This is a genomic window from Deinococcus piscis (assembly GCF_014653275.1).
Lineage (GTDB): Bacteria > Deinococcota > Deinococci > Deinococcales > Deinococcaceae > Deinococcus > Deinococcus piscis.
Genome location: NZ_BNAL01000011.1, coordinates 1 through 54,147, shown reverse-complemented (window position 1 = coordinate 54,147; position 54,147 = coordinate 1). Strand labels below are relative to the sequence as shown.

Genomic DNA, 54,147 nt, shown 5'->3' with positions numbered 1-54,147 from the left:
TTCTGCGGCATAGCTTCATTTCTATCCAGGGGCAACAAGGCTTACCGGTAGAGGTGATCAGCGCTCACGTTGGGCACGCCCGAGCTTCCTTTACTCAGGATCACTACCGCAGTGTGTTTGCGCACGAGCGCAAAGGGCTCACTCTCGACTTCTCGGCCCAGCTGAACGCCACGGAAACGGACCCCTAAACTCCGGTTGGGCACGCGTTGGGCACAGAGGCCATTTTCAGAGATCGGAGCAAAATCGCGAAAATAAAAATTCCCGCGCTAGGCGGGATTTTTCGTGGCGCACCCTAAAGGACTCGAACCTTTGACCGACCGCTTAGAAGGCGGTTGCTCTATCCAACTGAGCTAAGGGTGCCTATACCTTGTTTGATCAGGCGGCGTCATCATAGCGCAGGAGGACAGAGTGCAGCAAAGACACAGGGCATAAAAAAGCCCCCCGTACAGGGGGGAGGATGGAGCGGGATCACGGACTCGAACCGAGGCCAGAAGCTTGGAAGGCTGCTGTGCTACCACTACACCAATCCCGCTTAAGTTGTGCAAGGGAGTTGTTGGTCGAGGCGACAGGATTCGAACCTGCGACCCCTTGGTCCCAAACCAAGTGCGCTACCGGCCTGCGCTACGCCTCGCCTTCCTTGCGCGCCCGGTACTATACCAGATTTCGCAGCTTTGTGAAGGGGGTCCCCCCGACACCGGGACCAGGGCTTATGCTGAGCAATAACGTGAGTTCGCCTGTTTCCCCCGCTGCCCCCACCAACACGCCCAAACAGTTTCTGGAACTGGTCAAGTTTGAGCACACCGTTTTCGCCCTGCCCTTTGCCTATGCGGGAATGCTGCTGGCCTCGTACTGGCAACATGGCACCGGCTGGCCTGGCTGGCACACCCTGATCTGGGTCACTGTGGCGATGGCCGCGGCCCGCACGGCGGCGATGGGGGCCAACCGGGTCATTGACCGCTTTATTGACGCCCGCAATCCCCGGACCCAGGGCCGCGAGATTCCTGCCGGCAAGATTTCACCTGCGGCGGCCTGGGCGCTTGTGGCTGTCAGCCTCGCGGTCCTTTTGTTTGCGGCTTGGCAGCTCAATCCACTGTGCCTTGCCCTGCTGCCACTGGCAGTGATCTTTCTGATCGGGTACTCCTACACCAAGCGCTTCACTTGGCTGTGTCACGTCTGGCTGGGAATCACCGACGGGGCAGCGGCGGCGGGTGGGTGGATCGCCGTCACAGGAGCCTTTGCCCTGCCCGCTTGGCTGCTGTGGGCCGTGGTCATCTTCTGGATGATCGGTCTGGACACCATCTACGCCACCATGGACTACGACTTTGACCGCCGCAGCGGTATCAGGAGTATTCCCGCACGCTTCGGGATTCCGCGTGCCTTACAGATAGCCAAATGGAGCCACGCGCTGACCTTCATGCTGCTGCTGGCCGTAGGCTGGTCAGTGGATGCCAGCTTCTGGTACTACCTGGCCGCGCTGATCATGGGCGGCATCCTGTTCTATGAGCACGCCATCGTGCGGCCAGACGATTTGACCCGCGCCAACATTGCTTTCTTCGACGCCAACATGTGGCTGGCCCTCACCATGCTCGCCGGTGTGGCCGCCGACGTGACCTGGCGAACGCTGGCTGGCTGAGGCGCAAGATGCTTGAAAGCTCCCCCACAGAATTTGCTGCCACTTATGCCCAGTACGCTGCGCACGGCCAACTGCTGCCCAGGCCTGAGGGCTCCTTCCTGCTGGAATTCGTCAGTGGAGACCTGGCGCTGTACCTGCTAGACCGCTGCGGCCCTTACCTCACCCCAGGGCCGGCGCGTGTCGTCATTCACGGCTTGGTCAGTCCTGAGGCAACGGGGCCTGCCGCTGCCCCATTAGCCCCTTGGGCTGAGGCTCTAGGCCGCTCAGGGGTGCAGGGTGTAGGCCGCGTCCTGGCCCAGACATCACGCGCCACTGTGGTAGATGCAGGCCTCCCCCTGGTACTGAGCCATCCGGCCCGCCCGCCGTACTCTGCAGGCTGCTGGACTTTGCCCGCTGAGCCTGGCGACTGGCTGCGCTTCAGCACGTCGGCCCCACTGCACGGCTATTTGATTGAGTAGCTCCGACACGCACTATCGGGATTCCCTAAGACACCTTTCCTGAGACACTTTTGTCAGAAGATGACAACTATTCTCTACCCGTACTGGAACTTTCCAAAACCCCTTTCCTAGACAGGCTCGCAAGAAACCAGAAAGCGAGCGCCAGGACAGGGGGTATTAAGCCGCTGAGCGTTCGCTCAAGGGTTCTTATCTCACAATTTATGAGAACACTTGGTTTATCATTTTATTCTAATCAACCGCAATATTTGGAACGGTTCCATCCCTCTCCCTCTCCCTTTTCGTGCTGATTCCTTGCTGAGGCGACTTCTTATGCACTCCTTCTCTGTTCCTCCCCCACCTTGCCCTGATGACCGGTTCTGTGTTCTGGTGCTTGATTTGGTCGGCAGCACAGCGCTGGCCCAGCAACTTCCCCTGCCGATTTGGGGTGAGCTGCTGGGCCAGTGGAGTCTGGACATCCTCCAACTGCTGCGCGGCTGGGGTGGATGGATTCTGCCGCTGCAAGGGGACGCTGCCCTGGCTTGCTGGCCGGCCTGGCAAGCTGAAGCAGCGGTTGGAGCTGCCCAGCAGGCTCACGGGATGACGGCGGGCCTGCCGCTGGCACAGACTCTGGGGCAGTCTCTGACCCTGCGCGCCGGATTGGCTGCTGGTGAACTGACCCTGCTTCCCTATCAGGAACCGCGACCCTGCGGCCTGCCACTTCATCTGGCTCACCGCCTGAGCAGCGTGGCAGACCCCGGCGAAACCTTACTCTGCGCCGAGGTGGCAAGAACCTTAGAAGCACAGCCAGGCAGTGGGCGGAGCATTTTGCAGCGGCGTACTGTGCCCCCGCTACAAGGGTTTGAGACGCTCCAGAGCAGCGGTGCAGCCTTTTACCGAGTGCTTTTACCGGCAGAGCAGTTGGCAGGCGCTGAGATGAAAGCAGGTTAAGTCCCGCTCTCTTATTCTCATGAGAATGCCACTAGACTGCCGCTATGGAACGTAAGCCCCTGGTCCTCGTCATTGAAGACGAGAAAGAAATCGCCCGCTTCATTGAACTGGAATTGGGGGCAGAAGGGTACACCACGGACGTGGCTTATGACGGCGTCACCGGCCTAAGCAAGTTCCGTGAAGTTGCGCCGGACTTGGTGGTGCTTGACCTGATGCTGCCTGTGCTGGACGGCCTGGAAGTGGCCCGCCGCATTCGCAAGACCAGCAATACGCCGATCATTATCCTGACGGCCAAAGACGGCATTCAGGACAAGGTTGAGGGCCTAGATTCGGGAGCCGATGACTACCTGATCAAACCCTTTTCTATTGAAGAGTTGCTTGCCCGCGTGCGTGCCCACCTGCGCCGGGTCAATCCGGCCGTCACCGGCGAAGTGCGGGTGGCCGATCTGGTCATGAACCTCGATGGCCGCGAGATTTTCCGGGGGGGCCGCCGCGTTGAGCTGTCTGCCAAGGAGTTTGAGCTGCTGGAGCTGCTGGCCCGCAATCCTGGCAAGGTCTTTTCGCGCTTTGAGATTGAAGAAAAGGTGTGGCCCGAATACACCGGCGGCAGCAACGTGGTGGATGTCTATATCGGCTACCTGCGCCGCAAGTTGGAAGAGGGAGGCGAGCGCCGCCTGATTCACACCGTCCGTGGTGTAGGCTACGTGCTGCGCGAAGAATAACTCCATGCTAGATGGCTTCCGTCAGCGGTGGCGCGGCGCAACCCTGCGCCACCGCCTGACCACTTTCTATACCACCCTGCTGGTGGTGCTGCTGCTGCTGACGGCCCTCACCGTACAGACCATGATGCGGCACGACCTGGAGCGGTCCCTAGAAAATGACCTGGCCGACACGCAGACCCAGTTCACCGAGCTGGTGCCCAGCTTGCAGCTGGCCTTAGGCCCCACCGACTCAGACGGATTGGCCGAAGCGCGGAGCAAGTTTCCTTCTTCCGTGATTCAGGTGGACCCACTGGTGGCCCGCTCACAGACGGGCGATCTGCAAAGCGAATGGTCCGCCGCCCAGGACGAACAGTCCCGCTTGGCCCTGCTGGACTTCCTGCACCGTCAGAGCGAGGCTTTCCGCCTGCGGCCAGTGGGCATTGACCCCGCTGCACCGCTGCAACTGAGTGACCACGAGCTCACGCAGCTGCTGGAATCACCTTCCGGCCAAATCCTGATCAACCGCTCAGTCAAACCGCAGTTCGCCGACCCGGAGCCTATGCGGATTCTGGTGTCCCTTACGCCGCTGAAGTTTCAGCAAGCAGACGGCAGCAGTGAGGAGATGCTGGCGGTGACCTTTATCGGACGCAGCCTCAGTTCGCTCAACCGCACGGTGACCCGTTTGCAGCTGATTATGGGCGGGTTGCTGCTGCTGGGCAGCTTTCTGGCAGCTATTGGGGCTTACGTGCTGGCAGGCTGGGCGCTGCGGCCACTCAACACGGTCCGCCACGCTGTCGAAGGCATTGATTCGCAGAACTTGCAGGCCCGCGTCCCTGTGCCCGACTCGGATGACGAAGTCGAGGCGCTGGCCGTAGCCTTCAACCGCATGCTTTCGCGCCTGGAAGACAGTTTTGAGACGCAGCGGCGCTTTTCGAGTGACGCCAGCCATGAGCTGCGCACCCCGGTTACGGCCATCGGCGGGCACGCCACCTATCTGCTGCGGCGTACGGAGCTCAATGCCCAACAGCGCGAAAGCATCCAGATTATTCAGCGCGAGTCGGCGCGCATGACCGACTTGATCGGCAGTCTGTTGCAGCTGGCCCGCTCGGACGGAGGCGTGTTGCAACTCAAATCACAGCTGCTGTTCTCACAGATGCTGCTTCAGGAGATTGCCCGTGAGCTGCGCCCGCTGGCCGAGAGTGAGGGAGCGGTGCTTGTCCCCGCCGGTCAGGACATTCCCTTTGAAGCGGACCCGGACCGGCTGCGGCAGGTGCTGAATAACCTGATTAGCAATGCTCTCAAGGCGGGGGCCACCCGCATAGAACTGGGCTCTACGCAGCCCAAACCTGGCCGCGTGCGCCTGAGTGTCTCGGACAACGGCCCCGGCATCGCCGCCGATCAGCTGGAAAAGCTGTTTGACCGCTTTTACCGCCTGGAGGACTCGCGCAGCCGTGATCGGGGCGGCGCTGGCCTGGGGCTCAGCATCGCCCGGACCATCGTGGACGCGCACGGGGGACATATCTGGCTGGAAAGTCAGCTGGGACAGGGCACCCAGGCGTACGTGGACTTGCCGGTAGGGAACCTGCCCGCGCTGGACGACGACGATATTCCGTAAGCGGCGCAGTTCGCTGGCAGACGCCCGCGCTCTTAACCCATCATCAGCTCGTGGAGTTCTTCAACCAGGGCTTCGGCGTCGGCAGTGGTGCGCGCGACCAGCAAGATGGTGTTCTCGCCCGCCAGCGTGCCCACAATGTCGTCACGGCGCAGGCGGTCCAGGATCAGGGCAACCCCACTGGCATGGCCCTCGGCAGTATTGAGCACGAGGATATTTTCACCGTGGTCAATGTCGTGGACAAAATTCTGGAACAGCCGGGCAATCTCGTCACTGAGGTCCAGCTCGCTCTGCACATGTGCAAGGGCGTAGCGGTGCCGCCCCTTGCCGACGGGGAGACGCACCAGCCGCAGCTCGTTGATGTCGCGGCTGACAGTGGCCTGGGTCACCGCAATTCCGTCGGCCCGCAGGCGCTCAACCAGCTCGGCCTGCGTCGAGATACTTTCGCGGGTGATGATGTCCTGAATCAGACGTTGGCGTTGTTCTTTGGAGAGCACGTCTGTTATTTTATGCAGTTTTTCTGAATAAATCTACAGGGACAACCCTCGGTATGCACACGAAGGCCAGTGCCCGGAAGCAACGCGCAGTCTAAGGCATCGCTCCTGGCCCTGTCCAGCGAGTCAGCGTAGCTCTGGGCGGGCCGCCAGCAAGGCCCTGGCACGGTCCAGCAAGCGCTCGGCCACTTCCCGCTTGCTCAGGCGCGGCCAGGCTTCATGGGTGCCGTCGGCCTGGACCAGCGTGACCTGATTGTCATCGCCGCCAAATGCTGTTCCCTCCTGGGTGGGGTAGTTCAGCAGAATAAAGTCGGCGTTTTTGCGCCGGGCTTTGTCAGCGGCCCGCTCCACACCCGCGTGGGTTTCCATCGCAAAGCCCACCAGCACCCGCCGGCCTTTGTCCGTGCCAAGTTCGGCCAGAATGTCGGGATTCTTGACCAGTTCAATGGTCTTGGTGTCGCCGCCTTTGGCTTCCTTTTCCGTCTTGACCTCGGCGGCTCGGTAGTCGGCCACTGCCGCTGTCATGACCACCAGGTCAGCGGCCTGCGCTGATTGCACCACGGCGTCCCGCAGCTCTAGCGCACTCTCGATATTTACACGCTGCACACCACGCGGCGTAGCAAGGTTCACCGGCCCGCTCACGAGTGTGACCTCCGCTCCACGCTCGGCAGCAGCCTGCGCCACCGCAAAGCCCATCTTGCCGCTGCTGGGATTGCTGACAAATCGCACCGGGTCCAGATACTCGCGGGTCGGCCCAGCCGAGACCACCACCTTGAGCCCTGTCAGGTCCTGCCGGGGCCTGAGCAGCTGCATCACCTGCGCGGCTATGTCTTCCGGCTCGGCCATGCGCCCCAGACCTTCGCCCTCGCCCGCCGTGCCGAACGCTCCAAAGACCGGTCCCAGAAAGTGATGCCCGAAGGAGCGCAGCCGCTCAGCATTGGCCTGCACAGCGGGGTGCTGCCACATGCGCTCGTTCATGGCCGGCACCCACAGCACCGGAGCGCGCACGCTGAGCAGCGTGGCACTGAGCAGGTCCCCGGCATGTCCCTGGGCGGCACGGGCCAGGGTATCAGCTGTGGCACCAATCACTACGGCGGCGTCACAGCGGGCCAGGGTCAGGTGCTGGGCCTGCGGCTGCGCGGCGAACCAGGTGTCGTCGGTGGCAACTTCGCAGGCTCCGGCAGTGCTCAGGCTCAGCGGGGTCACGAACTCTAGCGCGGCGCGGGTCGCGATCACCTGGGTCCGGGCCCCTTGTTCACGCAGGCGGCGCAGGGTGGAGGGCGCTTTGATGGCCGCCACGCTGCCGCCCACCAGCACCAGCACCTGCGGCGAGTCAGACGGGGAATCGGACAAAGGGACAGAGGCGCTCATGCCCTCTAGTGTAGGGGGACTGTGAGAAGAGGGCCGCTAGAGTGAACGCCATGTTGGGCCAACGCCGCCTCCCTCCCCAGGTTCTTTTTCTGCTCAGTCTGCTGCTGGGACTGCTGGCAGCGACAGCAGCTTACCGCTCTGCCAGCGCCGAGAACTGGCTCCCGGCAGCCCTGTGGGGCGGGCTGGCCGTATGGCTGGTCGTGGACGCTGTACGCGCCCTGGGCTGGATGAAGCATGGCCGTAACTTGCCCGCCCAGACCAGTGCCCAGCCACCTGCGCCCGCTCCTCAGCCCAGCACTCCGCCTGCGCTCAGCGTGGATCCGGCAGTGACGGGCGCGCAGACCAATCCTTTGCTGCGTGATCCGCAGGCGGGCCGCAGCGTCCAGTCCACCGACCAGCTGGACTGAGTGAGCCACTCAGGAACCCATCTTAAGAAAACCGACAGGCCCCCCAGCTTCCCTGGGGTGTCTTTTGCCCCTATTTCTTAACAGGGGGTTGGTAAACTGGCCAGACTGACCGGGCCATCTGCTCCTGCCCTCTGCCCTGTGTGCGTGTGGGCCAGCGATGCAGCACTGGCTTGGCCGTTTCTCTCCCCCTAGAGGTTCTTCTTGAAAAAGCTCAATCCCTGGTTGATTGTCCTGTTCGTGCTTGCGCTGATGCTGATGTACTCGCAGACCGCGAATGTGGGCCGCCCAACCGTCAACTATTCCGAATTCCAAGACCTGCTGCGCCAAGACCGTATTGAGCGGGTGGACATCGTGGGTTCGCGGGCCACTGCTACGCTGACCGAGCCGACCCAGGTAAATGTGGATACGCCCAGCGGCACCCAACAGCGCCAAGCCGAAGGCGTGACTGTGCAGCTGTCGCCTTCGTCCGCCGTGCGCGACGACGAGCTGATCCCTGCGCTGCGCGAGCAGGGCGTTACCGTGAACTTCCGCGAGCCCAGCCAGTGGTTCAGCATCCTGCTCAGCCTACTGCCCCTGCTGATGCTGGGCGCACTGTTCTACTTCTTCTTTGTGCGGGCGCAGAGCAGCCAGGGCGGCATGATGCAGTTCGGGCAAAGCAAGGCCAAGAAGTACGGCAAGGAGAACAAGGTCGACACCAAGTTCACCGACGTGGCTGGACACGAAGAAGCCAAAAAGGAACTGGTGGAGGTCGTGGACTTCCTGAAGAATCCCGGTAAGTACCACCAGATCGGCGCTGAGATTCCTAAAGGTGTGCTGCTGGTCGGCCCTCCCGGCACCGGTAAGACCCTTCTGGCCCGCGCCATCGCTGGCGAGGCCGACGTGCCCTTTTTCTCGGTTAGCGCTTCTGAGTTTATGGAAATGTTCGTGGGTGTGGGGGCCAGCCGCGTGCGGACCCTGTTTGAAGATGCCCGCAAGAACGCCCCGGCCATCATGTTTATTGACGAAATCGACTCGATTGGCCGCAAGCGTGGTGCAGGCATCGGCGGCGGGCACGACGAGCGCGAGCAGACCCTCAACCAAATCCTGTCCGAGATGGACGGCTTCGACAAGGCCAGCAACGTGATCGTGCTGGCGGCAACCAACCGCCCCGATGTGCTGGACCCGGCCCTGCTGCGTCCTGGCCGCTTTGACCGTCAGGTGACCATTGACCTGCCCAACATGAAAGAGCGCGTGGCCATCCTCAAGGTGCACCTGCGCAACAAGCCGCTGGGCGAAGGCGTGGATGTGGACGAGCTGGCCAAGTCCACCCCCTACTTCTCGGGCGCTGACCTCAAGAACCTCGCCAACGAAGCTGCGCTGGAAGCGGCCCGTATCGGCAAGACCCAGATTGAGATGAGCGACTTTTACCGGGCGCTGGACAAAATCACCCTGGGCCTGGAAAACGGCTCACTGACCATTTCCGACCAGGAAAAGCGCGCCATCGCCTACCACGAGGCTGGGCATGCTGTGACCGCCGCCGTGATTCCCGGCAGCGACAAGCTGCAAAAGGTGAGCATCATTCCGCGTGGCCGGGCACTGGGCGCCGCCTTCTACCTGCCCGAAGAAAACGTGCTGATGAGCAAGGAAAAGCTGGAAAACCAGCTGGTGGTGGCCCTGGGAGGCCGCGCCGCTGAAGAAGTCTTTATTGGCAGCGTGACTTCCGGCGCAGCGGACGATTTCCGCAAAGCCACCAACATGGCCCGCAAGATGGTGTTGGAATGGGGCATGGGCGATAACTTCGCCAACATGGCCCTGAATCCCGATAGCGGCGGCCCCGTGTTCTTGGGCGAGGATATGGCGAAGACCCGCAGCTACTCTGAGCACACCGCGCAGCTGGTGGACGAGGATGTCAAGCGGATTCTGTACCGCGCCTACGAGCGGGCCAAAGCGCTGGTCAGCGAGTACGGCCAGGCCATGCACGAGGTCAGCGACGCGCTGCTAACCCAGGAACTGATTACCGGCGACGTGGTCCGCAGCGCCGTAGCAAAAGTGAAAGGGGACATGCCGGGGCTGACGCCGGCCAACGGCACCCCGCCCCTGCCACCCGCACCTGCTGCGACTGACTGAACACTCTACGGCTCCCCGCTCCGTGCCCTTCCAGGTACGGAGCGTTTTTCTGGGTTTTTTTGAGTGGAGGACGCACAAATGGTCTACAGTGGGCCGATGGGGAACCACCACGAACAACCTACGCCTCCGGCATCCACAGTCACGGAGGCCGAATGGGACTACACCACCCGCGCCGTCCAGAGCGCCATTTCACGCGGCCTGGGCCAGAGTATCGGCCTGCCGGTGCATACAGCGGCAGCCTTTCAGTTTGGCAATCTGGAAGAAGCCCAGGCCGAGTTCGCTCAGGGGGGTGGCCTGAGCTACGCCCGGATGCAAAACCCTACCGTGCGGATGCTGGAAGAACGCCTCAGTAGCCTGGAAGGTGCGGCACATACCCTGGCGCTGGCCAGTGGGCAGGCCGCCACCTTCACGGCGCTGATGAGTGTTTGCCGCGCCGGGGACCACATCGTCTCGGCCTCGACGCTGTTTGGCGGCTCGGCGGGGCTGCTGCAAAACGTATTGCCGCTGATGAGCATCGAAACGACCTTTACAGACGGCAGCCCAGAGGCGATGAAGGCCGCGCTGCGCCCCAACACCCGCGTGCTGTGGGCAGAAATGATTTCTAATCCCAGCGGCGACGTGGCTGACGTGGCAGCGCTGGCAGAAGTGGCCCATGGCGCAGGCGCACTGCTGGCGATAGACAATACTGTGGGCGGCGCAGGCTACCTGGCACGGCCACTGGAACACGGAGCTGATATGAGCGTGCAGAGCCTGACCAAGTGGGCCGGAGGACACGGCAGCGCGATGGGCGGCAGCGTCAGCGTGGGCAGCAGCGACCTGAGCCGCAACCTCATTTTTACGGAGGGTGAGGAGCGCAGCCTGCTGAACCTGCACGGGGGCGCGGCCCTGGCCCAGCGGCAACGCTGGCTGGGCGCTTCACAGCTGGGCATGACCCTGGCTCCCCATTCGGCCTTTTTGCTGGGGCAGGGGCTAGAGACAGTGGGCGTGCGCCTGGACCGTGAGTGCGCCACAGCGCAGGCCCTGGCCGAGTGGCTGAGCCGTCATGAGCGGGTAAGTGCGGTGAGCTACTGCGGCCTGCCAGAGCATCCCAGCTATGAGCGGGCGCAGCGCTACTTGCCGCGTGGCAAAGGGGCCATCCTGACCTTTGACGTGCCGGACCCTTCGCGCTTCCTGAGTAGGCTGCAGCTGCTGCGGATTGCCCCCAACCTGGGCGACACCCGCACGCTGGTGGTGCATCCTTGGACCACCACGCATGGCCGGGTGCCCGAAGCCAGCCGCCGCGCCGCCGGAGTGGGGCCGCAGACCATCCGCATGACGGTGGGCCTGGAGGATCTGGCCGACCTGCAAGCCGATATTGAGCAGGCGCTCTGAAGGCCAGGCTCTACCAGGCTGCACCGCACAGAACTGCTCTAGACTGGGAGCCCCATTCAAGCCTATTTCCCCGGAGGAACCCCATGACTGGACCCCGCCCTACGACCCTGGAAGACGCCGCGACCCTTCCCGCGCCCACTGCCGACACGGTGCAGGGCCGCTACCTGACCGACGCCACTTCGCAGCCACGCAGCGCCGCTGACCGCGAACACATCATGCAGAACCTGCGTTTCGGAGCCGACTTCAGCGACCACATGGCCTCGGCCCGCTGGACCGCCGACACCGGCTGGAGTGACCTGCAGCTGCTGCCCTACGGCCCCATTCCGCTGGACCCCAGCGCCAATGTGCTGCACTACGCCCAGGAAGTGTTTGAGGGGCTCAAAGCGTACCGCCACGCGGACGGGAGCATCTGGCTGTTTCGGCCCATGTTCAATGCGGGGCGGCTGGCGGCGTCGTGCCGGCGTATGGCCCTGCCCGAGCTGCCCGCCGAGGACTTCCTCGCCAGCCTGGTGGACCTGATCCGCACCGACCACGAGTACGTGCCTCACATCGAAGGCGGCAGCCTCTACCTGCGGCCCTTCATCTTCGGAGATGGCGCGGGCCTGGGCGTCAAGCCCAGCACGTCGGCCCGCTACCTCTGCATTGCCAGCCCCAGCGGGCCGTACTTCAAGAACGGTTTTGCTCCGGTCAGCATCTGGGTGACGCAGCAGTACCACCGCGCCGGTCCCGGCGGCATCGGCGCAGCCAAGACTGGCGGCAACTACGCCGCCTCGCTGCTGCCCCAGCAGGAAGCTCAGGCCCAGGGCTACGAGCAGGTGTGTTACCTGGACAGCGTCCACGGCACCAACCTGGAAGAACTGGGCGGCATGAACGTGTTTGTGGTGCGCGCAGACGGCAAGGTGCAGACACCCCGGCTGACTGGCACCATCCTGGAAGGCGGCACCCGCTCCAGCATCATTCAGTTGCTGCGTGACGCTGGGCGGCAGGTTGAAGAAACGGCCATCAACTTCAGCGAGTTGGCCGAAGACATCCGCCGTGGAGCCGTCACCGAAATGTTCGCCTGCGGCACGGCGGCAGTCGTCACGCCCATCGGACGGCTGGGCTTTGAGGGCGGCGAGGTAGAGCTGAGCCAGGGCACCGTGACCCAGGAGGTGTACGGCACCCTGACCGGCATTCAATATGGCCGCGTGGAAGACCGCCACGGCTGGATGTACCGGGTGATGTAGGCGCAGAAAAGCAGAAGGAAGGCCAGCTCGGTGATTCCCGCCTGGCCTTCTTCCTCTGCTTTCTGCCTCGCCCCCTCTGCTAGCGTAGTCGCATGCCCTTTCAACCTCACCCCAGCTGGGCGGCACTGATCGAGGACGAGCAGCAGCCCTGGCGGACACTCAGCAGCCGTGAACTGATCGGCCCCCCACGCCGCGTCTGGGAAGACCGCGTGCAGGTGCGCCCTGGCGTGCAGACCACCTATCAGTACCACCCGCGTGGGCACCAGGCCATTTTCGTGCTGCCGGTGACGGACGCGGGCGACATTGTGCTGATTCGGCAGTACCGCTACCCCCTGCGGGCCACCATCACCGAGATTGTGGCCGGGGGCGTGGAAGCGGGCGAACAGCTGCTGGACGCGGCGGCCCGCGAACTCAAAGAAGAGGTGGGCGGCGTGGCAACAGAGTGGGTGGCGCTGCCGGGCTTTTATCCCCAGCCCAGCATCAACGGCGTGGTGTTTTTTCCGATGCTGGCCCTGGGCGTGAGCCTGGGCGAAATGGCGCACGAGGACACCGAAACCATTGAGCGGCTGACGCTGCCGCTGGCTGAAGCCTACGCCATGCTGGAACGCGGCGAGATTCAGAGCGGCTCCAGCAGCCTGGTGATGTGGCAAGCGCGGGCCGAACTGGTGAGGCGGGGCCTGCTATGACACCAGGCCCCAAGTTGCCCGACCCTTTTACCACACTGGCGGCCCCACACCGCCACGGCGAAGTGATTGAAAACTCCGAATTTCTGGCCTACGCTCGCCGCGCTGACACTCCCGAAGAGGCGCTCAACTTCCTGGCCGAACTGCGCGCCAAGTATCCCGACGCCACCCACCACTGCTGGGCCTACCGAATTGGCGAGCTGTACCGCTTTGGCGACGACGGCGAACCTGGAGGCACAGCGGGCGCACCGATTCTGCGGGCGATTGAGGGCCAGGGCGTGCAACATGTGATGGTGGTAGTCGTGCGCTACTACGGCGGCGTCAAGCTGGGGACCGGCGGGCTGGTGCGGGCCTACGGCGGAGCCGCAGCCGAAGTGCTCAGGACCGCCGAGCGCTTTGAGGTGCGCCCGCGCCTGCGCCTGAACGTCAGCGTGGGCTTTGCCGAGCAGGGGGCGCTGTATCACCTGCTGGACACCTGGGACGTGGTGAAAGGCGAAGAAGTGTATACCCCGCAGGGCGTCACCGTACCGCTGGAGGTGTACCCAGAGGACGAAGCCGGATTCACTCAGGCGCTGGAAGATGCCACGCGGGGCAGTGGTGTGCTGGAAGTGCTGGGGCCGGCGGAGGAAAGCTGAACTTCAGCGCAAAGTTGGCAGGCCCGCAGAAGCCAAGACACTACTGTGATGGCATGAACAGTCCTACAGAAGTCCCGGCCAGGGGGCCACTGGATTATCTCAAAACCGCACTTACCCGTGATTACGCCAAGTTCTCTGGGCGTGCGAGACGCAGTGAATTCTGGTACTTCACCCTTTTTTACACGCTCATCAGCATCCTCGCCATTTTACTTGACGAAGCTTTCAATACTTATTTGGACGGAGTCTTAAGGGAGCGTGGGGCATTTGAAGCCATCATTCAGCTTTTGCTCTTCTTACCTTCTATCAGCGTCAGTATCCGGAGAATGCACGATATAGGGCGCAGTGGCTGGTGGGTACTGATCAATTTCATCCCTCTGTTCGGGGCGCTCTATTTCATCTATCTTGCTACCGTTGACAGTGAGCCGCAGCCCAACAAGTGGGGGCCTTCTCCCAAATACCGCGCCATGTCCGGAGACCCGTTCGGGGGGCACAGTCGTCAGCAAGCTGTGACCGCTCAGGCCGCCCCACGCTCCACCACCATGGGTATTAGTGCAGACACTCTCCCTACCGACCCGGAAGGGCGCAAATATGGCCGCCACTGATATGCACCTCGGCCTTCATTGACTCATTTGAGAGGGTGCAGTGAGTGTCCAAAGCTGCGCGGGCCAAGACCCTCTAGCCCACGCAACCAGGCAATGTCACTGTCACTCCGCGAAGTGTTTATGCCTATTTCTCCAAGCTGGCCTGCCCCCTGACCCACTGCACCAGATCACGCAGCGGCTCCTCGGCCACTGGCGCAAAGTCATCGGCCACCATGCTGCGGGCTGGCCCCAGGCTATGGCCCAGGCCGGGATACAGGCGCACGGTATGGTCCACTCCGGCGGTGTCCAGAGCTTCTGTCAGGCGCGGCAGATACGCGGCAGGCGTGTTGGCGTCGTTGGTGCCCTGCAAGACCAGCACGGGCACCTTCAGCTGCGGTGCCTGAGCCGTGACACTGGGCAGCGCCCGCGCCGGGCTGTACATGTTCAGAAATCCAGCGGGAGAGTTCAGCTGCGTCTCCAGGCTCTGCCGCGCCCCGGCCAGGTACTCGCTGTCCAGCTCAATGACGCCGTTCCCGTCGCGGTCAAAGGCAGGGTTGAGTTTGGGTGCGCCGCCCGCAAAGCTGCTGGGGTCCAGCGCAAAGCCCACGGCATTGCGGGCCACCAGGCCTGCCCCCGGAGCGCCCATCACCGCCGCCAGATTCTCGGCACTGAGGCCACCAGGGGCTACCTGACGCAGATAAGGCAGCTGCACATCGGTCAGCTGCGCCTCAAAGAGTTCACCCCAGTCCAGTACCACAGGCCCCTGCACAATCAGGCCCGCCACCTCCGGGTTGCGGCGCACCAGTTCGGCAGCCACGGTGCTGCCCTCGCTCCAGCCATACACATAAATCTGCTCCGGGTCTATCCGGGGATTGCGGCGCATGGTGTCCAGCGCCGTCTGCGCGTCGGCCAGGAAGGTGTCCAGGTCAGCTTCGCCGTAGAAGCGGGCATAGTCCACTTTGCCAGGACCGCTCACGTAGCGCTTGTTGTAGCGCAAGCTGGCGATCCCGCCCCGCCCCAGCGCCTGCGAGATGTCCCCAAAAATGCTAGACACCACCTGTCCCTGCGGGCCAGTGTAAGTAAAGTCCATGTCAGCCGGGCTGGAACCATGAATCAGCAGCACGGCGGGCAGGCGGCTGGCCTGGGCTGCACCCTGCGCCGGATAAGTCCACTGTGCCGGACTCTGAAAGTCGCCCAGCGTCAGGGTGGTGTCCTCCGTCTGAGGCGCGGCGGCCTGGGTCGGCGGTGTAGGCACGACGTCCGCCGGTGCTGAGCGGTGCAGTGGTAAGGCAGGAATGGAGGCCGACGCCGCCCCGGCAGGAGTGCTGTAGGCAGGAGTACCGCCGCCAGCCAGGGCAACGGAGGGAGACAGAGCCAGCGTCAGGGCCAGCGTAAGTGTGTTTCTGGGCATGTTTCAGTGTAGGCAGTGCCCCTAGAGGTGAGATGAGAGGGCGGTGCTCCTGCGCCCTATTTGCCTACGCAGAAGTTGCGGAATACAGCGTCTACAATGTCGTCCTGCACGTCGCGGCCCGTCAGTTCGGCCAGGGCCAGCAGGGCTTCTTCCAGCTCTATGGAGGCGAGGTCGTCCGGGAGTGCCTGGGCCAGGCGCACATGGTCCAGCGCCCGGCGGGCAGCGTCGGCCTGACGCTCACTGCCCAGCCAGGCTTCACTGCGCGAAGCGTCGCCCAGCAATTCGGCCTGGAGCTGTTCGCGCAGCTCAGGGAGGCCCACACCTGTCGCCGCGCTGACCGGCAAGTAGGCGGCGTCGTGCCAGGCGGCAGGCAGATCGGCCTTGGTCCGCAGGCGAATCACCCGTGCCTGCATAGGCAGCGCCAGCGGCGGCGGTGCAAAGGGCGCAGCGCCGTCGGCCAGCACCAACACCACATCCGCTCCTTCGGCCAGGGCGTGGGCTTGCCGCACGCCAGCGGCCTCTACCACATCCTCGGTGTCGCGCAGACCTGCCGTGTCCACCAGCGTGACCGGCACCCCGGCCAGCGAAAGGCCCGCTTCCAAATAGTCGCGGGTGGTGCCCGCAATCGGCGTGACGATAGAGCGCTCATACCCCAGCAGCGCATTAAGCAGGCTGGACTTGCCCGCGTTGGGTGGGCCTATCAGGGCGATGCGCGCTCCCTGGTTCGCCACCCGGCCCGCGTGGGCCGTGCCCAGCAGCGCTTCTAGCTCGGCGGCGGCGCGGGCCAGCGGCACCCCGCGTTCCTCTTCAGGCACACCTTCTTCGGGATAGTCCAGCAGCGCGGCAATGCTGGAAAGGGTCAGTGTCAGGTCACGGGCAATCGCCTCCACCCGCTCCCCCAGCGCCCCGGATAGCCCCAGGGTCGCCTGACGGCGCGCCGTTTCGGTGCTGGACTCCACCAGATTCAGCACGGCTTCGGCTTGGGCCAGGTCCAGTCGGCCTGCCAGATAAGCCCGCAGCGTGAACTCGCCGGGGCGGGCAGGGCGAGCGCCCAAATCCAGGGCGCGGGTCAGGACTTCGCTCAGCACGGCGGGGCTGCCGTGGGTCTGAAACTCGGCCACGTCCTCGCCGGTGTACGAGTGGGGACTGCGGAACACCAGACACAGCCCTTCATCCAGCACTTCCCCGCCCGCGCCCATCAGTTGCCCAAACAAAAAGCGCCCGCCCGGTGTCGCGCTGGGACGGCGGCGACCAGCGAACAGCGCATCGGCCACGCGCAGGGCGTCTGGGCCACTGACCCGTACCACACCGACTCCCGCGTGCCCCGGCGCGGTGGCTACAGCAGCAATGGTGTCGGACAGGCCAGAGCGGGAGGAGGTGCGCGTCATGGGATTTAGGCTAGCGCTTGCCAAAGCTTTCTGTCCCGTGCTAAGCTCGTTCAGCGCTGAGGGGGCTTAGCTCAGCGGGAGAGCATCCGCTTTGCAAGCGGAGGGTCAAGAGTTCGAATCTCTTAGCCTCCACCAGAATGACCGCCGTTTCCGATGAGGAGCGGCGGTTTTCTTTTTGGCTCATTCCTTGTTGGGTTGGCTCAGATTCCTTGCTGGGTCAGGGCCGGGCTGTCTCGTCCGGCAATGCGGCGGGCAACGCGGCAAAGGCTGGCTCTGCCAACCGCTGAGCGTGCGAGCGGATATCAGGTGGCCAGGCCTGCATGGCGTCCCTGAAAGCGGCAAGGTCGCCCGCATACAAGGCTCTGGACGCTTCCTGATATCCGGCCAGGTCGCCTGCGAGGGTCAGCATAAAGCGGTCTGCCGCTGCCCTGGCCTGTTGCTGTGCAGCCGCCTGCGGATGACGCTTGCGCTCTGCATCAATGAGACGGCGCAGGGTAGCTGAAACACCGCCAGGTTGCCCCTCCAGCCAGTCCCACTGACGGGGCAGCAGGGTCACTTCTCTGGATGTTACGCCCAGTTTCGGGCGGCCCGGCCCCCTTCGGGGAGGCTGCGGAGCCGTGCGCTCAAGCACTTCTTCCAGCGTGCCCCGCCAGTCGAAATCTGCCTGCTTGCCGGTCTGGTCGTCAAAAATCAGGATGTCGCCCCGCGTCACCTGCTCACGTTGCGCGAAGAGCTGGCGCAGCAGGGTAGGCAGCTCAGCCGTGCCCAGGTGACGGGAACCGGCAAAGGCGGTAAATGTCTGCTCATTCATATCCGCATATTACCCGGGTAAAATATAGAGTGTCAATACTACCGGGGTAAAATACAGCCAGAGCTGTGCAGCTTCTCCCGGACTACGCCATCTGGCGCATTCTCTCCCCCACCCCGGCGCGTTAGCTTCGGGCCCTATGCCCAACTCCCACATGCAGCGCATCATCGTGATCGGCACCACCGGCAGCGGCAAAACCACGCTGGCACGTCAGCTGGGGCAGGTGCTGGGCCTCCCCCACGCCGAGCAGGACGCCTGGAACCATAGGCCCGGCTGGCAGGAAGCGCCGCTGGCGGAGTTCCGCGCTCAGGTGAATGCCTTTACCGCGCAGCCAGGCTGGGTCATGGACGGCAACTACACCAAGGCGCAGGACATCAGCTGGCCGCGTGCCGATACGGTGGTCTGGCTGGACTACTCGGCCCCAGTGGTCTTCACAAGGCTGCTGCGGCGTACGCTGCGGCGAATGTGGACCCGCGAAGAACTCTGGAACGGCAACCGCGAGCGTTGGCAAACCCTGCTGGCCTCTGACGGCATTTTGCGCTGGTTCTTCCGCACACACTGGAAAAACCGCACCCGCAACCGCCAGAAGCTGGACCGCCATCCCCATCTGGACGTGGTGCGCCTGCGCTCGCCTGCCGAGACTGAACGCTGGCTTCAGCGGCTGGAAGCCGGGCAGATGGGAAGTATCAAAGGCGACCTTTGGCCTGCCCAGTCAGGCGGCTGATGCGCTGCGCCAGAGCCAGTGCCCAGGCTGGGGGTGTTTGCTGCTCTGCGCGGGCCACAGCCGTCTGCACAGTGGCCTGGGGCGTGGGAATGGGGATTTGCCGTGTCCCAGCGCCAGCCACTGTAGGCCGTTCAGTTCAATCCTGAGTGCCGCATTGCTGCGGGCCGCACCAGCGTTCCAGCTGGCAAGCGTGGGCATAGGAAACAACGGATGAAGCTCGGTGGTCACGAGCAGGTCCGGGACATTTGCGAAGCTGTCACCTGCGTACAGGATGCCGTCGCAGGCCTCCAGATAAACCAAGCCCTTCAGAGTGGCTCGGCGCAGCGTTAACAGACAAAGAGCCAAGTGGTTCGCCGCCTTTCAGCAGCGTGCCGGGGTGCGTTTGAATGCCCAGGTGGTGCAGGTCAGCAGCGGACATCATGACTACAGCTTGTGCAGGCCCAGGGCCAGGGCCGTCAGGATGGTGGTGAGCGACACGGCGAAAAAGACCAGAGCAAAGGAGCTGCCCCACACCTGCCCAGCGCCGTAGGCCGCCACAGCGAACAGAGTCACCTGCAAGGCGGCTTTGGGCAGCGGCGGCAAACCATACGGGGCTTTGGGCGAAAGAAACATGCCCCAGACCAGCATGAACGCCACAGGAAAGGCCAGTGCCAGCAGCGGGTGCAGGCTCCAGCCCCAGCGAGTGAGCGCTGCCCACGCCACCACTTCCAGCACAAAGGCCAGCGTGCCAAAGAGCATCAGCATCTGCTAATTCCCAGCCTCGGCGCGTGCTTTGAGGGCGGCATTGATGCGGTGAAAATCGTTCTGAACGGTGCCCCTGAGCCAACCACGCACGAAGGGCACCAGTGCGCCCCGGAAAGTTTCGCCGTGCTCAAGCTGGGTTTTGCCGCCAGTGGTGGGCGTCAGGACGAAGTAGTGCTCTCCATCAAACAGGCGCGGCACCCACAGTCGGCCCAGCCAGCGCAGTTCGCGCCCCGCGTCGGCCCGCAGCACGGTGGGGCGAAAGGTCATGGTGTTGCCGTCCTGACTGTGGTTTTCGAATTCAATGGTCTGCCCGGCTTGCAGGCGGCCCGTCATCCTGACCATGACGGGGTTCCACTGCCCGTACTGCGCGGTATCGGTCAGCACCTGCCACACCTGTTCGGGCGGCGCGTCAATGAGCACGCGCGTGCGCAGCGGCTCACTCTGGCGAACGCCCCAGCCCACCAGTGCAACCAGCGCCGCCACGCCAAGAAGAACGTTGTTCGCTTTCATGTCGAACACTGTACGTCTTCCTTATGCAGGTGTCAAGACGTACAGTGTTCTTTATGCCTTACCCTGCCAAACTCAGCGCTGAGGCCGTGCTGGACGCCGCACAGCGCTTGCTGGAACACAGTGGCCCGGACGCCCTGACCATGCGTGCCCTGGCCGACGCCCTGGGCGTGCGCCCCAGCAGCCTGTACCGCCACTTCAGCAGCCGTGAGGTCTTGCTGCGTGCCCTGGGGGACCAGGCCGCCCTAAACCTGAAAGACCAAGTGCTAGACGCCGCCGAGGGCTTAGCGCCACGTGCCGCGCTCCTGGCAGCGGCTCAAGCTTATCTGGCCTATACCCGCACACATCCGCATCTGTACGCTCTGCTGCTGACCAAAGAAAATGACCTGCCCCTCGAACACCTCCAGCACAGCCCGGGGAAAATCCTCTGGAACACCCTGCTCCTGCTGATTGGTCGGCTCAGCGGGGACCCTGACGACACCGATCACGCGGTGGCCTTCTGGACCTTCCTGCATGGATTCGCCAGCCTGGAAGCCGCAGGCACCTTCGGGCAAAGCGGGCCGAAACGTGGATTTGAGGTCGGTCTGGAAGCCCTTTTTAACCATATGGAAGAAGTAGGGCAGGCAGGAAAATCCTGACACCCACTCGCCGCAGGTGACTGGGGCACGCCAAAGGCGTCTTTGTTCCTATAGCCCATAACCTCCGCCCCACAGCCCCAACCCCTTAGAGCATCGGCAATTCATCCAGCAGGCCAAAATCACGCGGCACAAACAGGCTGCCCTCGGTCACGCCCTGGTCACTCACACCTTCAAGCGCTTCTTCCAGTTCGGCGCTGTTTAGCCCCCCGGCCAGATATTCACGGTGCCGGGCGATGACTGTGCGCACTTGCTCCGGCGTCTCGTGAACAAATTCCAGCCGGAAATGCCGAATGCCCGCTGCCTGCCAGTCGTCCAGGTGCATTCCAGCCACCTGCGGGCGGCCCTCGAAGACAGTGTTGCGGCAGCCCACATCAGCCATCACAGGATGCTGCACACCGCGTTCGTCCTGCAGGGCGACCCGGTGAGACTCGCAGGGGTGGCCGCAGTTGGTGTAGTCGGTACCGCTACTCAAAAAGCGGCAAAACACGCAGTGCTCGGTGTGAAAGACCGGTAGGTGCTGGTAGGCAATCGGTTCCAGGGTTTCCGGCCCCACCAGCTGGGCGAGCTCGGTCACCTGCTGGGCGTTCAGGTCGTGGGTCGGCGTGACGCGCTCCAAGCCCAGGTCCAGCAGAGCGCGGGTGGTGAGCACGTTGGCAGCGTTGAGCGAGAAATCACCCGTCAGCGCGTGCGGCGTTTCCGCCGCCTGCAAGCCTTCGAGCAGCCCGCCCGAGCGCACCAGAATATCCGCGTTCAGGCCGAGCAGGAACTTTTGCAGGTTCTGCTCGGTGGGCTTGAGGATGCGCGGGCTGGCAACCCGCACGGAAATGCCAGCGGCCTTGACCTGCTCTACGCTGGGTTTCAGGCCGTACAGCTCCAGATAGTCCAGCGTAATGGAGTCGGGGCACTCCGCCAGAGCCGCGTCCAGTTGCTCAGGTGTGCGGACCAGCACATGCAGCTGCGGCGCGGAAGGCGCGGCCACCGGCACCGGGCTGGCCTGGACACTGGCCTGCAGCGCTCTTTCCAACTGCGGCACCGGGGCACGCTTGGGCGTCCGCCCCCGCAGCTCGGTCAGGGCGTCCACCGCTGAGCGGCGCAGGGCGTTGAGTGCCCCCAGCGGCAGGAACAGGCCCACGCCTTCTGGGGCAGTCAGCTCGGCGCGGAACTCGCCCAGGTGGTAGCCGGTGCCGCCCAGCTTGCTCAGCTGCTCGCGCAGGCCCCCCGCGTCCAGGGCGCGGTTGCGGGCTTCGCTCAGAGGGCTGTCGCCCTCCACAGTCACGCTGCGGCCTTCTTCGTCGCTCAGGGTGAGGATGGGCCGCTCGCCCAGTCGCCCCACAAACTGCGCGGACACGGGCCGGGTGTAGACCGGATCGGCAGCGTCGGTCAGCGGCTTCAGGCGGCTGTTCAGTGTGGGGTCCTGGGTCCGCCACACCGGGTCACCCTCCCGCACGCGGGCAGGGTCCACTGCGCCGCGCCCGAAGCGCAGTTCATAAACCTGTCCGGGACGCACATTTCCGGCCTCCACCTGCACACCGCCCTGCCACAGGCCATACACAAAGCCGCCTTCCTCGCGGCCCTCGGGCTTGCGCCAGTTGGCGGGGTCAAACACCAGACCGTCGCCAGGCCGCACCGTACGTTCCAGTGCCACCAGCACGCCGCGCTCAGTCACCCCGCGCACGGTGCCCACGTGCACGCCCCGGTGCCGGGGAGCCCGTCCGCGCACCACCGCCTGATGGTTGGTGCCGGCCATGAAATGCGGCCCCAGCCCCCGCGAATAAATCTGCTCTAAGTCCTGCTCTTCTTGCGGGGTCACGCTGAGCGGCAACCCGGCCCAGGCTTCATCCACGGCCTTACGGTACGCAGCGGTGGTCAGGGCCACGAACTCGGCGTCCTTGTAGCGGCCCTCGATTTTCAGGCAATCCACCCCGATACGGACCAGGTCCGGCACCTGATGCAGGGTGTAAAGGTCGCCTGGCGACAGCAGGTAGCGGGCGTCGCCCAGGTCACGGTACTCGCCATCCACAAACATGTCGTAGGGCAAGCGGCAGGCCTGGGCACACTGTCCCCGGTTGGCCGAGCGCCCGCCCCACGCCTCGGACGAAAAGCACTGCCCCGAGTAGCTCACACACAGCGCCCCATGCACAAAGGTTTCCAGCTCGATATCGGTCTGGCGGCGAATGCGCTCAATATCGGTCAGCGACAGCTCACGCCCCAGCACCACCCGGTTCGCCCCAAAACGGCGCGCCAGCTCGGCCCCCTCAGCGCTCGTGATGCTCATCTGGGTGGAGCCGTGAATGTGCAGGTCCGGGCAGATGTCGTGCGCCAACCGCGCCACCCCGTGGTCCTGCACGATGATGGCGTCCACGCCCGCCTCGGCCAGGCCAATCAGGCTTTGCTCGGCGCGGCGCAGCTCCCGGTCAAACACCAGAATGTTGAAGGTCACAAAGCCCAGCACGCCCCGCTCGTGCAGCTCGCGCATCACTTCCGGCAGTTCTTCAGAGGCGATGCCCACTTTGGCCCGCGCATGAAACCCGGCTCCGCCCGCTCTGGCCTGGGCCTCGGGCGGATTGACCCCAAAGAACACCGCGTCCGCGCCCGCTTCTATCGCTGCCCGAATCTGCGCACGTCCCCCAGCGGGGGCCATCACTTCAGGCTTGCGGATCAGGGGGGTGGGCACGGCAGCAGGCGTCGGCATAGCGGATCAGTTTAGCGGGGACGGACCAGCAGAAATGCAGCCCCGCTACCGTTGGCCCCGCTAAACTCACAGGCGATGATCGTCAAGGAGCAGCAGAGCAGGTCAGGCGGCACATCCAGAGCAAAAGCTGGCGAGAGGGCCGAGCGCCAGATGGCGTTTTATCTCAGGCGAGCTTTTGGAGAGACAGCCGAAGTGCTGGTATTTCATGACCTGCGTCTGTGCTATGGCGGTGAACATGCACAGCTGGACCACTTGATTTTTCACCGCGCCGGATTGATTGTTATCGAAAGCAAGAGCGTGACCAGCGCCGTAAAAATCAACGCCCGTGAGGAATGGGCGCGGCAGTGGGAAGGGGCCTGGAGTGGGATGCCTTCACCCCTGCTCCAAGCCCGCCGCCAAGGAAAAGTGCTGCATCAGCTCCTGGAGGCCAACGCTGGGGTGCTGCGTAGCCGCCTTGCTTTCGGTCTATTGCAAGGTGGTTTTGGGGCGCTGCCGGTTGATGTGCTGGTCGCCATCAGCGACGATGGCCTGATTCACTACGAGCGGGAGTTACCTCATATCGCCGCGCAGGTCAAAAAGGCCGACCAGATTCCAGACCGTGCCAGAGAACTCATGGCCCACCACCGCAGGCTGGCTTCAGTGTTCCACCTGGGACGCGAATCGCTGGATAAAGGCTTGATGCTGCCGGAAGCTGACTTTGAAAGAACCCGCGACTTTTTGCTGGCACATGACGCTGAAAACCTGCGTGCAGACCTGACCGGCGCAAGCAGCAAGCAGACAGCGGCTTCGTCTACGCTTCCCGTAGCCAGAGTCCAGCCGACCACCCTGCACGTCTCTGGCAAACAAACCCGCCCACCCCAGTGCAGCAAATGTGGGAGCAAGCGCCTGAGCATCCTGTACAAACACAGCTACTACTTCAAGTGCGGTGACTGCGGGGGCAATACCGCTCTTCGCCGTACCTGTCCGCAGTGCGGGGCGCTGCTCAAGACCCGCAAGCAGGGCCAGCGGTTTTATGGCGATTGCCCCGGCTGCACCACTTCGGAGCACTTTTTTACCAATCCCTAGAAGACTGCCAGCATCCGAAGATCGCTGCGCGGCTCTCCAGGCCGTAGCCTGCGCACCCGCAACCCATCAAACTTCCGTCAGAGCTGCGGGCGCATAATGCCCCTCATGCCGCGCCGCTCTCTCACTCCGCCCTGGCAGAACTGGTCCCCCAACGAACGCCTGGGCGTGCTGAATGGCTGGCTGGCCCTGCTGGGCGAGGGCTTTATGAGCGTGGCGATTGTGATGGCAGGGTTCGCAGCCAAGCTGGGCGCACCGAACGCCATCATCGGGCTGCTGCCGGCCATCGCCCAGGGGGGCTGGATGTTGCCGCAGCTGTATATCGCTTCGCGGGCGCGGCCCCTGACGCACAAGATGCCGCTCTACCGCTCAGCAGCCACGGTCCGCACAGTGACTTATCTGCTGATGGTGGCCTGCGCCGCTTTCCTGACCGACTGGCCCGCCCTATGCCTGAGCGTCTTTCTGCTCGCCATGCTGGTCAATGCGCTGGCTTCGGGAGTGTCGGGTCTCCCCTGGCTCGAAATCGTCAGCAAGACGGTGCCGCCGCCGCGCCGCGCCTGGTTTTTCGGAACCCGCAACCTGTACGGCGGCCTGCTGGCCTTCCTCGCAGGATTGGCCGTACGCTGGATTCTGGGCTCGGACTTAGCCTTTCCCTACAACTACACACTGATTTTTCTGCTCGGTACAGTAGCCTTCACAGTGGCCTACGCCATATTAGGACGGGTAGAAGAGCCGCCCGACCAGCCGCTGCCGCCAGGCAACTTCCGCGAGGAACTGCGCTCTATTCCTCAGTCGCTGGCCGACCCGGCCCTGCGGGCCTTTTTGAACGTGCGCCTGCTGCTGGCCTTCGCGGCAGTCAGCGAACCTTTTTATGCGGTGTATGCCCTGCGCGACCTGGGCTTTCCAGCAGCGTCACTGGGCACCTTCGTGATGGCGACCACAGCCGCTGCGCCGCTAAGCAACCTGGGCTGGCAGCGGGTGGCCGAGCGCAAAGGCTCACGGCGAATCCTGCGCTACGCTGCCGCTTTTGCACTGCTGGCCCCGGTGACTGCATTTCTGGCAGGGCACTTTGGCTGGCCGCCCGCCACTTACAGCCTGGTGTTCGTGCTGTCCAGCGTGGCCATGCAGGGCTTCAATCTGGGACACACCAATCACCTGCTGAACATCTCACCCGAAGGTCAGCGCAGCCGCTACATCGGCACGCTCAATACGCTGGTGGGCGTGGCCCTGTTCGCCCCGGTGCTGGGCGGCCTGGTGGCGGACCGCTTCGGTTACCAGCCACTCTTTATTTGCAGTGCAGTGCTGTACGCACTGGGATGGTGGGCGTGCAGCTCACTGCGGCGCGATGCCTGAATCCGTGGCGCGGCCCAGGCTGGCTCCTGGGCATCCCCCCAGGCACCAGCCTTTCTGCCTACTGCTTTCCACTCACTGGAAACAGACCCGTACCACGCGGCCAATAGGTGGCCCTCTCTACCATCTGTGCCGCCCACGCCTCAGCGCCTCCCTGTTTCAGCGGTTCTTGGACAGTGCTGTGTCCAGTGCATAGGCCCCTGGTCCAGCCAGCGCCAGGGCCACCGCGCCGCCAAACAGAACCAGGGGAAACTCGATCCCGCCGGGGTTGAAGAAGCCTGCTTTGAGGTGAACCATCAGCAAAGCGCCCAAGATGGTCAGCGCCAGCAAGGCAGCGGCAAAGCGCGTGCCGATGCCCAGCATCAGGGCCAGGCCGCCCAGCAGTTCAAGTGTGGCCACCGCTGGCGCGGCCAGGCTGGCCCCAGGAATGCCCATTTCGGTAAATGCTCCAGTGGTGCCGGGCAAGGTGTACATAAAGAACTTCTGGTACCCGTGCGCCATAAAAATAAGGCCGACGATGACCCGCAGAATCGTGAGGGCCAGGGCAGTACGCTGAGCGGTGTCGGTGGAAGTGGGAGCAGCAACTGTAGTCATAAGAGCCTCCTTTGTGTGATCACGTTATTTGTTTTAACGAGTATTTGTGGTGAGAAGGGCGAGAGGAGAATGAGCTTTCGCAAGGCGGTCTGCTAGCCCTGGCCAGCGACCTCCCGCAGCAGGGTGACCAGCAGTTCTACCCGCTCGGCAGGCATGTGCCCAAACTGCTGGCGGTGCAGGTCCATCATCGGAGCATCGAGCAAGTCCACCACACGGCGGCCTTCAGGCGACAGGCGAGTCAGCAGGACGCGGCGGTCCTTGTGGTCGCGGTGCCGCTCAATCAGGGCCTGCTTTTCCATGCGGTCCAGCAGCCGGGTCACATCCGGGTCTTTGTTGAGCAGGCGGCTGGCAATCTCGCTGCAGGTGAGCGCTTCTTCCTGTGCGCCGCGCAAGATACGCAGCACATTGAACTGGGTTACCGTCAAGCCGCTTTGCTTGAGCAGATGCTCGACTTCATCCTTGAGGCGCAGCGCCGAGGACTGAAGCGCGAGATACGCCTGATGCTCAGGCACAGTCGGGACTTTCTTAGTGTTTGACAACGTGCTCTCCTTCGTGATCGCGGTAAGCGTTCAACTGCAAATTCCCGCCGGGCCGTATGGTCCCAGCAGCCACAACACAGCCTGCCAGATGGGCCACCACGCTACTGCTCGCCCAACGCCCGCTTCAGCGCGGGAAGTCCGCCGGGATACACCTGAGCCGGTAGACCATCGGCCTGCAAGAAGCGGACGGCCAGTGGGGAGCGCACCCCACGCTCACATAGCACCAGCAGCGGACCGTCGGCAGGGGTCAGACCATGCTGGCCCTGCTCGATGGCAGCCAGGGCGACAGCCTGCACGCGGCGGCCTGGCAACAGCCGCTCCAGCGGTTCGGCAAAGCGCAGCTCCTGGGGGCGCAAATCAATCAAGGTGGCCTGTGGGTCGGGCAGCGACATGCTTCAGAGTGTAGAGTTCATCCACGAAAAAAATAGGATGAGGAGCCAAGCGGTGTCCGTGCTTCCCCACGCTGCTCGCCTAATAGCCTAGAGACGGACACATCTCCACGATGTTCCAGGCAGCTTCTAGGCCCAGCGCTGGGGAGGCCCTACATTGTTCCCCGGCAGCTTGACCTATTCTGGGGCCATGCCTATCGGAGAAATGAATCCTGCCGACGCCCATCAGCGGCTGGCTGGCAACGACTACCAACTGATTGACGTGCGTGAGGCGGACGAATTCGCGGACGTTCATGCCGAAGGGGCCATCAACATTCCCCTCAGCCAATTCACGGAGCGCTACCAGGAAATTCCTCAGGGCCCCCAAACGGTGCTGATCTGCCGCAGCGGCGCACGCTCTATGCAGGCTGCGCAGTTTCTTGCTCAGAACGGCTATGACGAAAGCCGCCTGCACAATCTGACCGGCGGCACCAACGACTGGGTGGCCCAGGACCTGCCCCACGTGCGCCCCGGAAACGGAGAATAAAGCGATGAGTGACCCCACCCCCAAACCCCCGATTGACCAGATTCCAGCTACGGCCACCGCTGGTGGAAGCCAGGATGTCTCTGTCTCCTCTACCTCAGCCGGCAGCGCCGAGGCCCAGACGGGCGAGCATGCCGCTTCCGCACAGCTCAGCACCGACCTTCCCACCAAAGAGCAGGTGCTCGAAGCGCTCAAAATCGTCAAAGACCCCGAAATTCCCGTGAACGTGGTGGACTTGGGCCTGATCTATGAAGTGGATGTGCTGCCGACAGGCCGCGTAGAAGTCACCATGACCCTGACCAGCGTGGGCTGCCCGGTGCAGGACCTGATTCGCGCCGACGCCGAAATGGCCGTGGGCCGCCTGGACGGTGTGACCGAAGTCGAAGTGGAGTTCGTCTGGACGCCACCTTGGACCATGGACATGATGACCGAAGACGGCAAGCGCCAGATGCGAATGTTCGGCTTCAACGTATAAACGCACAAAAGCAAACCAGTAAAAAGGCAGAAGGCTCGACACACTGAGCTTTCTGCCTTTTTACTGCTTCTCTACTGCTTCAAATGCCTAACTCAGTCGTTGTTGCGGGCCAAACCCAGGAAGTGCAAGAACTGTGCGAGGGCCATCGCAAAGGCCAGCACGTAGGTGAGTGCAGCGGCGGTCAGTACCTTCTGGGCACCGTCGCTCTCAGCGCCGCCACTCACGATGCCATTGGAGCGCAGGTAAGCCAGGGCGCGGCGGCTGGCGTCAAACTCCACGGGCAGGGTGATCAGGTGGAACAGCAGCGCACCGCCGAACAGAATGACGCCCACCCAGACCAACGGCTGGATGCTCAGGAACAGACCAGCCAGCACCATCCAGGGAGCCAGGTTGCTGCCAATGCTCAGGGGCACGGCCATCTTGCCGCGGGCCACCAGGGCCGGCATGCTGATTTTGTCCTGAATGGCGTGGCCCACTTCGTGCGCGGCCACAGCAGCGCCAGCCACACTGGGCAGGCGGAAGTTGGCTTCGCTGAGGTACACTTCGTCCTTGATGGGGTCGTAGTGGTCGCTCAGCTCACCGGGGGTCATTTTCACGGGCACGTGCTGCAGGCCAGCATCATCCAGCATGCGGCGGGCAATCTGCTCACCGGTCAGGCCAGAGCTGTTTTGCACGTTCATCCACTTGCCATACACGTTCTTCAGCCAGAACTGCACCACAAAAGACAGCACCATCAATCCCAGAATCAGCGGCATATAAGAGCTGCCGCCACCAGTGTTGTACATCATTGGGTCCATCAGTCATTCTCCTCATTCGTAGCCGGTGGGTGTGTCCCACGCCGGTAAAAGTATCTGGTCCTCGGCGAGTCAGTGTCGAGCAAGCGGGTTCGCCGTATCCCCACGATCTGCAATACGCCCCATCATTGCGGATGGTTGCATTGTAGCGGCCATGTGTAAGGCAGAGGTAAAGAAGTGGCGGTGCCCACCTCAGAGGCGGCGAATGGCCGTGACCAGCAGCAGCATCTGCACGCCGCCCTGCTGCGCAGGAGCGAACGCAGGCTGCACGATCAGGTCTATGCCGTCACCTTCCAGATAGCCGCGCGCAATCGCCAGCGCCTTGACCGCCTGGTTGACAGCCTGCGGCCCGACAGCTTGCAGCTCCACTTGCGGGGCCTCGCGCAGCAGGCCGGAGACTGCACCGGCCAGCGCCTTGGGCGCGGAATGGGAAGCGACCTTAAGCTGCATCACCTCTTCACTATGGCAGGTGCCGCCTGACGAATGGCTCACGGCCTCTGCGCCCTGGCGTCAGCCACCAGCGGCAGGTGGCCCAAAAAGCTGTTCTCCACCGCCCAAACTGGCAAGTGACAGGAAGTTTATGTCTGGCACGGACCTGCGCTAAGCTGTCTGCACCGGAAATTTACAAGCAAGGAGGGGGCAAGCATGACTCATTCTGAACAGGGCGGCATTGAGCACATCATGGCGGCGCAGGCCCGCGTTCCCATTCCCGAAGACTTCGCGCAGCAGGCCAACGTGAGCGAGCAGCAGTACCGCGAGTGGTACCGCGAATCGGTGGAGAGTCCGGAAACCTTCTGGGACGCCCGCGCCAAAGACTTTCACTGGTTCAAACCTTATGAGCAGGTGCTGGACTGGCAACCGCCGTTCGCCCGCTGGTTTGTGGGCGGCAAAACCAACCTGTCCTACAACGCGCTGGACCGCCACGTGGCCGCTGGGCGCGGGGGCAAGCGGGCGCTGGTCTGGGAGGGCGAGGGCGGCGAGGTGCGCGAGTACACTTACGCGCAGCTGCTGGAAGAAGTGGGCCGCACTGCCGCTACTCTTACCCGCCTGGGCGTGAAGCAGGGCGACCGGGTGACCATTTACCTGCCCATGATTCCCGAAGCCACCTTCAGCATGTTGGCCTGCGCCCGCATCGGCGCGCCGCACTCGGTGGTGTTCGGAGGCTTTGCCGCAGGCGCGATTGCAGACCGCATGGCAGCTTCGGGCAGCGAATTTGTGATTACAGCCGACGGGGGCTGGCGCAAGGGCGAACTGGTCCCACTCAAGTCGGTGGTGGACCAGGCGGCGCAACTGGCCGAGGCCCAGAGCCAGCCGGTGCGCGGCGTACTGGTGGTGCAGCACACCGGACAAGACGTTGCCATGCAGCCAGGCCGCGACCACTGGTGGCACGAGGCGCGCACCGAGGAAACCCAGGAGGCGGCAGCGGTAGGCAGCGAACACCCCCTCTTCTTGCTGTACACCTCCGGCAGCACCGGCAAGCCCAAAGGCATTCTGCACACCACCGGCGGGTATATGGTCAATGCCGCGCTGACCACGCACGCTGTGTTTGACCTCAAGGACAGCGACCTGTTCTGGTGTACCGCCGACGTGGGCTGGATCACCGGGCACAGCTACTCCACCTATGGGCCGCTGCTGCTGGGACAGAGCATTTTCATATACGAGGGCGCGCACAACCACCCCGATTGGGGCCGGTTCTGGGACATGATTGAGCGCCACCGCATCACCGTGCTGTATACCGCGCCCACCGCCATTCGGTCCTTTATGCGGCATGGCGACGAGACACCTGCGAAATATGACCTGAGCAGCCTGCGCCTGCTGGGCAGCGTGGGCGAACCGATCAACCCGCAGGCCTGGCACTGGTATCACCGCGTGATTGGTGGAGGACGCTGCCCGGTGGTGGACACCTGGTGGCAGACCGAAACCGGGGCCATCATGCTCACCACGTTGCCGGGCGTTCACGCCGCCGAGCCGGGCACGGCAGGGGTCCCGCTGTTCGGGATTGATCCGGCCATCCTCAACCGGCAGGGCGAGGAGTTGCCCGCAGACGAGGGCGGTTTCCTGACCATTCGCCAGCCCTGGCCTTCTATGCTTCGCACCGTGTACGGCGACGATGAACGCTTCCAGCGCAGCTACTACGGCGAAATTGAGGGGGTGTACTTTGCGGGCGACGGTGCGCGCCGCTCGGCAGACGGCTACATCACCGTGCTGGGCCGGGTCGATGACGTGCTGAATGTGTCCGGCCACCGCCTGAGCACCGCCGAGGTCGAGTCGGCGCTAGTGGCGCACCCGCAGGTGGCTGAGGCCGCCGTGGTCGGCAAGCCCGACGAGATGAAGGGCGAGAGCATCTTTGCCTTTGTGCTACCGCAAGAAGGCGAAACCCCCGACGCAGCCGAACTGCGCGCCTATGTCAGCGGCCAACTGGGCAAGGTGGCGCGGCCCGACCATATCGTGGTGGCCCCAGCGCTGCCCAAGACCCGCAGCGGCAAGATCATGCGCCGCTTCCTGCGCCAGATTGCCGCTGGCAAGACGATTGAGGGCGACACTTCCACCCTGGACGACCCCGGCGTGCTGGAGCGACTGGCGAAGACGCCGGTGCAGTAAGCTGGGGCCGCCTGCGCTGCTCTGGACCGCCCACTCTGAGATGCGGAGTGGGCGGTCCACACGTTCTGCCGCTTTTCAGCTCAGCTGGACCCGCAACTCCTGCGGACCGCGCAGTACAAAGTTCTGCTTGTAGGGGGGTTGGGGGTCAGTCACGCGCAGCCCCGGAAAACGCCCGGCCAGCGCAGCGAATGTCTCGGTGATTTCCAGCCGTGCCAGGCTGGCTCCCAGGCAGTAGTGCGGCCCGGCGGCGAAGGCAAGGTGACGGGCCACATTGGGCCGGGACCAGTCCAGCCGCTCCGGTTGCGGGAACACCTGCGGGTCACGGTTGGCCGCGCCCAGCAGCAGCTGTACCTGGGAGCCAGCAAGCAACAGGCTGCCGCCCACCTGCAGCGGCCCAGCCAGCCCGCGCCCATCGAACTGTACTGGCGACACGAAGCGCAGCAGTTCGTCGGCCACGCCCTGCTGCCTGGGGTCGGCCACCAGCGCGGACCAGGCGTCCGGCTGGTCATGCAGCGCCAGCAGCCCGCCCGGAATCAGGTTGGAAGTGGTTTCGTGCCCGGCGGTGAGCAGCAGCACAGCGTTGGACAGCAGTTCATCGCTGCTCAGTTGCTGTCCCCCATCTTCGGCAGCGGCCAGGGCCGAGAGCAGCCCCGGCTGGGGGCGGGCACGCAGCTCGGCAGCCAGGTCGCGGAAATAGCCGCGCATCTCGCGGGCGTCGGCGTCTATGCGGGCCAATAGCGCAGGCGAACGGTCAGCGCCACCCAGCAACTCGGCCACGCTGTCCGACCAGCCCAGGAAGCGCTCCTCATCGGCACCACTCAGCCCCAGCATTCGCATAATCACCCGGCCTGGCAGCGGCCCCGACAGCCCCGCCACCAAGTCCACCGGCCCCGCTTGCCGCGCCAAGTCGTCCAGCAATTCGCGCAGCAGTCCCCGCACCAATTCGCGCTGTTCCTCTACCACGCGGGGCGTAAAAGCTTTCTGGACCAGGCCGCGCAGCCGGGCATGCTCAGCACCGTTTTGAAACAGCATCATGTGTTGGAGCAGCCGCGCCCCGTCGCTGTGGCTGACCGTCCACTCCGATGAGCGGGCCTGCGGCGAGCGCAGCACCGTGTCCACCGCTGCATGTGACACGGCCAGATTGAGCCCCAGCTCGGGCACACGCAGCAGGCCACTCTGATCTGTGAACCCATGCAGCCGCTGATAAAGCGGATACGGGTCGGCCAGCACCGCTCCACTCCAGAGGGTCTGCACGGTTGCCAGCACGCGGGGATCGGTCATGCCCGCAGCATGGCACGGGGGCGGGTGGGCAAAAGGCTACGCTGGCTCCATGCACCCCATCCTCTGGATCAATGGCCCCTTTGGCGTGGGCAAGACACAGGCCGCCTACGCACTGGCCCAGCGGTTGCCGGGCTCGTTTGTGTGCGACCCCGAGCAGCTGGGCTTCGCCCTACAGCGCATGACCCCGCCCCTGCTACGCGGCGACTTTCAGGACATTCCCCTGTGGCGCTCCGGCACCCGTGAAGCTGCGCCCTACACGGCAGCGGCCCAGTCATCGTCCCCATGACCCTAGTCCACCCGGCCTACTTCGCTGAGATGGTCGGCGAGCTGCGGCAAAACGGAATAGAAGTCCGGCACGCCGCCCTGCTGGCCTCGCCCGACACCCTGCTGCGGCGACTACGCTCACGCGGTGAAGGGGCTGGCAGCTGGGGAGCCACACAGATTGACCGCTGCCTGGCGGGATTGCTGGCGCTGGACCCCGCTGACCACCTGCATACGGATGGGCTGACCCATGAACAAGTTGTAGAGGCCATAGCGGAGCACTTTGGGCTGACACTACAGCCGGACACAAGTTCAGCGCTCCGAAGGCGCTGGCACAGGCTTAAGGTGGGTCTCAGCAGCGTCCGCAGAGATTAAGTCGTTCTTGCTGGGGTGTTAGCAGCAGCCTCCGCCCGGCTCACAGGTTCCGCTGTCCAGCACGGCCAGCTCGCCCCCCGCCGTCACCAAGCCTGCGGGCAGGCCGCACGCGTCACCCGCTTTACACTGCACGCCTGGAAGACTCAGGTGCACCGTCAGTCGCTCGCTGCTCAGCTCCAGGCGTTCCACGCCGTAGCGCACAGCAGGGCGGGTCAGATTGCCGTACTCGAAGCGCACCGGGGCCGAGGTGTCCAGCGTGATTTTGCTGGCCACCCGGTCATAAATCGCCAGTGCCTTGCGGGTGGTCATGAATCCGCGCTCCGCTTCTTCGGGCGTGCCGTCCATCACCTGAAAGACCGTCTCGCGCCAGCGGTCCACTCGGCCACCGCAGTCCACCGCCTCGGTGCTGACCGCACTGATTTCGGTCAGGTGATAGCCCGCTCCCACCAGCCGCTCGCCATGCAGCCAGAATTCCAGCGGACGCTGCGGCTGTGCGCGCAGGGCCTCCAGAAAATCGGCTGTACTGAGGCTCTGAACGGAAGCTGAGAGGCCGGAGACTTGATGGGTCATGTCCCTAGCTTAGATTGATAGATAGAGATGCGCCAATCTAAGCTCAAGGCAATTTGACCCCCGTCAGGATGCGGTGTAGTTCCAGCGCGTAGCTGTCGGTCATCGCCGAAACGTAGTCCGTCATGACCAGGGTGCGCTCATAAGGGGTCAGCCGCCGCACCAGCTCTTCTTTTTTGCCCTCTTTGGCCAGGGCAACCAGTTCCTCATCAGGGCGCACCAGAAGGTATGTTTCGGGCAAGAGCTTCAGCAATTTTCCGCCAGAGGCACTGAGGTTCTGGCCGTCACTCAGTCCGGGCGGCAGGGCCTGCATCAGCTCACCCAGCAACCCGCCGATGACCTTGAATCCCGCAAACTCCACTTGCAGCACCCGCTCATCGGTGTAAACCTGCGCTTTGGCTTCTGCGCCCAGCGCTTCAAACGCAGCCAGCACGTCTGGCGACTGCTCACCAACGGCGTCTATCAGGGCCTGAGCGAACGTGCCTTCCCGGAGTTCATCAAGGTGTGTCTCGGCCACCAGCATCACCGCACGCATCAGCTCACCGATGGCCTGCGCCCGCAACTCGGACAGCGGACGCCCGCACAGCTCGTCCTCAGTCATGTCTTTCAAATACTGCGGCAGCATGGGCCGCAGCAGCTCGGCAAAGCGGCGGCGCGAAATCAGTCCCGCTTCCTCAGCATCTTCCAGGTCCACCACCCGGTAGCAGATGTCATCTGCCGCTTCCATCAGGTACACCAGCGGATGACGGGCAAAGCGGCCCTCACCGAGCGGCGCGAGGCCCAGACCAGCGCGCACTGCCTCAGCCAGCGCCGCATCGGCCTGCACATAGTTGAATTTCTTGCGGGCACAGTGCGCCTTGTCGCGTGCATGGGCGCTGCCCTGGGGATACTTGAGCAGTGCGCCGTAGCTGGCCAGGGTCAGCCGCGCACCACCGGGCCGCTGCCGTCCCCACAGCCGCGCCATGATACGGAAGCTCTGCGCGTTGCCCTCAAAGCAGGCCAAGTCCCCGAACTCGGCGTCGCTCAGGTGAGGGCGCAGTTCGGCGGCGCAGCGCTGGGCCCACTCCTGAATAGAAGCTTCGCCACTGTGGCCGAACGGCGGATTGCCGATATCGTGCGCCAAGCACGCCACGCTGACGACGGTGCCTATGTCGTCAGGAGACAGGTGGGCGGGCAGTTGGCCACGCCGGGCGAGCAGCAGCCCAAAGCTTTTGCCCAAGCCCCGGCCTACGTTCGCCACTTCCAACGTGTGGGTGAGCCGGGTCCGGGTAAAGTCCGATTTGGCAAGCGGAAACACCTGCGTCTTGTCCTGCAAACGGCGAAACGCACTCGAAAAGGTCAGGCGGCCATAGTCAGCGTCGAACTCGCTGCGCCCTGTTTCTGAATGGTGGGCAGCGCGGCCCTGACTCCGCACGTCGTGGAGGCGCTCATGGCTAAGAAGCTGCGCCCAGCGGCCTTGGTCTGAGGTCATAGCGGCAGTCTTCCACGGGGTGCGGCCCTCAGCGTACACATTTGCCCGCGCGCAGCTCACCCGCAGATATTGCAAACTGCCCCCCCGCCGGGCCACAATACCTTCAGGCAGTGAACCGAAGGAGTACCGCGCCAGCACCACCTAAGAGCGAGTCTGAGACAGTGTGAGTCAGGCAGAGGTTTGGGCACGCGGGAAGGGCAGCGGGGAGCCGGAATAAAGGCGAAAAGGTGCCAGCGAGTGTCTGGAACTGGGGTGGAACCGCGCATGTCCCGTGCGTCCCCGGATGAGTGTGCCGCGCAGGCAACTCGTCCGGGACAGTCTTTTGGTCAGGAGGCCTGGAAGGTTCAGAGGCCCTGACCACACCGCAAAGGAGCCACACCATGCCCGCACAAACGATGGAAGAACTGGTCAGCCTGTGCAAGCGCCGGGGCTTTATTTTTCAGAGCTCTGAGATTTACGGCGGCCTGCAAGGGTTCTATGATTACGGCCCCCTAGGCGTAGAACTCAAGAACAACATCAAGAACGCCTGGTGGCGTGCCAATGTCCACGAGCGTGACGACATGGAAGGTCTGGACGCCAGCATCATCATGCACCGGCTGGCCCTGCGCCACTCCGGCCACGAAGCCACCTTCAACGATCCGATGGTGGACAACAAGAAAACCAAAAAGCGCTACCGTCTGGACCACCTGATCAAAGACCAGAAGGCCGACGTGCTGGCCAAAGTGGCCGCCGCCGTGAACGAAGCGCCTGAAAATATCGCCGCCGTCTCGGCCCGCTTGATGGAGCAGCCCGCACGCGCCGCCGAGATTCTGGTGGAAGCTGGCGTGCGCGACGCCTTTAGTGGCGAAGTGGGCGAGTGGACCGAGCCACGCCCCTTCAACATGATGTTCAAGACCTCCATCGGCCCGGTGGCCGACGAGGACTCCTTCGGCTACCTGCGTCCCGAAACCGCGCAGGGCATCTTCGTGAACTTCAAGAACGTGGTGGATTCCACCAGCCGCCGCCTGCCTTTTGGCATTGCACAGATCGGCAAGGCATTCCGCAACGAAATCACGCCCCGCAACTTTGTGTTCCGCGTGCGCGAGATGGAGCAGATGGAAATTGAGTTCTTCGTGGCGCCGGGCACCGACGAAGAGTGGCATGAGCACTGGCTGGAACAGCGCCTCAAGTGGTGGGAAGACCAGGGCGTACCCCGCCAGAAAATCATTGTGGAGGACGTGCCAGCGGACGACCTGGCCCACTACTCCAAACGCACCTACGACCTGATGTACGATTTCCCCACCCTGGGCCACGACGAGATTGAAGGCATCGCCAACCGCACCGACTTTGACCTGGGCTCCCACACCAAGGGACAGGCAGAACTGGGCCTGACCGCGCAGGTGATGGAAAACAGCGACTCGGTTGCCAAGCTCACCATTCCCCACCCCGAAACCAACAAGCCGGTGGTGCCGTTCGTCATCGAGCCCTCGGCAGGCGTGGACCGCGCCCTGCTGGCCGTGCTGAGCGAGGCTTACCACAAGGAAACGCTGGAAAACGGCAACGAGCGAACCGTGCTCAAGCTGCGGCCCCACCTCGCGCCCATCAAGGTGGCCGTGATTCCACTGGCCCGCAACAAGCCTGAGCTGGTGGACCTGGCCCGCCGCATCAAGGCCGATCTGCAGCGCTTGGGCCTGGGCCGTATCCTGCTGGAGGACAGCGGCAACATCGGCAAGGCGTACCGCCGCCACGACGAAGTGGGCACGCCCTACTGCGTAACGGTGGACTTTGACACGGTGGGCAAAGGCGAAGATGCCAGCCTGACAGATACCGTGACCATCCGTGACCGTGACACACTCGCCCAGGAACGGGTCGCCATTGCCGACCTGGCCGAGTGGCTGACCGCCCGGCTGCGCTGAGACCGGTATTTCAGGGCTCCCCAGCCCACGCTCAATCCCCCGCCCCGCAGCGGGGGGTTTTCTTCGTTGCGGCCCCATAGCGTCTAGTACGCCTCTACGCAGCAGACAAGGCCAGCACCCCATCCTCCGGCCTCTCTCCTGATAAGTCAGCGCTCTACCTTATTCCTATGTCCCGTGTCCTTCATCTCATTCGTCACGGTATGCCCGCACCTGATCCACAGAAGCCCAGCCACGAGTGGGAGTTGGCTCCCGGCGCACTGGCCGGGCTGCCCGACCTGATAGCCACGCTGCACCCACATCCCGGCGTGGTGGTTTCCAGCGAAGAACCCAAAGCCGCCGCCACAGCGCAGGCGCTGGCCCAGGCGCTAAGCGTGCCCTGCCACCGAATGCTGGGCCTGCATGAGCAGCTGCGCTACACGGTGCCCTTTTATGCACAGCCAGGCGAGCTCCAGGCTCAGATAGGACGCTTTTTTGCCCACTCCGCTGAGGTGGTCTTCGGTGAGGAAAGTGCTGACCTGGCCCGTGAGCGGTTCACGGCGGCCCTCCGGGCTGTGATGACAACCCACCCGCAAGGCTGCGTAGCCGTGGTCACGCACGGAACAGTACGCAGCCTCTATGTGGCGCAGGCCAACAATTTAGAGGCGCCTACCCTATGGCAACAACAGACCTTGTTGGACGTCCTCAGTGTGGAGTGGCCCAGCGGCAAGCTGAGCAAAAGGTCATAAGAGCAACAGAGCAGGCCAACAGCTGCGAGGAACCAAAAAAGACGGGCAGTGCGCTATGGCACTGCCCATTCTAGGTGCGAGAGACTCGCAGGTCAGGCTTAGCCGACCAGACGGCCACCGTGCTTCTCAGCAGCGGCCATCACAGCAGCGCCGTCCACGTTGTCGTCCACGGCCACGGCGCGGCCACCACCCTGATAGGTTTCGCTCAGGGTGCTGTAGTGGGTGTCGGGGGTTTCGTAGGTGTCGTGGTAAGCGGCATCGTCGGCTTCGCGGGCGGCTTCACCAGCAGCGCCCACAGCAGCGCCTACGCCACTGCCCAGCAGGGTCAGACCAATCAGGGGAGCAGCCAGGCCGCCGGTAGCCACGGTGGCGGCGGTAGCACCGGCCAGGGCAGCGCCGGCCAGACCAGCAGCAGCGCCGGTAGCAGCGCCCACAGCCGTGCCCTTGAGGGCTTCGTCGCCTACGGTGCTGCCGTCGCGGTCAGCGTCATAGGTGCCAGCGGTGTAGTGGTCGGTGCTGTACTGGGTACCCGTGGTGCGGCCAGCAAAGCCTTCGGTCTGGCCCTGGGTGTAGGCGTGCTGACGGTGGTCTTCACGCACCAGGCCCTGGGTCTTCAGTTCGTTAGCAAAAGCGTCAGCCTGCTGTGCGGTCGGAAAAACAAAATGTTTCATGGGATTCAGTCTGACAGCTCGGCCTAGTCATCCATGAGAATTGACACAATGTAATTTAGGGCAAACTTTGCCGCAGGTTTAGGGCTGGTGCGGGTCAGAATCTAGTAAGTCGCCCGCGTACTTGCTGTTCAGATACTCTCGCTGAGCTGCTGCCTCACGCCTGCGCTCCTCTTGCAGCTGTACTGCGATTTGGCGCATCCGCTGCTCTATCAGCGCGAGGGACTGGAGCAGTTCTGCCGTGTTGCCTCCACTCCGCTGGTGCAATTCCAACAATGCGGGAAGGTCCTGCGTGGCCGCCTGCTGGACTTCGTACCTTTCACGGCCCGGCAATTCATCATCTACAGCGTTCAGGGCGCGGTCTGCCGCAGTGATGGTGGCGCGCAGGGCCGGGCGAGCTTCCGCAGGCAGCTGCGGGGCAAAACGGTTCCACAGCCGCGCCAATTCGCGCCGCGCTGCTTGCTGCTGCGCTTGCTCCTGAACTTGGCCCAACTCCCCCTGCACGCGCTGAAGCTGCTGCTGGCCTTGCCTCACCCCACGGCGGGCAGTCTGCAGCCCAAAATAGGCAATGCCTACAGCAGCGAGCAGCAACAGGGCCAGCAAAAGGACACCAAGGCCCCAAAAGCCCGTGACAAAAGCCACCACCGCGAAAATGAACAGCAGCGACAGGGCCATGAATCCTGCTGCGCCGGCCAAAGCCACACCAAACAACCGCTGTAAGAACCTGTTCGCTGCTGAGGGAGCTGGCGGCAATGCAGCGTGTCCTGCGTCAAACGGCGCAGAGTCATCCGGCGCTGGAGCCATCGGCTGAAGGCGGGGAGAATCTGCTGTGCGGTCAGTGGTACGGGAGGAGCGGGGGCGGGTCACAGCCCAAATGATAGGACTGCTGCACCCCAACGAAAGAGGGCGGGCCTACCCCCAAGCAGGAGTGGCCCGTCCAGAGTGCGCAGCTTCAGAGCTTGAGCTTGACGCCTACTTTGGCTTTGAACACCGTGCCCGGCTGGTTGAGGATGTCGTCCTGGGTGCTATAAGCCGCGTCACCAGGGCGGCTGGTTTCGCTGCGTCCGCTGCTGTCGGTGTAGGTGATGCTGCCGCCAAAGAACTGATCCACGCCCACATCACCAATCACGCTGAGGTTGCTGGCCACCGGGTAGGCCACTTGCAGGCCGCCGCCCACGCCAAAAGCGTTGGTGGCATAGGTAGAGGTCTTGTTGTCGCCGTCCGTCACAGTGGCATTGAAAGCGCCGTAGCGGCCACCGGCATACAGGGTGGTGTCAGCACCAGGTGACAGCTGTCCCAGACGGTAAGTGCCATCAACACCCAGCACCACATGCTGTCCTGCTTCGGTATAGCCAGCCTGGGCAAAATCAAAGAGGCCCTGGGTCACGGCTTCATCGTTGACTGCGTCGCTGATTTTGCTCAGGCGGCCACTCACTTTGAGGCCCAGAGGACCGGCCACAGCAGGCACATGCACAAAGCCTTCGGCGCTGCTGCCGCCAGCGACTCCGCCGGTCAGGCCCACTTCCACGCCTGTCTGGCCCACCTGGAAGCCACGCTGCGCGCCGGCCACGCTCAAGCTTGCCAGAACCATCACTGTCAGCATCTTTTTCATGGGTGCAGTCTACCCTCAGGTACGTGACCGCTTTCTGAATTTGGCCCTGGGCAGGGGGCAGCGATCCCTTCGCCGGTCCGACAGGCACAAAAATCAAAGCGGAAAAATCTGTTACACTCCAGAAAATTGGACTCGGTTCAAGTTTGTGGGTGTGCGCTGATTTCTGAGCGCCGGGGAGAAGGTCGGTATTCCCCAGCGAAGAAACAGAAAGAGTCACAGGGAGCGACCTGCCCTAAACTGAAGCAGCCGGAATCAATCTATATCGGGGCTGCCGCACCGTAGCAGCCCGGCATCCAGGAGGAGACCTATGAAAATTCTGACTCTGATTCGCCAAGTCCCCGACGCCGAAGCCCGCGTAAAAGCAGCGGGGGGGCAGATGGACCTGAGCGGCACCACCATGGTGATTGACGGCATGGACGAGTACGGCGTAGAAGAAGCCCTGCAACTGCGTGAGGGCGGCGCGGACGTCGAAGAGATTATTGGCCTGGCAGTGGGCCCCGCCCAGACCGAGGACGCGGTCCGCACGGCTCTGGCGATGGGCATTGACCGCGCCATTCATGTGGAAACCAGCAGCTACCTGGACCCCATCACCGTGAGCAAGATTGTGGCCACCGTGGCCCAGGAAGAGGGCGTCAGCCTGATCCTGGCCGGTGGGCAGCAGGCCGACTGGGACAGCCAGGCCCTGGGCGCAGCCACTGCCGAGCGCCTGGGCTGGCCGCAGGCCACCTGGACCAACGACTTGTCCCTCAGCGGCACGGCCCTGAGCGGCAAGCACGACGTGGACAGCGGCAGCGAGAACTTCCAGATGGACCTCCCCGCCGTGGTGACCACCCAGCAGGGTCTGAACGAGCCGCGCTACCCCACGCTGCCCAACATCATGAAGGCCAAGAAAAAGGAGCTGCGTAAGGACGACCTCAGCCGCTTCGGTGCCGAGAGCAAGGTACAACTGGTCAGCAGCGAGATTCAGGTGCGCAGCCGCAAGAACCAAATGATTGACGGCAAAGACCCGCAGGCCGCCGCCCAGGAACTCATCAACCTGCTGCGCAGCGAAGCCAAAGTCCTGAACTGAACCTGTCCCACTTCTTTCCTTTTTCCCCTTTAAGGAGCTCCTTCTAATGATTCTGATTATTGCCGAACACAAAGATGGTCAGCTGTCCAAATCCACTGCCGAAATGGTCCAGGCCGCCCGCGCCTCGGGCCAGAGCGGGCCGGTCACCGTGCTGGTGCTGGGCAGCGGCGTAAACGAAGTCGCCAACCAAGCCGCCCAGTTTGCTGACCAGGTGCTGGTGGCAGACCGCCCCGAACTGGCGCAGTACAGCGCCGAAGTCTGGACCGCCGCCGCCGCGCAGATTGCCCAACAGGGTCAGGCCAACACCGTGATGATCGGCGGCAGCCGCTCGGGCCGCGAGTACGCTCCCCGCGTCGCCGTGCGCCTGGACGCCCCCTATCTGGAAGACGCTATTGCCCTTCAGGCAGTAGACGGCGGCCTGCAAAGCCAGCGCTACTCGTACCTGGCCCGCGTGACCGAAACCCAGCAGGCCAGCGCTCCCACCGTGGTGGTCACGGTCAAGCCTGGTGCTTTTCAGCCCGCCGCCGCTACGGGCCAGACCGCCGAGCAGTACGACGTGGAGCTGGAACTCCCTCAGCCCCGCTTGCAGGTGACCGGCAAGAACGAAGAAAAGCTGGACCGCGTGTCCCTGAGCGAAGCCGACATCATCGTGACGGGTGGCCGTGGCGTAGGCAGCGCCGAGAACTTCAGCACCCTGGTCGAAGGTCTGGCCGACGCCCTGGGAGCCGGGGTTGGAGCCACCCGCGCTGTGGTGGACGCAGGCTGGCGTCCCTATGGTGAGCAGGTGGGCCAGACCGGCAAGACCGTGCAGCCCGGCGCTTACATTGCCCTGGGCGTGAGCGGCGCAGTGCAGCACCTGTCGGGCATGGGCAAGAGCAAATACATCGTGGCGATCAACAAGGACGCCGACGCCCCCATCTTCAAGGTGGCCGATTACGGCATCGTAGGTGACGTGAACGAGATCGTCCCCGCCCTGATTCAAGCCAGCCGCTGATGCGCCCTGGCCTGCTCTGGCGGGCTGGCGCGGCGGGCCTGCTGCTGGCCGGCACTCTGAGTGCTTGCGTGCCCGCTGTGCAGCCGCAGGCTCCCTCCCCCGCCCTGCTGGCCCGCGCTGAAGCGGCCATTAGCCTGGTCCAGACGCTGGGCTGGGGCACGCCAGAAGCTTTTACGCTGGCCCGCCCGGCCCTGGAGCCGCTGTGGCCTGAGCTGGACTGGGCGAGCAACGGCTGTAGTGCCCCTAAGGGACTGGGCTTGGGTTACCGCGCGGAGTTCACGCCTGCTTGTATCGTCCACGATTTCGCGTACCACAACCTGCGGGTCTTGGAGCCGACAGCGGCCAACCGCCTCGCCAGTGACGAAGCTTTTCGCCGCAACCTGTGGGCCATCTGTGAGCGCAAGTCTGCCTCAGCCCAGCCGGGCTGCTTCTCGGCAGCGACTGCTTACTACGCCGCCGTGCGCCTGCGCGGCAGCGTGCGATTTGCCCCAGGTACCTAAACCTAAACCCCGCACATACACACAGGGAGCAAGTTTCCACCTGGCATTTTGCCCGGCGCAGTCTTGCCCCCTATGCAGCTGCTTATCGTACTGTGGGCAAGTCCACCGTCCAGCGCGGCTCCGAGCGAACACGCGCCCAGGCCCGCTCGAAGGCAGTGTGCGGGCGGGCATCGGCCAGCAGCTCGGCCAAACCTGCGGCCAGAGGAAGGCGGCGCAGATGCAAACTGGACTGAAATCCACCACCAGCCCACTCGGCCTGTGCGTGAATCACACCGCCCTCCCCTGCTTCCAACACGAAATGGGCCCCGCCTCCATACAGCTCGACCCGGCACAGGTCGCCATTTTCACGCTCACAGTCCTCGGATTCAACGGTGACACCGCCCAGATCAGGCCAGCCCAGCGTGTCGGCCACCCAAGCTCCATACAGCTGCGCCGGCAACGGGTTTTGCCCCGCGTAAGTGAGCCGCAGCGCCTGCAGGCCGGGCAACTGCTGTATCCCCTCAGGGCGGTCAAACAGCTGTGCCAGCGCTTCACGCCACCCACTAAGCCGCGGCCAGCCCAGGTCCGCCAGCGCGTAGTGCCGCCCCGGCCTGATGTCCAGCGTGAGCGAGTCGCAAATCACCTTGTCGGCCAGCTCGGTCAGCTCGGTCAGCAGCGGGCCACCGGGCCGGCGCTCAGCAGCCCACCAGATGTAGTTGAGGGTGGCCGGGCGCAGCAGCGGCAAGATGGCCCCGCGCAGCTGGTCTTCACTCGCGTGCAGGACCAACCGCTCCACATAGCGCCCCCCCTCTTGTGGAACGAGGCTGACCTGCACCTCCACCGTATCGTCGCTGCCCTCCAGCACGCCGATAATCTGCCGCCCGACATAGCGGCCCTGAAGACCGGCCAACGCGCCCTCGACCTTTTTGAGGTGCATGCGCTCGGTGAGGGCCACCAGATTGCCGGTAGCAGCGCGCGTCTGCACACCCAGACAGTCCCACAATTCGCTGATGGTGCCCTCGGCAGCGCGCACGGTGCTCAGGCGCGGCTCCAAGCAGGTGGGGTCCACAGCCGCCGGGGTCACAGCCGCCTCCAGCGCCGGCCTTCGCCTATCAGCCGGTCAGCGTCGTCTGGCCCCCAAGTGCCGCTGGTGTACAGCTGCGGGTGACCGTGCCCCTCCCAGGAATCCAGCAATCCCTGCACGATACGCCACGACTCCATCACTTCTTCCTCGCGGGGAAACAGCGAAGCGTCACCGGTCAGGGCGTCGAGCAACAAGCGGGAGTAGGGACTTTCCAGCGGGGCACCGAACGCGTCGTAGCGAAAGTCCATCACCACTTCGCGCAGGTCCATTTCCTGCCCCGGCATCTTGGAGCTGATTTTGAGGCTGACGCCTTCGTCGGGCTGAATGCGGAAAGCCAGCACATTGCGCTCCACATTGGGAAAGATGCTCAGCGGCGGGCGCTTGAAGACCACCGCGATTTCGGTGACCTTTTTGGGCAGGCGCTTGCCGGTCCGCAGGAAAAAGGGCACGCCCTGCCAGCGCCAGTTGTCCACTTCCAGCCGCACAGCCACGTAAGTCGCAGTGCGTGAGTCGGCGGCCACACCTTCTTCGTCCTTGTAGGCAGCCAGGCGCTCCCCGTACAGGGTGCCTGCTGCGTACTGCCCGCGCACCGCCACCTCACCCACCGTTTCCGGGGTAATCCGGCGGGTGGCCTGAAGCACCTTGGCCTTTTCGTCGCGCAGCGCGTCGGGCGAGCCGGGAGCAGGAGGCTCCATCGCCGTCAGCGCCAGCAGTTGCAGCAGGTGATTTTGGAGCATGTCGCGTACAGCCCCAGCTTCCTCGTAGTACCCGGCGCGGCCCTCCAGCCCCAGATCCTCGGACGCCGTGATCTGCACGTGGTCAATCAGGTTGCGGTTCCACAGCGGCTCGAAGATGGCGTTGCCAAAGCGAATCGCCAGCAGATTCTGCACCGTCTCCTTGCCCAGATAGTGGTCAATCCGGTAAATCTGTGACTCGTCCCAGTGCCGGGTCAGCTGCGCCTGCAACTCGCGGGCCGATTGCAAGTCGCGCCCGAACGGCTTTTCGATGACGAGCCGCCGCCATCCTTCGCCTTGCTGGTGAAGCCCCTGCGCGGCCAGACCGTCGCTGACCGTGATGAACAAGCTGGGCGGCAGGGACAGATAAAACAGGGCGTTGGCTGTCTCGCTCTGCTCACAGAAAGACGCCACCTGTGCGTACACCTCTGCCCCGGCCAGGTCCCCGGCTCGGTAGGCCAGTGTTCCCAAAAAAGCGCCCAGGCTGGCTTCGTCAATCTCATCGGTTTCGCTGCTCTCACGCAGGGCCTGCTCGACAAAGCCCTGAAACTCAGCTGCTGACATCTCCTGGCGGCCCACACCCAGCACCTGCACCGCGCTGCTCAGCAGCCCATCTTGAAACAGCCCGAAGATCGCCGGAAGCAGCTTGCGGCGCGAAAGGTCGCCCGTGACCCCGAAGATGACCAGATTGGCGGGCTCAGGCGCACTCTGGCGGCGCATCACGTCGCGGAAAGGGTTGCCGGTCGGGGCTTCTTTGGCGGGCAAATCTTGTGAGCTGGGCGTCCTTTTCCTCTGCTGGCCTCCTCCCTGCTGGTCTGACGTCTTCTGGCGCGGCTCCTTCTGACCTGACGCCTTGGGGGCAGCCCGCTGCTTGGAGCTTGCCACAGCGGGTTTGGCGAGTTTGGCGGCTTCCGGCTTTCCTGCACCCTGATCTTTGGCACCCTGGGCTTTGGTGCCCTGGGCTTTGGCAAGCTGCGGTTTGGCCTTCTGCGCCTTGCTTTTCTGTGCGGCACCCTTCTTGGTCTTATTTTGGGCCTTGTTGTTTTGGGTACTCATTCGGGGTCCTTGACGCGCTGCTGCCCGGTTTCACCGAGCTGCTCGGCGGCGCTGGTGTTGGCCGGGTTGAGGTCGGGCACCAGGCCTTCTTCGCGGTGAGCTTCTACCGTCTTGATGGCGTGCCCACCAAAGGCGCGGCGCATCACGCTGAGCATCTGCCCGGCGTAGCTCAGCTCCTGCTGGCTGCGGAAGCGCATCTGGGTTGCCAGGGTAATGACCGGGGTGGGTACGCCCTGCTCCACCGAATCGATGATGGTCCAGCGGCCCTCGCCGGAGTCGGCCACATAGTCGCTCACGCCGTCCAGCCCGGTATCCTGCTGAAGCGCTTCGGCGGTCAGGTCCAGCAACCAGGAGCGGATGACACTGCCGTGCCGCCACAGCTCGGCAATCTGGGCCATGTCCAGGTCAAATTCAGTCTTGGCCTTCATCAGCTCAAAGCCCTCGGCGTAGGCCTGCATCATGCCGTACTCGATGCCGTTGTGGACCATCTTGACGTAATGCCCCGAGCCGCTTGGGCCCATGCGGCCCCAGCCCCGGTCAGGCGCGGGCGCGAGCGTCTCCAGCAGCGGGCGCAGCCGCTCCACAGCAGCCTCGTCGCCGCCCACCATCATGGCGTAGCCCTCAGAGAGCCCCCACACCCCACCGGACGTACCCACATCCACATAGTGAATGCCCTGAGCGCGCAGCTCCTCGGCGCGGCGCATGGTGTCTTTGAAGTTGGAATTGCCGCCGTCAATGATGATGTCGCCCGGAGCCATGTGCGCGGCCAGGTCTTCGAGCACACTCTGGGTAATCGGCCCGGCGGGCACCATCATCCACACGGCGCGCTCTCCAGGCTGGCCCAGTTTTCCGAGCAGGTCCGCAGTGTTGTGCGCACCTACCATGCCCTGCGCGGTGAGGTCGGCCATCACGCCAGCGTCGCGGTCCAATCCGGCGATGCGGTGCCCACCTGCCAGGAGGCGGCGCACCATGTTGCCGCCCATCTTGCCCAGGCCAATCATGCCCATTGCTGCGGTGTTTGTCGCTACTGTCATGGGGGCATGATACGCGGCCAAAGTCAGTTTCTCTGCGGCCTCTCCCGAACTTCTCCGAGCAAGCACGCCACCCAGCCGACCTTTGACCACTGCCCTACGGCATCTTAAGTGGGCTGACGGGCACCGGCACTGGCACCGACTCCGCTGGCGTGCCCTGTAAAACGTCTGGCCCAGCGGCCAGCAGCAGGCTGACCAGCGCTACCACCACTGCATTGTTCAGGCCATGCAGCAGCATGGAGTAGCGCAGGCCCCGCGTGCTGGCGGCGTACCAGGTGAGCAGCCCCAGCCACAGCTGCGGGAGCGGCAAGGTGCCCGGCACCAGGTTGTGGGCCTGAGCAAAGACCACTGCCGAGACCAGCCCCAGCACCAGCGTGACAGCCCGGTGATGGCGAGCAGGCAGGGCACGCCATAGGCCCAGGCGCAGCAGCAGCGGAATCCCCCGGAAGATCAGTTCTTCGATGACGGGCACCACCACCGCCAGCAGCAGCGCCACCCCAGCCAGCGCCAGAGGCAAGTTGGTGCTGCCCAGCGCCTCCTGAAACACACCGTCTATGCCCGCAGCGTTGTCGTCGCTCATGGCCAGCCCGGGCACCAGCAGCGTCAGTGGCAGCAGCAGGAAATACCCCAGGTACGCCAGCCCCAGTTCACGCAGGGTCTTGCCGAACGGGCTTGAGCGGGCATAGGCCGCCTGCCAGCGTCGCACCGGGCCTGGCAGCCGCGAAGGGGGCAGGGGTACAGGAGGTGGACCCACCAGGTCAGGACCAGCACTGGGCAGGGACATCTAGCGCCGGTTCCATTTGCCCTTGCGGGCGGCTTTCTCGGCCTTGCGCCGGGCCTCTTCCTGCTGGCGCAGGTCTTCATTCATCTTGTCGATGCGGCCCGCTGTGGGCGCATCCACTTCGCGCTGCATGTCCAGCAGCGTGGTGAGCAGCATGTTCTGCATCATGCGTTCCACCTGTGCCCGCACCCAGTCAAAGCGCACCTGACCCCGCAGCGTCAGGGTCACTTCGGTCACCGGCTGGCCCGGCACGGCCTTGAAGGTCCAGTCCTGCGAAAACTCTTCCAGCGGGCCCATGCCGCGTACCGTGCGCCAGCCCCCGGAGCGCGAAGTCTTGAGGCCACCGTACTCGGCTTCAAACCGCAGCCCCCCCAGTCGGCGCACCAGCCGGAAGCGGGCGTGGGCCCCATTTCTCAGGGTCTGGGTGTCATCTGACCAGGCCGACTCGGCCATGTTGGAATCCCACGCGGCGCGGCGGGTGGGCACCAGGGCCAGCCGGTACAGCACTTCCGGACGGGCACGCATCGGCACGGTGTGACGCATCACGATGGGTTCGGGTTGCCCTGCGCGGGGCTGGGGTCGCTCAGTGCGGGCGGGCGCAGCCGCCGCGTCTCCGCTCCTGCGCACTTCAGGCCGGGCCTTCAAGGTCGCATGCGACACGCCCTCAGCTTCGGGGACAGGCGACTCGGAGCGAGGTTTGCGGAACAGCTTGAACATGCCCATCACTCTAAAGCAGCCTGCCGCGTGCGCTCACTTGAGCAGCCGCAGCGTAAACGGATAGCGGTAGGGCCGCCCATCCGACACGCTCATCACCGCCAGAATCATAAAAATGATGGGAATGATGTAAAAGAAAAGGCCGCCCAGCATCGCCAGGAACACCAGTCCGATGCCGCCGAAGATGCCCAGGCCTGCCAGCACATCCGAGCCAGCCGCTGCGCCCGCAGCCCCGCCCAAAAAGCCCAGGCCCGCCAACCCCAGCAGCAGCAACAGCCCCAGCGTGGAATAAATCCACATGGAAATCTGGAAGTTCAGCGCTTCTTTGCCCTGGTCATCCAGCACGCGGCTGCGGTCACGGTAAACCAGCCAGGCCGCCAGTGGGCCAAGCAGATTGCCAAAAGCAGGCAGCAACAAGCCCAGCAGCGGCGAGAGGTGAATCAGCATGGCGGGAGTGCGGTCAGCTTCGGGTAGAGCAGGAGCCATGCCGCCTGCACCGCTCCAGGCCGGTTCGGGCACCAGAGGGGCCGCCTGCGGAGCTTCGGATGGAGGAACGCGCTTCATACTTGACAGTACGTCCCTGGGATCACTACAGTTCCCGGACTGTGACGCGTCCCGGCTCCCGAACCCGCCCCCGCACGGCCAAGGACACTGCTGCCCGTGACCGGCTGCCGCTGAAGTCTGTCATTCAGCCGTCTGTGCCGGTCAGTGGTCAGCGGGTGACGCTGTTTAGCGACGGCGCATGCGACACCACCAGGGGACATGGCGGCTGGGCCACCATCTTGCGCTACGGCGAGCATGAGCTGGTCCTGAGCGGCCACGAGCGGGAAACAACCAACAACCGCATGGAGCTGCGCGGCCTGCTGGAAGGGCTGCTGGCGCTGAAGCGTCCCTGCCAGGTGCAGGTGGTCACGGATAGCCAGTATCTGCGTAAAGCTTTTACCGACGGCTGGATTACCGGCTGGATGCGTAACGGCTGGAAGACCGCCAGCAAGGAGCCAGTCAAGAATCAAGACCTCTGGGAAGCCCTCATCGAGCAGGCCCGGATTCATGAGCTGACTTTTGTCTGGGTCAAAGGGCACGCAGGGCACGCCGAGAACGAACGGGTGGACGAACTCGCCGTGCAGGAACGCAAAAAACTGCGCTGAAGGCTGGACCCATACCACCACCGGCAGCGGACGCGCCGATGGGCCTGATTGCCCCGCTGCCTCGCTTCCTCGGCAGAGGCTGATCAGCGCAGGCCAGCGCTCTTCCGCTGTATTCAGGATTGACCTATGCTGTGGGCGTGAGTGCTGTTATTCATCTGCAAGCCCTGGGTCTGACCGAGTACGAGGCGCGGGCCTACACGGCCCTGCTGGCCCTGGGTCGCTCGGTACCAGCGCGGGTGGCACGGCAAGCGGGCATTCCCCGCCCCAAAATTTACGAGACGTTAGAACGCCTTGAAGGCCGGGGACTGGCCAGCAAGGTCGGCCAAAACCCACTGGAATATGCGCCGCTCAGCGCCCGCGAGTACCTGACCCGCTCACGCCGGGCCTTCAGTGACCGCCTAGAAGCCCTGGACCGCGACCTGTCGCGCCTGACCCCCGACCCGGCCCCGGAAGCGGTGTATCACCTTAACGGCGAAGCGGCGCTGCGGTCTCTATGCGAAGACCTGCTCCTGAATGCCCGGCAGCAGGTGTACATGGCAGGCAGCCCCGCGCTGGCGGACCGCCTCGAAGCGCTGTGCCCCCGTGGCGTGGCCCTGACACGCGCTGACCTGGCCGACCTCCCCCCCATCGCTGCTGCCGGGCAGGACGCCTTTTTGCTCACCCGCGACGCCGAAGCCGCCGTGATCGCTCACTTTGTCCCGCACGACACCGACACAGAAGCCCACGGGGTTCACACCCACAATCCGGTCATCATTCACCTGATTGACGGCTACGTGCGCCTGGCCGCGCAGCAACAGCGCCAACCCAAACCCGCCAAGGCGTCCCGCAAAAGCGGCCCCAAAAATGCTGTGGAGCCCAGCATTTCCTGAGCCCAGGCCCAGGTGTTGACAAGCCCAGGCCCAGGTGTTGACAAGCCCTGGCCCCCGCTGTAATCTATCTGAGCCTTTGGGGCTGTGGCGCAGTTGGGAGCGCGTCTGAATGGCATTCAGAAGGTCAGGGGTTCGAATCCCCTCAGCTCCACCAAGATATGAAAAAGGCCACCTGGCAGCAATGCTGGGTGTTTTTTTTGTGGCGCTACACTGCTTTCCGGGGCTTGCATCCACCCGCTGGGCGCGCTACTCTATATCGGCCCTGAGGCGTGCCCTCGGCACAGGATCAGGCGACGTAGCTCAGCTGGTTAGAGCGCACGACTCATAATCGTGAGGTCGAGAGTTCAAGTCTCTCTGTCGCCACCAAGCAAACGAAACGTCCCCACCGAAATGGATGGGGACGTTTTTGTATCTTTGTCTGCTGCTTCGCCCGTAGTGCAGAGCCCAGCAAGAGCACCTGCGGGGTCAGGTTCCTACTTGGTCCTGCACATCGGCGGCAGGAATCACAAAATAGTCAATCGGCTTGAAGGTGCCATTGTTGCTGCTCTCCGCCGAGCACGCAGTCAGCCCGACCACCATATCCATCTCGGCCCGCAGTTCCAGGCGCTGGCCGGCCTGCGAGATGGGCGGGCCTATGTTGACTCGGCCCTGGCTGTCCACCAGCACATTCATAAAAATGTTGAGGGTGGTGGGAATCTGGTCGGGCTGGATGCCGTAGGGTGCGAACGCCTGCACCAAATTGGAAAAGCAGCTGGGATGCCCCTCGGCGGTGCCGGGCGGGTACAGAATCTCAAAGGTTTCGGTGGAGCAGGGCGTGAGCAGGAAATCGTGCCGGCCCACGTCGTCGCGCAGCAGGGTGAACATGGGGCGCGAGCGGTTGGAGTACAGCACATGCCCAGTGGTCAGATAGATGGTCTCGTTGTAGTCGAAGGTGCGGCCTGACGAGAGCCACTCTTCGCGGTTGTCCCCGGCGAAGGCCATCAGGTCAGACACCTGCTCGCCCTGGGGATCAATGACCACCAGGATGTCGCCCTTTTGCAGGGTAAAGCCGCTGCCGCTCTGCGGCGGAATGCGGGTCACAGCGTAAGCGGATTCGTCGCGGGTGGGACTGCTGGGGGCAGATTGCGTCATATGTTCTCCTCTTGTGGGATAGTCTCAGGGGCAGCGCTCAGCTCAGCGCGGCCAAAGCCGAAGGGACAGTGGCCGAACGGAGCTTGCCAGCCGGGTTCTACGGCGCGGCCAGAATATTGCCGGGCTTCGGGGGCAGCGCCGTAGTCGGCCAGGTTGGGGTTGATGTTGCCCTGCAAGCTGATATCGCGGGCGCGAATGGTCTCCTGAAAGCGGGTCCAGCGGCCATCGGCCTTGAGTGTGCGGAACTGGTGGTGCGAGTTGAAGACCACAGTGGCATAAGGAAAGCGCCGGGCCATGCGCGACGCCCCTGGGTGCAGACCCACAATAAAAAAGGCCTGCCCGCCGAACGAATACCCGAAATCGGGTGAAGTGGTGTCGCTGCTCACCTCGGTGCTGTAGGGCTGGTCGTCCAGCAGTGAGAGTCCGTGCAGCTGCTCCCAGAGCAGGCGCTCAAACGTCAGTTCGTCCACCTCGCCGGGCGACTCGAACACGCTGACAAAGCTGGTGAAGTCCGAATCCATCCCCGGCTGCTCAGCCTGAAAGGCACGCAGGTCGCGGGCCAGCGCCAGGGTGGTGTCCAGCGCACCGAGTTGCCCGTAGGTGTGCAGGCGGTACATGTCGGTGTTGACCGAGGCTTTGGCGGCCACGCACGGGAACTCAGAAGCCTGAATCTTGCTGCGGAAAGCGTCCTCAGCGCGGACGGCGAAAGGCTCGGGGTCTGGCAGGGCCACCGGGGGGCCAGAGACGCGGCGATAAGAAGCAGAAATAGTCATAAGTCCTCAGGGCAAAGCAAATAAGGAAAAAGGTGGAAAGGAAGGACCTAGGCAGGTCCAAGTTCAACCCGCTTACCATAGGTACTGCGCTGGCTTTGGGCTGTGGCTTATGCCCTTTATGGCGGCCATCTCAACTTCGCCTAAAGCCCCTGAGCTGGCCTGCGCCCAGAGGGAAGGTGAGCACTTTCTGCCGCGCAGGCAAGAGATTTTCTAGACTGCCCGGCATGACTGCTCCCACCGATGCCCTAACCTTGCCCTGCGGCGTGACCGTAAAAAACCGTCTGCTCAAAGGAGCGATGAGTGAAGCACTGGGAAGGCGCGACCACGCCCCCCGGCCCGAGTTGCCCGCGCTGTACGCCCGCTGGGCTGGGGGCGGCACCGGCATCCTGCTCACCGGCAACGTGATGGTGGACGCCCGCGCCCTGGGCGAACCGGGCAACGTGGTGCTGGAAGACGAGCGGCACCTGGCCGAGTTCCACGCCTGGGCCGTGCAGGGCAGTCGGGGGGGCGCGGCGCTGTGGATGCAGCTCAACCACCCCGGCAAGCAGGCCCCGCGCGGACTCAATGCAGGCGGCACCGTCGCCCCCAGCGCCGTGCCCTACCCCGGCGGCCTGGCCCGCGCCTTCGAAACGCCGCGTGCGCTGACGGTGCCCGAGATTCACGACCTGACCGCCCGCTTCGCCCGCTCGGCGCGGCTGGCGCAGCGGGCAGGCTTCGGCGGGGTGCAGCTGCACGCGGCGCACGGCTACCTGCTGTCGCAGTTTCTCTCGCCCCGGCACAACGTCCGCACCGACGAGTACGGCGGCAGCCTGGAACACCGGATGCGCTTTCTGCTCGAAATCTTCGACGCGGTGCGCGCAGCGGTGGGGCCGCGCTTTCCGGTCAGCGTGAAGCTCAATTCTTCCGACTTCGTGCGCGGCGGCTTTTCGGAAGAGGACAGCCTCGCGGTGGTGGCGGCACTGGGCGAGCGCGGCTGCGACCTGATCGAGATTTCGGGCGGCACCTACGAAAAACCGATGATGATGCTGGGGCAGGGCGAACGCGGCGGCTTCTTTGCCGATTTCGCGGGCCGGGCGCGGGCGGCGGCGGGCGTGCCGCTGTGCGTGACCGGGGGCTTTCGCGACGCCGCCACCATCCGGCAGGTGCTGGCAGAGGGCAGTGCCGACGCGGTGGGGCTGGCCCGCCCGCTGGTCACCGACCCCGACTTCAGCGCCCGCGTGCTGCGCGGCGAGGACGTGAGCAGCGAGGTGCGCCCCCTGAAAACGGGTCTCGGCCTGCTGGACGGCAGCGGCTACCTGGAAATCGCCTGGTACGAGGACGCCATGCGCCGTCTGGCACGCGGTCAGCAGGTTCGGGCAGGCGAGGCCCCGCTGCTGGCGCTGGCCCGTATCGCCGCCGAAACCGGGCTGGGCGCGGTGCTCAGGCGGCGGCGGGCTTGAGCAGGCACTTGATTCGGAGTGTGAGCAGAGTGCTTGCCGTTGCCCAACAGCTTCCGGTCGTCCTGAGTTCGCCGGGGCGTTGAAAGCCTGGCGGACGGCCCGCTTCAAAGAACCGGAGTTTGCCCGAGGGCACGCTGGCTGACCCGAATGAACTGGCAATCCGGGAGGTGGTCAGCCGGACTGGGGACGCCCTACACCTGTATGCCCTCGGTGCCTGTCTAGAAGTGCCCGCCACATTCCGCTTGTGTGACGCCGACAGACCTTGATGGCAGCAGCCCCACTCTTAAGAGGTACAGCAGACGTCAAGTACAAGACAGCAAAAATCAATCAAAAGTGCAATGAAATTTCTTTCATTTTAACAGTATGAAAAGAAAACTGCACTCTTTCTGATTTACTTGTTAAGTTAGATCCATGTCCTCAGTACCCGACAACTTCATATCCAGACGTGAGGGACAGCAAAAACAGACCTCGCTCCCCGGTTCAGCTTGAAGGCTGGATTCAGGGAGCGAGTGACGCTTTGATGAGTGTGTGAAAACAGAACAAAAC

At 63.8% G+C, this 54,147-nt stretch carries 57 protein-coding genes and 6 tRNA genes (1 of these 63 only partly in view); 33 read left to right on the top strand and 30 right to left on the bottom strand.

The genetic code is table 11. From position 1 onward, the window contains the following. On the top strand, window positions 1-188 hold the 3' end of the coding sequence (locus tag IE158_RS06040) for a tyrosine-type recombinase/integrase (protein WP_189642761.1). 1,024 nt of this gene lie to the left of the window's left edge; the window shows 188 of its 1,212 coding nt (coding positions 1,025-1,212); its start codon lies off the left edge, out of view; the stop codon is at window positions 186-188. A 95-nt stretch (window positions 189-283) separates the two neighbouring features. Here IE158_RS06040 and IE158_RS06035 read toward each other — a convergent pair. From IE158_RS06035 to IE158_RS06025, 3 genes are all read right to left on the bottom strand, one after another. Continuing rightward, window positions 284-360: transfer RNA gene (locus IE158_RS06035), tRNA-Arg, on the bottom strand. A gap of 98 nt (window positions 361-458) precedes the next feature. Then, window positions 459-532: transfer RNA gene (locus IE158_RS06030), tRNA-Gly, on the bottom strand. A gap of 22 nt (window positions 533-554) precedes the next feature. Beyond that, a tRNA-Pro gene (locus tag IE158_RS06025) sits at window positions 555-631 on the bottom strand. A gap of 78 nt (window positions 632-709) precedes the next feature. On the opposite strand from IE158_RS06025, the gene mqnP reads away from it, so the two are divergent. From mqnP to IE158_RS06000, 5 genes are all read left to right on the top strand, one after another. Then, window positions 710-1,633 carry a menaquinone biosynthesis prenyltransferase MqnP gene (gene mqnP, locus IE158_RS06020; protein ID WP_189642760.1) on the top strand — a complete coding sequence of 308 codons (924 nt, stop codon included), beginning with the start codon at window positions 710-712 and terminating at the stop codon, window positions 1,631-1,633. Between the two features lie 8 nt (window positions 1,634-1,641). Beyond that, entirely contained in the window at window positions 1,642-2,091 is a 450-nt protein-coding gene (locus IE158_RS06015; RefSeq protein ID WP_189642759.1) for a hypothetical protein, read from the top strand. Between the two features lie 366 nt (window positions 2,092-2,457). Then, on the top strand, window positions 2,458-3,018 hold the full coding sequence (locus IE158_RS06010; protein WP_189642758.1) for an adenylate/guanylate cyclase domain-containing protein: 561 nt from the start codon (window positions 2,458-2,460) through the stop codon (window positions 3,016-3,018). 44 nt (window positions 3,019-3,062) lie between these two features. After that, the gene (locus tag IE158_RS06005) at window positions 3,063-3,740 is read left to right on the top strand and encodes a response regulator transcription factor (RefSeq protein ID WP_013615249.1); all 678 of its coding nucleotides are present in this window, start codon (window positions 3,063-3,065) and stop codon (window positions 3,738-3,740) included. A 4-nt stretch (window positions 3,741-3,744) separates the two neighbouring features. After that, window positions 3,745-5,334 (top strand): sensor histidine kinase, encoded by a 1,590-nt coding sequence (locus IE158_RS06000; RefSeq protein WP_189642757.1) that lies wholly within the window; start codon window positions 3,745-3,747, stop codon window positions 5,332-5,334. Between the two features lie 32 nt (window positions 5,335-5,366). Here IE158_RS06000 and argR read toward each other — a convergent pair whose 3' ends face one another. Together argR and coaBC are read right to left on the bottom strand one after the other, a co-directional pair. Continuing rightward, window positions 5,367-5,828 (bottom strand): arginine repressor, encoded by a 462-nt coding sequence (gene argR, locus IE158_RS05995; RefSeq protein WP_189642756.1) that lies wholly within the window; start codon window positions 5,826-5,828, stop codon window positions 5,367-5,369. 123 nt (window positions 5,829-5,951) lie between these two features. Continuing rightward, a complete protein-coding gene (gene coaBC / locus IE158_RS05990; RefSeq protein ID WP_189642755.1) occupies window positions 5,952-7,196 on the bottom strand; it encodes a bifunctional phosphopantothenoylcysteine decarboxylase/phosphopantothenate--cysteine ligase CoaBC in 1,245 nt (414 codons plus the stop codon). A gap of 50 nt (window positions 7,197-7,246) precedes the next feature. Between coaBC and IE158_RS05985 the strand changes: the two genes are divergently transcribed. The 7 genes from IE158_RS05985 (at window position 7,247) to IE158_RS05955 (ending at window position 14,226) form a co-directional block, all read left to right on the top strand. Continuing rightward, window positions 7,247-7,603, top strand: a complete 357-nt coding sequence (locus IE158_RS05985) for a hypothetical protein (RefSeq protein ID WP_189642754.1) — start codon at window positions 7,247-7,249, stop codon at window positions 7,601-7,603. 201 nt (window positions 7,604-7,804) lie between these two features. After that, window positions 7,805-9,709, top strand: a complete 1,905-nt coding sequence (ftsH, locus tag IE158_RS05980; protein ID WP_189642753.1) for an ATP-dependent zinc metalloprotease FtsH — start codon at window positions 7,805-7,807, stop codon at window positions 9,707-9,709. A 96-nt stretch (window positions 9,710-9,805) separates the two neighbouring features. Beyond that, the gene (locus IE158_RS05975; protein ID WP_189642752.1) at window positions 9,806-11,080 is read left to right on the top strand and encodes an aminotransferase class V-fold PLP-dependent enzyme; all 1,275 of its coding nucleotides are present in this window, start codon (window positions 9,806-9,808) and stop codon (window positions 11,078-11,080) included. An 83-nt stretch (window positions 11,081-11,163) separates the two neighbouring features. Further along, window positions 11,164-12,306, top strand: coding sequence for a branched-chain amino acid aminotransferase (locus tag IE158_RS05970; protein WP_189642751.1), 1,143 nt, complete (start codon window positions 11,164-11,166; stop codon window positions 12,304-12,306). Between the two features lie 92 nt (window positions 12,307-12,398). Then, complete coding sequence (locus tag IE158_RS05965) at window positions 12,399-12,992, top strand: NUDIX domain-containing protein (RefSeq protein WP_189642750.1); 594 nt, start codon at window positions 12,399-12,401, stop codon at window positions 12,990-12,992. Continuing rightward, window positions 12,989-13,624 (top strand): IMPACT family protein, encoded by a 636-nt coding sequence (locus IE158_RS05960; protein ID WP_189642749.1) that lies wholly within the window; start codon window positions 12,989-12,991, stop codon window positions 13,622-13,624. The genes IE158_RS05965 and IE158_RS05960 overlap by 4 nt, the downstream gene beginning before the upstream one ends. Window positions 13,625-13,677: 53 nt before the next feature. Continuing rightward, window positions 13,678-14,226 (top strand): DUF805 domain-containing protein, encoded by a 549-nt coding sequence (locus tag IE158_RS05955; RefSeq protein WP_189642748.1) that lies wholly within the window; start codon window positions 13,678-13,680, stop codon window positions 14,224-14,226. Between the two features lie 124 nt (window positions 14,227-14,350). On the opposite strand, the gene IE158_RS05950 is transcribed toward IE158_RS05955, so the two are convergent. Together IE158_RS05950 and mnmE are read right to left on the bottom strand one after the other, a co-directional pair. Beyond that, window positions 14,351-15,616, bottom strand: a complete 1,266-nt coding sequence (locus IE158_RS05950) for an alpha/beta hydrolase family protein (protein ID WP_189642747.1) — start codon at window positions 15,614-15,616, stop codon at window positions 14,351-14,353. 56 nt (window positions 15,617-15,672) lie between these two features. Further along, the gene (mnmE, locus tag IE158_RS05945) at window positions 15,673-17,004 is read right to left on the bottom strand and encodes a tRNA uridine-5-carboxymethylaminomethyl(34) synthesis GTPase MnmE (protein ID WP_189642746.1); all 1,332 of its coding nucleotides are present in this window, start codon (window positions 17,002-17,004) and stop codon (window positions 15,673-15,675) included. Window positions 17,005-17,064: 60 nt separating this feature from the next. Between mnmE and IE158_RS05940 the strand changes: the two genes are divergently transcribed. Then, a tRNA-Ala gene (locus tag IE158_RS05940) sits at window positions 17,065-17,139 on the top strand. Between the two features lie 82 nt (window positions 17,140-17,221). On the opposite strand, the gene IE158_RS05935 is transcribed toward IE158_RS05940, so the two are convergent. Then, window positions 17,222-17,815: a DUF2239 family protein gene (locus IE158_RS05935; RefSeq protein WP_189642745.1), complete on the bottom strand. Its 594-nt coding sequence runs from the start codon at window positions 17,813-17,815 to the stop codon at window positions 17,222-17,224. A gap of 136 nt (window positions 17,816-17,951) precedes the next feature. Here IE158_RS05935 and IE158_RS05930 point away from each other — a divergent pair, with 136 nt between their 5' ends. Next, on the top strand, window positions 17,952-18,536 hold the full coding sequence (locus IE158_RS05930) for a P-loop NTPase family protein (RefSeq protein WP_189642744.1): 585 nt from the start codon (window positions 17,952-17,954) through the stop codon (window positions 18,534-18,536). 423 nt (window positions 18,537-18,959) lie between these two features. Here the strand turns inward: IE158_RS05930 and IE158_RS05925 are convergent, their stop codons facing one another. Beyond that, entirely contained in the window at window positions 18,960-19,280 is a 321-nt protein-coding gene (locus IE158_RS05925; protein ID WP_189642743.1) for a YrdB family protein, read from the bottom strand. 3 nt (window positions 19,281-19,283) lie between these two features. Further along, complete coding sequence (locus IE158_RS05920) at window positions 19,284-19,790, bottom strand: SRPBCC domain-containing protein (RefSeq protein ID WP_189642742.1); 507 nt, start codon at window positions 19,788-19,790, stop codon at window positions 19,284-19,286. A 53-nt stretch (window positions 19,791-19,843) separates the two neighbouring features. On the opposite strand from IE158_RS05920, the gene IE158_RS05915 reads away from it, so the two are divergent. Beyond that, on the top strand, window positions 19,844-20,425 hold the full coding sequence (locus IE158_RS05915) for a TetR/AcrR family transcriptional regulator (RefSeq protein ID WP_189642741.1): 582 nt from the start codon (window positions 19,844-19,846) through the stop codon (window positions 20,423-20,425). Between the two features lie 85 nt (window positions 20,426-20,510). Here the strand turns inward: IE158_RS05915 and IE158_RS05910 are convergent, their stop codons facing one another. Continuing rightward, a complete protein-coding gene (locus IE158_RS05910) occupies window positions 20,511-23,117 on the bottom strand; it encodes a U32 family peptidase (protein WP_229838936.1) in 2,607 nt (868 codons plus the stop codon). A gap of 75 nt (window positions 23,118-23,192) precedes the next feature. Between IE158_RS05910 and IE158_RS05905 the strand changes: the two genes are divergently transcribed. After that, window positions 23,193-24,182 (top strand): nuclease-related domain-containing protein, encoded by a 990-nt coding sequence (locus tag IE158_RS05905; RefSeq protein ID WP_189642740.1) that lies wholly within the window; start codon window positions 23,193-23,195, stop codon window positions 24,180-24,182. Between the two features lie 105 nt (window positions 24,183-24,287). Beyond that, window positions 24,288-25,532 carry an MFS transporter gene (locus tag IE158_RS05900; protein ID WP_189642739.1) on the top strand — a complete coding sequence of 415 codons (1,245 nt, stop codon included), beginning with the start codon at window positions 24,288-24,290 and terminating at the stop codon, window positions 25,530-25,532. Between the two features lie 156 nt (window positions 25,533-25,688). Here IE158_RS05900 and IE158_RS05895 read toward each other — a convergent pair whose 3' ends face one another. The 3 genes from IE158_RS05895 to IE158_RS05885 form a co-directional block, all read right to left on the bottom strand. Continuing rightward, window positions 25,689-26,123 carry a DoxX family protein gene (locus IE158_RS05895; protein ID WP_189642738.1) on the bottom strand — a complete coding sequence of 145 codons (435 nt, stop codon included), beginning with the start codon at window positions 26,121-26,123 and terminating at the stop codon, window positions 25,689-25,691. A 92-nt stretch (window positions 26,124-26,215) separates the two neighbouring features. Continuing rightward, window positions 26,216-26,662 (bottom strand): MarR family winged helix-turn-helix transcriptional regulator, encoded by a 447-nt coding sequence (locus IE158_RS05890; protein ID WP_189642737.1) that lies wholly within the window; start codon window positions 26,660-26,662, stop codon window positions 26,216-26,218. A 101-nt stretch (window positions 26,663-26,763) separates the two neighbouring features. Next, entirely contained in the window at window positions 26,764-27,054 is a 291-nt protein-coding gene (locus IE158_RS05885; RefSeq protein WP_189642736.1) for a rhodanese-like domain-containing protein, read from the bottom strand. A 187-nt stretch (window positions 27,055-27,241) separates the two neighbouring features. Between IE158_RS05885 and IE158_RS05880 the strand changes: the two genes are divergently transcribed. Both IE158_RS05880 and IE158_RS13545 read left to right on the top strand, forming a co-directional pair. After that, window positions 27,242-27,577: a rhodanese-like domain-containing protein gene (locus tag IE158_RS05880; protein WP_229838935.1), complete on the top strand. Its 336-nt coding sequence runs from the start codon at window positions 27,242-27,244 to the stop codon at window positions 27,575-27,577. 175 nt (window positions 27,578-27,752) lie between these two features. After that, window positions 27,753-28,049, top strand: coding sequence for a metal-sulfur cluster assembly factor (locus IE158_RS13545; protein ID WP_229838941.1), 297 nt, complete (start codon window positions 27,753-27,755; stop codon window positions 28,047-28,049). A 92-nt stretch (window positions 28,050-28,141) separates the two neighbouring features. On the opposite strand, the gene IE158_RS05870 is transcribed toward IE158_RS13545, so the two are convergent. Continuing rightward, window positions 28,142-28,846: a zinc metallopeptidase gene (locus IE158_RS05870; RefSeq protein WP_189642734.1), complete on the bottom strand. Its 705-nt coding sequence runs from the start codon at window positions 28,844-28,846 to the stop codon at window positions 28,142-28,144. Between the two features lie 189 nt (window positions 28,847-29,035). Further along, window positions 29,036-29,335 (bottom strand): stage V sporulation protein S, encoded by a 300-nt coding sequence (locus IE158_RS05865; protein ID WP_308430675.1) that lies wholly within the window; start codon window positions 29,333-29,335, stop codon window positions 29,036-29,038. Window positions 29,336-29,488: 153 nt separating this feature from the next. On the opposite strand from IE158_RS05865, the gene acs reads away from it, so the two are divergent. Next, the gene (gene acs, locus IE158_RS05860) at window positions 29,489-31,444 is read left to right on the top strand and encodes an acetate--CoA ligase (RefSeq protein WP_189642733.1); all 1,956 of its coding nucleotides are present in this window, start codon (window positions 29,489-29,491) and stop codon (window positions 31,442-31,444) included. Window positions 31,445-31,519: 75 nt separating this feature from the next. Here the strand turns inward: acs and IE158_RS05855 are convergent, their stop codons facing one another. Beyond that, window positions 31,520-32,725, bottom strand: coding sequence for a cytochrome P450 (locus IE158_RS05855; RefSeq protein ID WP_189642732.1), 1,206 nt, complete (start codon window positions 32,723-32,725; stop codon window positions 31,520-31,522). Between the two features lie 49 nt (window positions 32,726-32,774). On the opposite strand from IE158_RS05855, the gene IE158_RS13540 reads away from it, so the two are divergent. Both IE158_RS13540 and IE158_RS13535 read left to right on the top strand, forming a co-directional pair. Then, complete coding sequence (locus tag IE158_RS13540) at window positions 32,775-33,011, top strand: hypothetical protein (protein ID WP_229838934.1); 237 nt, start codon at window positions 32,775-32,777, stop codon at window positions 33,009-33,011. After that, window positions 33,008-33,361, top strand: a complete 354-nt coding sequence (locus IE158_RS13535) for a hypothetical protein (protein WP_229838933.1) — start codon at window positions 33,008-33,010, stop codon at window positions 33,359-33,361. Before IE158_RS13540 ends, IE158_RS13535 begins: the two co-directional genes overlap by 4 nt. 18 nt (window positions 33,362-33,379) lie before the next feature. Here IE158_RS13535 and IE158_RS05845 read toward each other — a convergent pair whose 3' ends face one another. Together IE158_RS05845 and dgt are read right to left on the bottom strand one after the other, a co-directional pair. After that, window positions 33,380-33,931: a DUF6428 family protein gene (locus IE158_RS05845; RefSeq protein ID WP_189642731.1), complete on the bottom strand. Its 552-nt coding sequence runs from the start codon at window positions 33,929-33,931 to the stop codon at window positions 33,380-33,382. Between the two features lie 43 nt (window positions 33,932-33,974). Then, complete coding sequence (gene dgt, locus IE158_RS05840; protein WP_189642730.1) at window positions 33,975-35,399, bottom strand: dGTP triphosphohydrolase; 1,425 nt, start codon at window positions 35,397-35,399, stop codon at window positions 33,975-33,977. A gap of 380 nt (window positions 35,400-35,779) precedes the next feature. Here dgt and IE158_RS05835 point away from each other — a divergent pair, with 380 nt between their 5' ends. Together IE158_RS05835 and IE158_RS05830 are read left to right on the top strand one after the other, a co-directional pair. Continuing rightward, window positions 35,780-37,294, top strand: a complete 1,515-nt coding sequence (locus IE158_RS05835; RefSeq protein WP_189642729.1) for a glycine--tRNA ligase — start codon at window positions 35,780-35,782, stop codon at window positions 37,292-37,294. A 167-nt stretch (window positions 37,295-37,461) separates the two neighbouring features. After that, window positions 37,462-38,019 (top strand): histidine phosphatase family protein, encoded by a 558-nt coding sequence (locus IE158_RS05830; RefSeq protein WP_189642728.1) that lies wholly within the window; start codon window positions 37,462-37,464, stop codon window positions 38,017-38,019. A gap of 98 nt (window positions 38,020-38,117) precedes the next feature. Here IE158_RS05830 and IE158_RS05825 read toward each other — a convergent pair whose 3' ends face one another. From IE158_RS05825 to IE158_RS05815, 3 genes are all read right to left on the bottom strand, one after another. Beyond that, the gene (locus IE158_RS05825; RefSeq protein WP_189642727.1) at window positions 38,118-38,690 is read right to left on the bottom strand and encodes a hypothetical protein; all 573 of its coding nucleotides are present in this window, start codon (window positions 38,688-38,690) and stop codon (window positions 38,118-38,120) included. A gap of 78 nt (window positions 38,691-38,768) precedes the next feature. Beyond that, window positions 38,769-39,554 (bottom strand): hypothetical protein, encoded by a 786-nt coding sequence (locus tag IE158_RS05820; protein WP_189642726.1) that lies wholly within the window; start codon window positions 39,552-39,554, stop codon window positions 38,769-38,771. 85 nt (window positions 39,555-39,639) lie between these two features. Further along, window positions 39,640-40,299: a hypothetical protein gene (locus tag IE158_RS05815; RefSeq protein WP_189642725.1), complete on the bottom strand. Its 660-nt coding sequence runs from the start codon at window positions 40,297-40,299 to the stop codon at window positions 39,640-39,642. A 307-nt stretch (window positions 40,300-40,606) separates the two neighbouring features. Here IE158_RS05815 and IE158_RS05810 point away from each other — a divergent pair, with 307 nt between their 5' ends. From IE158_RS05810 to IE158_RS05800, 3 genes are read left to right on the top strand one after another with little or no spacing between them, the layout of a single operon-like run. Then, entirely contained in the window at window positions 40,607-41,368 is a 762-nt protein-coding gene (locus tag IE158_RS05810; protein ID WP_189642724.1) for an electron transfer flavoprotein subunit beta/FixA family protein, read from the top strand. A 46-nt stretch (window positions 41,369-41,414) separates the two neighbouring features. Continuing rightward, a complete protein-coding gene (locus IE158_RS05805; protein ID WP_189642723.1) occupies window positions 41,415-42,362 on the top strand; it encodes an electron transfer flavoprotein subunit alpha/FixB family protein in 948 nt (315 codons plus the stop codon). Continuing rightward, window positions 42,362-42,862 (top strand): phospholipase A2, encoded by a 501-nt coding sequence (locus tag IE158_RS05800; RefSeq protein WP_189642722.1) that lies wholly within the window; start codon window positions 42,362-42,364, stop codon window positions 42,860-42,862. Before IE158_RS05805 ends, IE158_RS05800 begins: the two co-directional genes overlap by 1 nt. Before the next feature lie 82 nt (window positions 42,863-42,944). Here the strand turns inward: IE158_RS05800 and IE158_RS05795 are convergent, their stop codons facing one another. The 6 genes from IE158_RS05795 to IE158_RS05770 form a co-directional block, all read right to left on the bottom strand. Beyond that, the gene (locus tag IE158_RS05795; RefSeq protein ID WP_229838932.1) at window positions 42,945-43,925 is read right to left on the bottom strand and encodes a glucose-6-phosphate dehydrogenase assembly protein OpcA; all 981 of its coding nucleotides are present in this window, start codon (window positions 43,923-43,925) and stop codon (window positions 42,945-42,947) included. Then, on the bottom strand, window positions 43,922-45,715 hold the full coding sequence (gene zwf / locus IE158_RS05790) for a glucose-6-phosphate dehydrogenase (protein ID WP_189642721.1): 1,794 nt from the start codon (window positions 45,713-45,715) through the stop codon (window positions 43,922-43,924). The genes IE158_RS05795 and zwf overlap by 4 nt, the downstream gene beginning before the upstream one ends. Further along, window positions 45,712-46,749, bottom strand: a complete 1,038-nt coding sequence (gene gnd, locus IE158_RS05785; RefSeq protein ID WP_229838931.1) for a phosphogluconate dehydrogenase (NAD(+)-dependent, decarboxylating) — start codon at window positions 46,747-46,749, stop codon at window positions 45,712-45,714. The genes zwf and gnd overlap by 4 nt, the downstream gene beginning before the upstream one ends. A gap of 94 nt (window positions 46,750-46,843) precedes the next feature. Next, on the bottom strand, window positions 46,844-47,530 hold the full coding sequence (locus tag IE158_RS05780) for a CPBP family intramembrane glutamic endopeptidase (RefSeq protein ID WP_189642720.1): 687 nt from the start codon (window positions 47,528-47,530) through the stop codon (window positions 46,844-46,846). Beyond that, window positions 47,531-48,244: an SRPBCC family protein gene (locus IE158_RS05775; protein WP_229838930.1), complete on the bottom strand. Its 714-nt coding sequence runs from the start codon at window positions 48,242-48,244 to the stop codon at window positions 47,531-47,533. It abuts the gene before it with no gap. Between the two features lie 33 nt (window positions 48,245-48,277). Next, on the bottom strand, window positions 48,278-48,805 hold the full coding sequence (locus IE158_RS05770) for a DUF4870 domain-containing protein (protein ID WP_229838929.1): 528 nt from the start codon (window positions 48,803-48,805) through the stop codon (window positions 48,278-48,280). Window positions 48,806-48,846: 41 nt separating this feature from the next. Here IE158_RS05770 and rnhA point away from each other — a divergent pair, with 41 nt between their 5' ends. The 4 genes from rnhA to IE158_RS05750 all read left to right on the top strand — a co-directional run bounded on the left by rnhA (window position 48,847) and on the right by IE158_RS05750 (window position 50,624). Further along, the gene (rnhA, locus tag IE158_RS05765) at window positions 48,847-49,389 is read left to right on the top strand and encodes a ribonuclease HI (RefSeq protein WP_189642719.1); all 543 of its coding nucleotides are present in this window, start codon (window positions 48,847-48,849) and stop codon (window positions 49,387-49,389) included. A gap of 137 nt (window positions 49,390-49,526) precedes the next feature. Continuing rightward, complete coding sequence (locus IE158_RS05760) at window positions 49,527-50,258, top strand: TrmB family transcriptional regulator (protein WP_229838928.1); 732 nt, start codon at window positions 49,527-49,529, stop codon at window positions 50,256-50,258. A 78-nt stretch (window positions 50,259-50,336) separates the two neighbouring features. Next, window positions 50,337-50,412: transfer RNA gene (locus tag IE158_RS05755), tRNA-Ala, on the top strand. 135 nt (window positions 50,413-50,547) lie between these two features. Then, window positions 50,548-50,624: transfer RNA gene (locus IE158_RS05750), tRNA-Met, on the top strand. 99 nt (window positions 50,625-50,723) lie between these two features. Here the strand turns inward: IE158_RS05750 and IE158_RS05745 are convergent. Both IE158_RS05745 and gntA read right to left on the bottom strand, forming a co-directional pair. Beyond that, window positions 50,724-51,389, bottom strand: a complete 666-nt coding sequence (locus IE158_RS05745) for a DUF1989 domain-containing protein (protein ID WP_189642718.1) — start codon at window positions 51,387-51,389, stop codon at window positions 50,724-50,726. Then, window positions 51,386-52,162 carry a guanitoxin biosynthesis heme-dependent pre-guanitoxin N-hydroxylase GntA gene (gene gntA / locus IE158_RS05740; RefSeq protein WP_189642717.1) on the bottom strand — a complete coding sequence of 259 codons (777 nt, stop codon included), beginning with the start codon at window positions 52,160-52,162 and terminating at the stop codon, window positions 51,386-51,388. Before gntA ends, IE158_RS05745 begins: the two co-directional genes overlap by 4 nt. A gap of 224 nt (window positions 52,163-52,386) precedes the next feature. On the opposite strand from gntA, the gene IE158_RS05735 reads away from it, so the two are divergent. Next, window positions 52,387-53,601 (top strand): NADH:flavin oxidoreductase/NADH oxidase family protein, encoded by a 1,215-nt coding sequence (locus tag IE158_RS05735; RefSeq protein ID WP_189642716.1) that lies wholly within the window; start codon window positions 52,387-52,389, stop codon window positions 53,599-53,601. Window positions 53,602-54,147: the final 546 nt, after the last annotated feature.

Bases quoted from the DNA above. Each gene is read 5' to 3' on its own strand.
- IE158_RS05855 (WP_189642732.1), bottom strand. From the start codon at position 32,725: ATGACCGATCCCCGCGTGCTGGCAACCGTGCAGACCCTCTGGAGTGGA.
- IE158_RS05885 (WP_189642736.1), bottom strand. From the start codon at position 27,054: ATGTCGCTGCCCGACCCACAGGCCACCTTGATTGATTTGCGCCCCCAG.
- IE158_RS05880 (WP_229838935.1), top strand. From the start codon at position 27,242: ATGCCTATCGGAGAAATGAATCCTGCCGACGCCCATCAGCGGCTGGCT.
- IE158_RS05735 (WP_189642716.1), top strand. From the start codon at position 52,387: ATGACTGCTCCCACCGATGCCCTAACCTTGCCCTGCGGCGTGACCGTA.
- IE158_RS05810 (WP_189642724.1), top strand. From the start codon at position 40,607: ATGAAAATTCTGACTCTGATTCGCCAAGTCCCCGACGCCGAAGCCCGC.
- IE158_RS05915 (WP_189642741.1), top strand. From the start codon at position 19,844: ATGCCTTACCCTGCCAAACTCAGCGCTGAGGCCGTGCTGGACGCCGCA.
- IE158_RS05950 (WP_189642747.1), bottom strand. From the start codon at position 15,616: ATGCCCAGAAACACACTTACGCTGGCCCTGACGCTGGCTCTGTCTCCC.
- IE158_RS13535 (WP_229838933.1), top strand. From the start codon at position 33,008: ATGACCCTAGTCCACCCGGCCTACTTCGCTGAGATGGTCGGCGAGCTG.
- IE158_RS05955 (WP_189642748.1), top strand. From the start codon at position 13,678: ATGAACAGTCCTACAGAAGTCCCGGCCAGGGGGCCACTGGATTATCTC.
- IE158_RS05805 (WP_189642723.1), top strand. From the start codon at position 41,415: ATGATTCTGATTATTGCCGAACACAAAGATGGTCAGCTGTCCAAATCC.
- IE158_RS05835 (WP_189642729.1), top strand. From the start codon at position 35,780: ATGCCCGCACAAACGATGGAAGAACTGGTCAGCCTGTGCAAGCGCCGG.
- IE158_RS05970 (WP_189642751.1), top strand. From the start codon at position 11,164: ATGACTGGACCCCGCCCTACGACCCTGGAAGACGCCGCGACCCTTCCC.
- dgt (WP_189642730.1), bottom strand. From the start codon at position 35,399: ATGACCTCAGACCAAGGCCGCTGGGCGCAGCTTCTTAGCCATGAGCGC.
- IE158_RS05925 (WP_189642743.1), bottom strand. From the start codon at position 19,280: ATGCTGATGCTCTTTGGCACGCTGGCCTTTGTGCTGGAAGTGGTGGCG.
- IE158_RS05775 (WP_229838930.1), bottom strand. From the start codon at position 48,244: ATGTTCAAGCTGTTCCGCAAACCTCGCTCCGAGTCGCCTGTCCCCGAA.
- IE158_RS05815 (WP_189642725.1), bottom strand. From the start codon at position 40,299: ATGAAAAAGATGCTGACAGTGATGGTTCTGGCAAGCTTGAGCGTGGCC.
- IE158_RS05930 (WP_189642744.1), top strand. From the start codon at position 17,952: ATGCCCAACTCCCACATGCAGCGCATCATCGTGATCGGCACCACCGGC.
- IE158_RS05910 (WP_229838936.1), bottom strand. From the start codon at position 23,117: ATGCCGACGCCTGCTGCCGTGCCCACCCCCCTGATCCGCAAGCCTGAA.
- IE158_RS05830 (WP_189642728.1), top strand. From the start codon at position 37,462: ATGTCCCGTGTCCTTCATCTCATTCGTCACGGTATGCCCGCACCTGAT.
- IE158_RS06005 (WP_013615249.1), top strand. From the start codon at position 3,063: ATGGAACGTAAGCCCCTGGTCCTCGTCATTGAAGACGAGAAAGAAATC.
- IE158_RS05895 (WP_189642738.1), bottom strand. From the start codon at position 26,123: ATGACTACAGTTGCTGCTCCCACTTCCACCGACACCGCTCAGCGTACT.
- IE158_RS13540 (WP_229838934.1), top strand. From the start codon at position 32,775: ATGCACCCCATCCTCTGGATCAATGGCCCCTTTGGCGTGGGCAAGACA.
- IE158_RS05900 (WP_189642739.1), top strand. From the start codon at position 24,288: ATGCCGCGCCGCTCTCTCACTCCGCCCTGGCAGAACTGGTCCCCCAAC.
- zwf (WP_189642721.1), bottom strand. From the start codon at position 45,715: ATGAGTACCCAAAACAACAAGGCCCAAAATAAGACCAAGAAGGGTGCC.
- IE158_RS05965 (WP_189642750.1), top strand. From the start codon at position 12,399: ATGCCCTTTCAACCTCACCCCAGCTGGGCGGCACTGATCGAGGACGAG.
- acs (WP_189642733.1), top strand. From the start codon at position 29,489: ATGACTCATTCTGAACAGGGCGGCATTGAGCACATCATGGCGGCGCAG.
- IE158_RS05745 (WP_189642718.1), bottom strand. From the start codon at position 51,389: ATGACGCAATCTGCCCCCAGCAGTCCCACCCGCGACGAATCCGCTTAC.
- IE158_RS06015 (WP_189642759.1), top strand. From the start codon at position 1,642: ATGCTTGAAAGCTCCCCCACAGAATTTGCTGCCACTTATGCCCAGTAC.
- mqnP (WP_189642760.1), top strand. From the start codon at position 710: ATGCTGAGCAATAACGTGAGTTCGCCTGTTTCCCCCGCTGCCCCCACC.
- IE158_RS05870 (WP_189642734.1), bottom strand. From the start codon at position 28,846: ATGGACCCAATGATGTACAACACTGGTGGCGGCAGCTCTTATATGCCG.
- IE158_RS05800 (WP_189642722.1), top strand. From the start codon at position 42,362: ATGCGCCCTGGCCTGCTCTGGCGGGCTGGCGCGGCGGGCCTGCTGCTG.
- IE158_RS05905 (WP_189642740.1), top strand. From the start codon at position 23,193: ATGATCGTCAAGGAGCAGCAGAGCAGGTCAGGCGGCACATCCAGAGCA.
- IE158_RS05975 (WP_189642752.1), top strand. From the start codon at position 9,806: ATGGGGAACCACCACGAACAACCTACGCCTCCGGCATCCACAGTCACG.
- IE158_RS05920 (WP_189642742.1), bottom strand. From the start codon at position 19,790: ATGAAAGCGAACAACGTTCTTCTTGGCGTGGCGGCGCTGGTTGCACTG.
- coaBC (WP_189642755.1), bottom strand. From the start codon at position 7,196: ATGAGCGCCTCTGTCCCTTTGTCCGATTCCCCGTCTGACTCGCCGCAG.
- gntA (WP_189642717.1), bottom strand. From the start codon at position 52,162: ATGACTATTTCTGCTTCTTATCGCCGCGTCTCTGGCCCCCCGGTGGCC.
- IE158_RS05845 (WP_189642731.1), bottom strand. From the start codon at position 33,931: ATGACCCATCAAGTCTCCGGCCTCTCAGCTTCCGTTCAGAGCCTCAGT.
- IE158_RS05780 (WP_189642720.1), bottom strand. From the start codon at position 47,530: ATGTCCCTGCCCAGTGCTGGTCCTGACCTGGTGGGTCCACCTCCTGTA.
- gnd (WP_229838931.1), bottom strand. From the start codon at position 46,749: ATGACAGTAGCGACAAACACCGCAGCAATGGGCATGATTGGCCTGGGC.
- IE158_RS05960 (WP_189642749.1), top strand. From the start codon at position 12,989: ATGACACCAGGCCCCAAGTTGCCCGACCCTTTTACCACACTGGCGGCC.
- IE158_RS05935 (WP_189642745.1), bottom strand. From the start codon at position 17,815: ATGAATGAGCAGACATTTACCGCCTTTGCCGGTTCCCGTCACCTGGGC.
- IE158_RS06000 (WP_189642757.1), top strand. From the start codon at position 3,745: ATGCTAGATGGCTTCCGTCAGCGGTGGCGCGGCGCAACCCTGCGCCAC.
- IE158_RS05825 (WP_189642727.1), bottom strand. From the start codon at position 38,690: ATGAAACATTTTGTTTTTCCGACCGCACAGCAGGCTGACGCTTTTGCT.
- IE158_RS05770 (WP_229838929.1), bottom strand. From the start codon at position 48,805: ATGAAGCGCGTTCCTCCATCCGAAGCTCCGCAGGCGGCCCCTCTGGTG.
- mnmE (WP_189642746.1), bottom strand. From the start codon at position 17,004: ATGACGCGCACCTCCTCCCGCTCTGGCCTGTCCGACACCATTGCTGCT.
- IE158_RS05985 (WP_189642754.1), top strand. From the start codon at position 7,247: ATGTTGGGCCAACGCCGCCTCCCTCCCCAGGTTCTTTTTCTGCTCAGT.